Annotated in this window: 50 protein-coding genes, 1 tRNA gene and 1 riboswitch; of the genes, 20 read left to right on the forward strand and 31 right to left on the reverse strand. The window is 66.0% G+C overall.

Going from position 1 to position 50543, the window contains the following annotated elements; all coding sequences use genetic code 11:
• The first annotated feature begins 364 nt into the window (after positions 1-364).
• Both NR187_RS34440 and NR187_RS34445 read left to right on the forward strand, forming a co-directional pair.
• The gene (locus tag NR187_RS34440) at positions 365-1282 is read left to right on the forward strand and encodes a sulfite exporter TauE/SafE family protein (protein ID WP_211381004.1); all 918 of its coding nucleotides are present in this window, start codon (positions 365-367) and stop codon (positions 1280-1282) included.
• Positions 1279-2049 carry a TIGR02186 family protein gene (locus NR187_RS34445; protein ID WP_211381003.1) on the forward strand — a complete coding sequence of 257 codons (771 nt, stop codon included), beginning with the start codon at positions 1279-1281 and terminating at the stop codon, positions 2047-2049. Before NR187_RS34440 ends, NR187_RS34445 begins: the two co-directional genes overlap by 4 nt.
• Positions 2050-2074: 25 nt before the next feature.
• On the opposite strand, the gene NR187_RS34450 is transcribed toward NR187_RS34445, so the two are convergent.
• Both NR187_RS34450 and NR187_RS34455 read right to left on the reverse strand, forming a co-directional pair.
• Positions 2075-2848 (reverse strand): MBL fold metallo-hydrolase, encoded by a 774-nt coding sequence (locus NR187_RS34450; RefSeq protein ID WP_211381002.1) that lies wholly within the window; start codon positions 2846-2848, stop codon positions 2075-2077.
• 12 nt (positions 2849-2860) lie between these two features.
• Positions 2861-3772: a DMT family transporter gene (locus tag NR187_RS34455; protein ID WP_256809461.1), complete on the reverse strand. Its 912-nt coding sequence runs from the start codon at positions 3770-3772 to the stop codon at positions 2861-2863.
• Between the two features lie 98 nt (positions 3773-3870).
• On the opposite strand from NR187_RS34455, the gene NR187_RS34460 reads away from it, so the two are divergent.
• Entirely contained in the window at positions 3871-4734 is an 864-nt protein-coding gene (locus tag NR187_RS34460; RefSeq protein WP_211381000.1) for a LysR family transcriptional regulator, read from the forward strand.
• A 97-nt stretch (positions 4735-4831) separates the two neighbouring features.
• On the opposite strand, the gene pdeM is transcribed toward NR187_RS34460, so the two are convergent.
• From pdeM to NR187_RS34480, 4 genes are all read right to left on the reverse strand, one after another.
• Positions 4832-5503 carry a ligase-associated DNA damage response endonuclease PdeM gene (pdeM, locus tag NR187_RS34465; protein ID WP_256809464.1) on the reverse strand — a complete coding sequence of 224 codons (672 nt, stop codon included), beginning with the start codon at positions 5501-5503 and terminating at the stop codon, positions 4832-4834.
• Positions 5504-5556: 53 nt separating this feature from the next.
• Positions 5557-8232 carry a ligase-associated DNA damage response DEXH box helicase gene (locus tag NR187_RS34470; RefSeq protein WP_256809465.1) on the reverse strand — a complete coding sequence of 892 codons (2676 nt, stop codon included), beginning with the start codon at positions 8230-8232 and terminating at the stop codon, positions 5557-5559.
• A gap of 98 nt (positions 8233-8330) precedes the next feature.
• Complete coding sequence (locus tag NR187_RS34475) at positions 8331-9560, reverse strand: ABC transporter substrate-binding protein (protein ID WP_256809467.1); 1230 nt, start codon at positions 9558-9560, stop codon at positions 8331-8333.
• Between the two features lie 116 nt (positions 9561-9676).
• On the reverse strand, positions 9677-10603 hold the full coding sequence (locus tag NR187_RS34480; RefSeq protein WP_256809499.1) for a class I SAM-dependent methyltransferase: 927 nt from the start codon (positions 10601-10603) through the stop codon (positions 9677-9679).
• Positions 10604-10737: 134 nt separating this feature from the next.
• On the opposite strand from NR187_RS34480, the gene NR187_RS34485 reads away from it, so the two are divergent.
• From NR187_RS34485 to NR187_RS34500, 4 genes are all read left to right on the forward strand, one after another.
• Positions 10738-11775, forward strand: a complete 1038-nt coding sequence (locus NR187_RS34485; protein WP_211382364.1) for a ligase-associated DNA damage response exonuclease — start codon at positions 10738-10740, stop codon at positions 11773-11775.
• Positions 11772-13637 (forward strand): cisplatin damage response ATP-dependent DNA ligase, encoded by a 1866-nt coding sequence (locus NR187_RS34490; protein ID WP_211380996.1) that lies wholly within the window; start codon positions 11772-11774, stop codon positions 13635-13637. The genes NR187_RS34485 and NR187_RS34490 overlap by 4 nt, the downstream gene beginning before the upstream one ends.
• 257 nt (positions 13638-13894) lie before the next feature.
• Positions 13895-14200, forward strand: coding sequence for a DUF6460 domain-containing protein (locus NR187_RS34495; RefSeq protein ID WP_211380995.1), 306 nt, complete (start codon positions 13895-13897; stop codon positions 14198-14200).
• A gap of 82 nt (positions 14201-14282) precedes the next feature.
• Positions 14283-15608 (forward strand): MATE family efflux transporter, encoded by a 1326-nt coding sequence (locus NR187_RS34500; protein WP_211380994.1) that lies wholly within the window; start codon positions 14283-14285, stop codon positions 15606-15608.
• Positions 15609-15623: 15 nt separating this feature from the next.
• Here the strand turns inward: NR187_RS34500 and NR187_RS34505 are convergent, their stop codons facing one another.
• The gene (locus NR187_RS34505; protein WP_211380993.1) at positions 15624-16721 is read right to left on the reverse strand and encodes a quinone-dependent dihydroorotate dehydrogenase; all 1098 of its coding nucleotides are present in this window, start codon (positions 16719-16721) and stop codon (positions 15624-15626) included.
• Positions 16718-17062 (reverse strand): DUF952 domain-containing protein, encoded by a 345-nt coding sequence (locus NR187_RS34510; protein WP_211380992.1) that lies wholly within the window; start codon positions 17060-17062, stop codon positions 16718-16720. The genes NR187_RS34505 and NR187_RS34510 overlap by 4 nt, the downstream gene beginning before the upstream one ends.
• Before the next feature lie 230 nt (positions 17063-17292).
• Here NR187_RS34510 and NR187_RS34515 point away from each other — a divergent pair, with 230 nt between their 5' ends.
• Positions 17293-17946, forward strand: a complete 654-nt coding sequence (locus NR187_RS34515; protein ID WP_256809469.1) for a helix-turn-helix transcriptional regulator — start codon at positions 17293-17295, stop codon at positions 17944-17946.
• A gap of 14 nt (positions 17947-17960) precedes the next feature.
• Here NR187_RS34515 and NR187_RS34520 read toward each other — a convergent pair whose 3' ends face one another.
• The 5 genes from NR187_RS34520 to NR187_RS34540 form a co-directional block, all read right to left on the reverse strand.
• Positions 17961-19601 (reverse strand): lysine--tRNA ligase, encoded by a 1641-nt coding sequence (locus NR187_RS34520; RefSeq protein ID WP_256809470.1) that lies wholly within the window; start codon positions 19599-19601, stop codon positions 17961-17963.
• A 195-nt stretch (positions 19602-19796) separates the two neighbouring features.
• Positions 19797-20732, reverse strand: coding sequence for a transporter substrate-binding domain-containing protein (locus NR187_RS34525; RefSeq protein WP_211380989.1), 936 nt, complete (start codon positions 20730-20732; stop codon positions 19797-19799).
• Positions 20733-20823: 91 nt separating this feature from the next.
• Complete coding sequence (locus tag NR187_RS34530; protein WP_211380988.1) at positions 20824-21414, reverse strand: SCO family protein; 591 nt, start codon at positions 21412-21414, stop codon at positions 20824-20826.
• Between the two features lie 24 nt (positions 21415-21438).
• Entirely contained in the window at positions 21439-21564 is a 126-nt protein-coding gene (locus tag NR187_RS34535) for a hypothetical protein (protein WP_256809471.1), read from the reverse strand.
• 179 nt (positions 21565-21743) lie between these two features.
• On the reverse strand, positions 21744-22265 hold the full coding sequence (locus tag NR187_RS34540; protein WP_211380986.1) for a hypothetical protein: 522 nt from the start codon (positions 22263-22265) through the stop codon (positions 21744-21746).
• Between the two features lie 265 nt (positions 22266-22530).
• Between NR187_RS34540 and NR187_RS34545 the strand changes: the two genes are divergently transcribed.
• The 5 genes from NR187_RS34545 to NR187_RS34935 all read left to right on the forward strand — a co-directional run bounded on the left by NR187_RS34545 (position 22531) and on the right by NR187_RS34935 (position 26701).
• On the forward strand, positions 22531-24189 hold the full coding sequence (locus tag NR187_RS34545; protein ID WP_211380985.1) for an FAD-binding dehydrogenase: 1659 nt from the start codon (positions 22531-22533) through the stop codon (positions 24187-24189).
• Positions 24190-24192: 3 nt separating this feature from the next.
• Complete coding sequence (locus NR187_RS34550; RefSeq protein WP_256809472.1) at positions 24193-25110, forward strand: PHB depolymerase family esterase; 918 nt, start codon at positions 24193-24195, stop codon at positions 25108-25110.
• A 115-nt stretch (positions 25111-25225) separates the two neighbouring features.
• Positions 25226-25576 carry a RidA family protein gene (locus NR187_RS34555; protein WP_211380983.1) on the forward strand — a complete coding sequence of 117 codons (351 nt, stop codon included), beginning with the start codon at positions 25226-25228 and terminating at the stop codon, positions 25574-25576.
• Positions 25577-25730: 154 nt separating this feature from the next.
• On the forward strand, positions 25731-26096 hold the full coding sequence (locus NR187_RS34560) for a nuclear transport factor 2 family protein (RefSeq protein WP_256809473.1): 366 nt from the start codon (positions 25731-25733) through the stop codon (positions 26094-26096).
• A 176-nt stretch (positions 26097-26272) separates the two neighbouring features.
• Positions 26273-26701 (forward strand): DUF3551 domain-containing protein, encoded by a 429-nt coding sequence (locus tag NR187_RS34935; protein ID WP_306235837.1) that lies wholly within the window; start codon positions 26273-26275, stop codon positions 26699-26701.
• On the opposite strand, the gene NR187_RS34570 is transcribed toward NR187_RS34935, so the two are convergent.
• The 11 genes from NR187_RS34570 to NR187_RS34620 all read right to left on the reverse strand — a co-directional run bounded on the left by NR187_RS34570 (position 26698) and on the right by NR187_RS34620 (position 36862).
• A complete protein-coding gene (locus tag NR187_RS34570) occupies positions 26698-27546 on the reverse strand; it encodes an amidohydrolase (RefSeq protein ID WP_256809476.1) in 849 nt (282 codons plus the stop codon). The genes NR187_RS34935 and NR187_RS34570 overlap by 4 nt on opposite strands.
• 3 nt (positions 27547-27549) lie before the next feature.
• Entirely contained in the window at positions 27550-28527 is a 978-nt protein-coding gene (locus NR187_RS34575; protein ID WP_256809480.1) for an aldo/keto reductase, read from the reverse strand.
• Positions 28528-28632: 105 nt separating this feature from the next.
• Positions 28633-29565 carry a sugar-binding protein gene (locus NR187_RS34580; RefSeq protein ID WP_256809481.1) on the reverse strand — a complete coding sequence of 311 codons (933 nt, stop codon included), beginning with the start codon at positions 29563-29565 and terminating at the stop codon, positions 28633-28635.
• An 88-nt stretch (positions 29566-29653) separates the two neighbouring features.
• The gene (locus NR187_RS34585) at positions 29654-30736 is read right to left on the reverse strand and encodes an ABC transporter permease (RefSeq protein ID WP_211380977.1); all 1083 of its coding nucleotides are present in this window, start codon (positions 30734-30736) and stop codon (positions 29654-29656) included.
• The gene (locus NR187_RS34590) at positions 30736-31494 is read right to left on the reverse strand and encodes an ATP-binding cassette domain-containing protein (RefSeq protein WP_211380976.1); all 759 of its coding nucleotides are present in this window, start codon (positions 31492-31494) and stop codon (positions 30736-30738) included. The genes NR187_RS34585 and NR187_RS34590 overlap by 1 nt, the downstream gene beginning before the upstream one ends.
• A 12-nt stretch (positions 31495-31506) precedes the next feature.
• Positions 31507-32829: a xylose isomerase gene (xylA, locus tag NR187_RS34595; RefSeq protein WP_211380975.1), complete on the reverse strand. Its 1323-nt coding sequence runs from the start codon at positions 32827-32829 to the stop codon at positions 31507-31509.
• Entirely contained in the window at positions 32830-34284 is a 1455-nt protein-coding gene (gene xylB / locus NR187_RS34600) for a xylulokinase (RefSeq protein ID WP_256809482.1), read from the reverse strand. It abuts the gene before it with no gap.
• 84 nt (positions 34285-34368) lie between these two features.
• Positions 34369-35424, reverse strand: a complete 1056-nt coding sequence (locus NR187_RS34605; RefSeq protein WP_211380973.1) for a LacI family DNA-binding transcriptional regulator — start codon at positions 35422-35424, stop codon at positions 34369-34371.
• Between the two features lie 89 nt (positions 35425-35513).
• Entirely contained in the window at positions 35514-35978 is a 465-nt protein-coding gene (locus NR187_RS34610; protein WP_211382363.1) for a GNAT family N-acetyltransferase, read from the reverse strand.
• 40 nt (positions 35979-36018) lie between these two features.
• Positions 36019-36600: a helix-turn-helix domain-containing protein gene (locus NR187_RS34615; RefSeq protein ID WP_256809484.1), complete on the reverse strand. Its 582-nt coding sequence runs from the start codon at positions 36598-36600 to the stop codon at positions 36019-36021.
• A 188-nt stretch (positions 36601-36788) separates the two neighbouring features.
• A tRNA-Gly gene (locus NR187_RS34620) sits at positions 36789-36862 on the reverse strand.
• Between the two features lie 172 nt (positions 36863-37034).
• On the opposite strand from NR187_RS34620, the gene NR187_RS34625 reads away from it, so the two are divergent.
• The 5 genes from NR187_RS34625 (at position 37035) to NR187_RS34645 (ending at position 40087) form a co-directional block, all read left to right on the forward strand.
• Positions 37035-37610: a methylated-DNA--[protein]-cysteine S-methyltransferase gene (locus NR187_RS34625; protein WP_211384176.1), complete on the forward strand. Its 576-nt coding sequence runs from the start codon at positions 37035-37037 to the stop codon at positions 37608-37610.
• Positions 37611-37705: 95 nt separating this feature from the next.
• Positions 37706-38545: a helix-turn-helix transcriptional regulator gene (locus NR187_RS34630; RefSeq protein WP_256809486.1), complete on the forward strand. Its 840-nt coding sequence runs from the start codon at positions 37706-37708 to the stop codon at positions 38543-38545.
• A gap of 56 nt (positions 38546-38601) precedes the next feature.
• A complete protein-coding gene (locus NR187_RS34635; protein WP_211384174.1) occupies positions 38602-38961 on the forward strand; it encodes a VOC family protein in 360 nt (119 codons plus the stop codon).
• A 147-nt stretch (positions 38962-39108) separates the two neighbouring features.
• Positions 39109-39504: an SRPBCC family protein gene (locus tag NR187_RS34640; protein WP_211384173.1), complete on the forward strand. Its 396-nt coding sequence runs from the start codon at positions 39109-39111 to the stop codon at positions 39502-39504.
• A 100-nt stretch (positions 39505-39604) separates the two neighbouring features.
• Complete coding sequence (locus NR187_RS34645) at positions 39605-40087, forward strand: hypothetical protein (protein WP_211384172.1); 483 nt, start codon at positions 39605-39607, stop codon at positions 40085-40087.
• A gap of 36 nt (positions 40088-40123) precedes the next feature.
• Here NR187_RS34645 and NR187_RS34650 read toward each other — a convergent pair whose 3' ends face one another.
• From NR187_RS34650 to NR187_RS34665, 4 genes are all read right to left on the reverse strand, one after another.
• Positions 40124-40831 (reverse strand): hypothetical protein, encoded by a 708-nt coding sequence (locus tag NR187_RS34650; RefSeq protein ID WP_211384171.1) that lies wholly within the window; start codon positions 40829-40831, stop codon positions 40124-40126.
• 161 nt (positions 40832-40992) lie between these two features.
• On the reverse strand, positions 40993-42438 hold the full coding sequence (locus NR187_RS34655; RefSeq protein WP_256809488.1) for an MATE family efflux transporter: 1446 nt from the start codon (positions 42436-42438) through the stop codon (positions 40993-40995).
• 166 nt (positions 42439-42604) lie between these two features.
• Positions 42605-43657 (reverse strand): hypothetical protein, encoded by a 1053-nt coding sequence (locus tag NR187_RS34660; protein ID WP_211384169.1) that lies wholly within the window; start codon positions 43655-43657, stop codon positions 42605-42607.
• A gap of 218 nt (positions 43658-43875) precedes the next feature.
• Positions 43876-44997 (reverse strand): 2'-deoxycytidine 5'-triphosphate deaminase, encoded by a 1122-nt coding sequence (locus tag NR187_RS34665; RefSeq protein ID WP_372703295.1) that lies wholly within the window; start codon positions 44995-44997, stop codon positions 43876-43878.
• A gap of 95 nt (positions 44998-45092) precedes the next feature.
• A riboswitch (SAM riboswitch) is annotated at positions 45093-45172 on the forward strand.
• Positions 45173-45239: 67 nt separating this feature from the next.
• Here NR187_RS34665 and NR187_RS34670 point away from each other — a divergent pair.
• On the forward strand, positions 45240-46436 hold the full coding sequence (locus NR187_RS34670; RefSeq protein WP_256809493.1) for an O-succinylhomoserine sulfhydrylase: 1197 nt from the start codon (positions 45240-45242) through the stop codon (positions 46434-46436).
• A gap of 123 nt (positions 46437-46559) precedes the next feature.
• On the opposite strand, the gene NR187_RS34675 is transcribed toward NR187_RS34670, so the two are convergent.
• Genes NR187_RS34675 through NR187_RS34685 form a run of 3 tightly spaced genes read right to left on the reverse strand, consistent with a single transcriptional unit; the run spans position 46560 to position 49597 of the window.
• Positions 46560-47549: an SGNH/GDSL hydrolase family protein gene (locus tag NR187_RS34675; RefSeq protein WP_211384166.1), complete on the reverse strand. Its 990-nt coding sequence runs from the start codon at positions 47547-47549 to the stop codon at positions 46560-46562.
• Positions 47550-47561: 12 nt separating this feature from the next.
• A complete protein-coding gene (locus NR187_RS34680) occupies positions 47562-48341 on the reverse strand; it encodes an SGNH/GDSL hydrolase family protein (RefSeq protein ID WP_256809495.1) in 780 nt (259 codons plus the stop codon).
• Positions 48341-49597 (reverse strand): OpgC domain-containing protein, encoded by a 1257-nt coding sequence (locus NR187_RS34685; protein ID WP_256809497.1) that lies wholly within the window; start codon positions 49595-49597, stop codon positions 48341-48343. Before NR187_RS34685 ends, NR187_RS34680 begins: the two co-directional genes overlap by 1 nt.
• 194 nt (positions 49598-49791) lie before the next feature.
• Here NR187_RS34685 and apaG point away from each other — a divergent pair, with 194 nt between their 5' ends.
• Positions 49792-50184, forward strand: a complete 393-nt coding sequence (apaG, locus tag NR187_RS34690) for a Co2+/Mg2+ efflux protein ApaG (protein WP_211384222.1) — start codon at positions 49792-49794, stop codon at positions 50182-50184.
• Positions 50185-50543 lie beyond the last annotated feature (359 nt).

Here is a 50543-nt window from a genome sequence, read left to right on the forward strand (position 1 = left end):
CATGGTTCGAGACGCCCGCTTTGGCGGGCTCCTCACCATGAGGGTCTGATATCTCACCGCAAAACGCGACCTCATCCTGAGGGCCCGCCGTAGGCGGGCGTCTCGAAGGATGGGCCGCAAGCAAGCTGCCAGCCACGCTTTTCTTCATGTGCGATAGCCCCGCCCCGCAGGCGGGGGAGGAAGCGCACCTTCTCCGTAGCAACCGAGTTTATTCCGCTCGAGCGCTCACCCGCCACATTCACCACGCCCGAAATTCCTGGTCCCTCCCGGCGGCGAATTCCGCTATTGAGGGACGCGGCAATCGTTCTGCCCTCCTGCGAGCATTCCGCGCAATCGATCCGTCTCGCCGGAGCGTGGTCCTTCGATGCAGCTCTATCTCCCCATCGCCGATCTGCCGGTCAACGTCTTCCTGGTGCTGGCGATGGGCGCCGCGGTCGGCTTCGTCTCCGGCATGTTCGGAATCGGCGGCGGCTTCCTGATGACGCCGCTGCTCATCTTCATCGGCATCACGCCGGCGGTCGCGGTCGCCTCCGTCGCGAGCCACATCGCGGCGTCCTCGTTCTCCGGCGCGCTCGCCTATTGGCGGCGACGCGCGATCGATCCCGCGCTGGCGAGCGTGCTATTGTGCGGCGGCGTGACCGGGACGGCGCTCGGGGTGTGGACCTTCACGCAGCTGCGCGCGCTCGGCCAGCTCGACCTGATGATCGCGCTGTCCTATGTCGTGCTGCTCACCACGGTCGGCAGCGTGATGTTTTCGGAAGGCCTGCGCGCCCTGATGCGGACCCGGCGCGGCGCGGTGCCGCCGCGGCGCACGCACAACTGGATCCACGGCCTGCCGCTGAAGATGCGGTTCAAGCGCTCGAAGATCTACCTGTCCGTGATTCCGGTCGTGATCGTCGGCATCGTGATCGGCTTCATCGGCGCCATCATGGGCATCGGCGGCGGCTTCATCCTGGTGCCGATCATGATCTATCTGCTGCGGGTGCCGACCTCGACGGTGATCGGCACCTCGATGGTGCTGACGCTGGTGACGATGCTGTTCGCCACCTTGCTGCACGCGGTGACCAATCACCTCGTCGACGCCGTGCTGGCGCTGATCCTGATGGTCGGCGGCGTCACCGGCGCGCAGTTCGGCGCCCGCGCCGGCCAGAAGATCCGCGGCGAGCAGCTACGGCTGCTGCTCGGCCTCCTGATCCTCTCGGTCGGCGTCCGCTTCGCCATCGAGCTGGTGATCCGGCCCGAGGATCTCTTCACCATCCGCGAGATGGGAGTGAGCGGATGATGCGCGCAGCCCTCGCGGTCCTGCTCGTTCTGCTGCTCGGCTCCGCCGCACGCGCCGAGCGGCTGATCGTGTCGGTCTCCAACCATCGCGTCACAGTCACCCCGAACTATTCCGGCGAGGAACTGGTGCTGTTCGGCTCGGTCGAGAAGGACACCGCCACGCCTGCCGGCCGCAAGACCTACGATCTCGTCGTCACCGTGATGGGCCCGCGCGCCGACATGGTGACGCGGCGCAAGGAGCGCGTCTTCGGGATCTGGATCAACACCGACTACCGGCAATTCCTGCAGGTGCCGAGCTATCTCGCGCTGTTCGCCAACCGCTCCTTCGAGGCGATCACCTCGCCCGAAATCGCACGGCGGCAGCAGGTCGGGCTCAACAACGTACTGCTGACCCAGCGCGTCAGCGGCGATTATGCCGACGTGGTGCCGAACGACGCGTTCCGCTCCGGCTTCATCCGCCTGCGGACCCAGCGCGGTCTCTATCGCGAGGATCCGAGCGCGGTGACGTTCCTGACGCCGACGTTGTTCCGCACCGGCATTCCACTGCCGGCGGAGGTGCCGATCGGCACCTATGAGGTCGAGATCAAGCTGTTTGCCGACGGAGCGTTCATCGGCAAGACCGAGACGGCGTTCGAGATCGTCAAGGTCGGTTTCGAGCAGTTCGTCGCCACCACCGCCCGGCAGAACGGGTTGATCTACGGCCTCGTCACCGCCGCCATGGCGCTGATGACGGGATGGATGGCCTCGATCGTGTTCCGGAAGGATTGAGGCATCCTCCGACGGTGTGGCGCGTTCACGGCGCCTCCAGCACCGTCGGCACGCCGGGCTCCAGCAGCCGCAGCCGCGTCCCGAAGCCCAGCAGGTCGAACGTCTTGCGCAGGTCCTCGCCGTTCTGGCGGAAATGCGCCCAGCCCTCGGTATGCACCGGCACGATCGTCGCATCCGGAAAGGCGCGCGCGGTCTCGATGGTGTCGTTGGTGTCCATGGTGAGATGGAACGGCCCGCGCGTTTGCGCGGCGCCCGCGAAGGGAAGCACCACGCCGCATTTGAAGCGGCGCGCCACCTCGGCGACGCCGTCGAACCAGGTGGTGTCGCCGCTGATATAGACCGGGCTGGTGTCCTTCCGGCTCGACGACACCACGAAGCCGATGACGTCGCCCGACAGCGGTTCGATGCCGGCCGGGCCGTGACGCGCGGGCGTCGCGGTGATCGTCAGCGAATTGCCGTCACGATCCTTCAGATGTGCGGTGCCCCAGGGCACGAGGCCCTCGACATGCCCGCCGAGGCGTTTGGCGCCGGCCTCGGTCGTCAGCACGCGCTTCGCCTTGAGCAGATATTCGCGACCTGAATTGTCGAGATTGTCGGAGTGCTGGTCGTGGCTGAGCAGGACGGCGTCGATCGGCCCGATCGCATCGGCCTTCATTGCGGGGCCGGTGGTCTTCTCCAGCTTCACATGCGGAAGCTGATAAGCGCCGGGCGCATCGAAGGTCGGATCGGTGAGCAGGCGGAAACCGTCGATCTCGATCAGTGCGGTGGGGCCACCGATCAGGGTGATGGAAATGGGCATGATGAACTCCTCTTACGCGGCCGGCTTTGTTGCGGGCCGCGTCACCAGATAGATGCCGAGCGCCACTGGAATGATCCCGAGCAGATCGCGGGCCTCGACATGCTCGCCGAGCACGAGGTAGGCGAACAGCATGCCGAGCGGCGGCATCAGGAAATGATAGGCACTGGCGGCGGTGGCGCCACACACTTTCAGGAGATGAAACCAGAGCCAGTAGGCGAGGATCGAGCCGCCGAGCACCAGGAAGGCGAAAGCGCCGATCAGGCTCGGCGTGACATCGATCGCGTGGACGTCGGCGAAGGTGAGCGCGACCGGCGTCAGCACGATGCCGGCAGCGAGATTTTGCACGCCGTTTCCGATCCACAGACTGCCCTTCGGGGCGAGCAGCTTGAACAGAATCGTGCCGGCGACGATCGAGGCAAGCGAGGCCAGCGTGAAGACGATGCCGTGCAGGCTGTCGGTACCGACCGACAGGCGATGCCAGACGATCAGCGTGACGCCGATGATGCCGAGCAACAGACCGCTCGCCTTGCGCCAGGTCATTCCTTCGCCGAGCAACAGCGCGGCGAGCGCCGCGGTGAACACCGGATTGGCCGACACGATCAGGCCGCCGAGGCCGGCGGAGACCGATTGCAGGCCGGTGTAGCCGAGACCGAGATAGAGCGCGTTGTTGGCGATGCCGAGCACGGCGAAGATGGCGGCGTCGCGCCATGACAAGGACCAGTCGCCACGAACCATCGTGGGCCCGAGGATCAGGATGCCGGCGAGCGAGAAGCGCGCGGCGAGCAGGATCAGCGGCGGGCAATGGGTGACGCCGATCTTGCCGGCGACGAAGGCATAGCTCCAGAGCAGGCAGAACAGGCCGATCGCGAGCGGAAGCGTATTGAAGCGGCCGCGGGGAACGGCAATCGAGGGGGCGAGCGACATGGGGGCATTCTCCTGAGCCCCCGATTTAGGGAGGAGGCTTGCCATTTGGAAATTAAATGATTAACTCGCTATCAGTGATTTTTCCAATGGAGGTAGCCATGCTCGACCTCGAGCTCCTGCGGAGCTTCGTCTCGGTGGTCGATGCCGGCGGCTTCACCCGCGCCGGCGAGCGCGTCCACCGCACGCAATCGACCGTGAGCCAGCAGATCAAGCGGCTGGAGGAGGATGTCGGCCAGGTGCTGCTGCATCGCGACGGCAAGGACGTGCGGCCGACCGAAGCCGGCGAGCGACTGCTGTCCTATGCGCGGCGGCTGCTCTCGCTCGCCGAGGAAGCGCGCGACGTGCTGCGCCAGCCGGGCGGCGAAGGCGCGATCCGGCTCGGCATTCCCGAGGATTTTGCCGCCTATCGTCTCGCCAAGCTGCTGGGCGCGTTTTCGCGCTCGCACCCGGGGCTGCGGCTCGACGTGCGCGCCGACCAGAGCAAGAACCTGTCCCGGGACCTCGAACGCGGCGAGCTGGATCTGGCGCTGTTCAAGCGCGGGGCCGGCGAGAAGGGCGCGATCGCGGTGTGGCCGGAGCAGGTGCACTGGGTCACCAGCAAGAGCCATCCGATCGACGTCAACGCCGCGTCGGTGCCGCTGATCGGATTTCCGCTCGGCTGCCTCTATCGCGCCGGCGCCATCCACGCGCTGGAAAGCGCAGGCCGCGCCTGGCACATGGCCTATTCGTCATCGAGCCTCGCCGGCATCCAGGCTGCCGTCGCCGCCGGCATGGGCCTCAGCATCCTGTCGGAAATGTCGATCCAGTCCGACCACCGCGTGCTGACGGCGAAGGACGGCTTTGCGCCGATCAACCGGACCGAGGTGGCGCTGATGGCGTCGCCCGGCGCCAGCCCCGCGACGCTGCGGCTGGCCGACCGGCTCGCGGAGTTTTGCGACAATGTGCAGGCGAAGGCGGCCTAAAGCGCGATGAGATTGAGATGAATCGTCATCGCGCTTCAGGTTCTTGTTTGAGCATGATCTTTTCGGAAAACCGCTTCGCACTTTTCCGGATCATGCTCTAATAACACCGCGACGCGGCAATCGCGTGCACGCGGCGGTCGCCGAGCAGATGCGCGACAAAACCGTTCTTCGGAAAGATTTTTGCGAACGCGGCGTCGCGGATGCTGAGGCCGCCGGCATAGGCGCCGAAGGCCGGCATCACGGCGCGCATCCCGTCACTGGCAAAACAGCGGCGCTCCATCGAGCGGCCGCGCGCGGAGACGCGGGCCTTGGGATGCAGATGCCCGGCGATCTCGCCATGCGCGCCGGTCGGCTCGTGGCGGAAGGTGATCGGGCCGATCGCGACTTGATCCACAACGGTGCCGCCGAGATCGCGCGGCAACGCCGGATCGTGATTGCCCGAGATCCAGATCCAGTCGCGGCCGGCCTGGAGCGCAGCGACCGCATCGCGATCATCCGCCGAAAGGCGTTCATGCGCGGTGCGGTCGTGAAAGCTGTCGCCGAGGGCGATGACGATTCGCGGATCATGGCGGGAGATGACAGCAGCGAGACGGCCCAGCGTGGCGAGCGTGTCGTAAGGCGGAAGCAGCACGCCGCGGGTGGCAAAGCTGGAGCCTTTTTCCAGATGCAGGTCGGACACGACGAGCAGGCGCTGCGCTTCCCAGAACAGGGCGCCGGAGAGATCGGCGGCGAAGGTCACGTCGCTGACGGTGACTCTGGAAACGCGCATGTCCTCGACATCCCCTGAAACCAGCGCGCCTAGCGTCACGTCAAAACCTGCCCTTATCCCGTCGCCTCTTTGACGAGCTCGTCGGCGGCTTCGGCCAGCAACTCGTCTGCAGCTTCGCCATAGACTGACTCGCGGCCGATTTCCAGCATCACGGGGACGGCGAGCGGGGAGACGCGGTCGAGTTCCCGGTGCGTGATGCGGCCCTGAATGCGGGTGAGCATGTCGCTGAGGCGGCGCAGATCGAGCAGGCCGGTTGCGGCATCGGCGCGGGCGGCGCGCAACAGCACGTGGTCGGCCTGGTGCTTGCGCAGGACGTCGTAGACGAGATCGGTCGAGAACAACACCTGGCGGCGGCTCTTCTCCTCGCCGGTATGCCGGCGCGCGATCAGGCCGGAGATGATCGCGCAATTGCGAAACGTGCGCTTCATCAGGGCGGATTCGGCGAGCCATGCCTCGAGATCGTCACCGAGCATGTCAGGGTCGAACAGCGCATTGAGGTCGATTCTGCCGTCCCTGATCATGAACGACATGTCGCCGAGCGCCCAGATCGCGACCGCATATTCGTTGGCGACGAAGCCGAGCGGCCGCGCGCGGGCCCGCTCCAGCCTGCGCGTCAGCAGCATGCCGAGCGTCTGGTGCGCGAGACGTCCCTCGAAGGGATAGCAGACGATGTAATGCTTGTTGGCGCGGGGAAAGCTCTCGACCAGCAGCTCGCGCACCGCCGGCACGCGGGAGACGTCCCTTTGCAGCGCCAGCCAGTCGCGCACCTGCTCCGGCAAAGCGCCCCAGGCGCGGGCGTCATCGAGCAGGCGGCGAACGTGTTCGGCAAGATAGGTCGAGAGCGGAAACTTGCCGCCCATGTAGGACGGCACTTTCGGGTCCTTGTCGTTGGCACGCGAGACATAGACCTGGTCCTCGACCAGGGTCTCGTAGCGCACCACCTCGCCGCTGAACACGAACGTGTCGCCCGGGCTGAGGCCCTCGATGAAGGCTTCCTCGATCTCGCCGAGCAGCCTGCCGCCGCGCGCGATCACGCCCGTCGAGCCGCCTGCCTTTCCCTGACCGCCGCCGCGCGAGCGCACCAGCCGCACCTTCAGCATGTCGTCCTCGACGATGGTGCCGACATTCATCCGGTAGCTCTGCCGCACCTTTGGATTGGCGACGCGCCAGCGCCCCTCCTTGTCCTGCTTGATGCGGGCGAAGCGCTCATAGGTCTTCAGCGCGTAACCGCCGGAGGCGACGAAATCGACGACGTCGTCGAAATCCTGCCGTGTGAGATCCGCGTAGGGCGCGGCGGTGCGCACCTCGTCGTAGAGCTCGTCGGAGAAAAACGGCTCGCCGCAGGCGCAGCCGAGCACATGCTGAGCCAGCACGTCGAGGGCACCGGTGCGCAGCGGCGGCGTGTCCTGCGCATTCTCCGTGATGGCGTCGATGGCGACGCGGCACTCCAGCACCTCGAAGCGGTTCGCGGGCACTAGCACCGCGCGCGAGGCTTCGTCGAGCCGGTGGTTGGCGCGGCCAATGCGCTGCATCAGGCGCGAGGAGCCCTTGGGCGCGCCGATATTGACGACGAGGTCGACGTCGCCCCAGTCGACGCCGAGGTCGAGCGAGGAGGTGCAGACCACGCCGCGCAACTTGCCCGCCGACATGGCGCCTTCGACCTTGCGGCGCTGGGCGACGTCGAGCGAGCCATGGTGAAGCGCGATCGCGAGATTGTCGTCGTTCATGCTCCAGAGATTCTGGAACAGCATCTCGGCCTGGCTGCGGGTGTTGACGAAGACCAGCGTGGTCCTGTTCGCCTTGATCAGCTGGTAGATCTCGGGAAGCGCATGGCGCGCGCTGTGGCCGGCCCAGGGCAGCCGCTCGCTTGTGTCGAGCATCTCGACCAGCGGCGGCGCCGCGCCGCCGGCCATGACGATGTCGGCCGATTCCGCCTTGTCCTTCGGTTGCGGCACCAGGAAGCGCGCCAGCGATTCCGGCTCGGCCACCGTCGCCGACAGGCCGATGGCGCGCATCTGCGGCGCCAGCCGCCACAGCCGCGCAAGGCCCAGCGACAAGAGATCGCCGCGCTTGGACGTGACCAGCGCATGCAGCTCGTCCAGCACGATTCGCTTGAGCGAGGAGAACAGGAACGGCGCGTCGTCGGAGGAGAGCAGCAGGGCGACCTGCTCGGGCGTCGTCAGCAGAATGTCCGGCGGATAGCGGCGCTGCCGCTGCCGCCGCGACACCGGCGTGTCGCCGGTGCGGGTCTCGACCTTGATCGGCAGGCCCATCTCGGCAATCGGCCGCTCCAGGTTGCGGGCGATGTCGACGGCGAGCGCCTTGAGCGGCGAGATGTAGAGGGTGTGGAGGCCGCCGCTCCGTTGCAGGCTGCGGCCGGTGGAGACGAGCTTGTTGTCACCTCCCCCCTTGTGGGGGAGGTCGGCAGCCGCCGGCTGCCGGGAGGGGGGTAGCTCCACGAGCGGTGCCCGTGGCCACCCCCCTCCCCGCCCCTCCCCCGCAAGGGGGGAGGAAGAAGACAGCTCCACCAGCGTCGGCAAAAATCCCGCCAGCGTCTTGCCGGCGCCGGTCGGCGCGATCAGCAGCGCGGAACGGTCCTCGCGCGCCTTGTCCAGCAGCGCCAATTGATGCGCGCGCGGCGACCAGCCGCGGGCCGCGAACCATTGCTGGAAACGGTCGGGCAGCAGCGCGGCCGGCTTGGCCGAGGATTTCAGGATGCGGGGCGGCACGGCATCACAGGTAAGCCGTGGGGGTGGGTTCGTCGAGGGGGGCGGTCTTCGCCTCTCCCCGCTTGCGGGGAGAGGCGAAAGAAACAGCGGTGCCGCCCCTACTCGGACATCGGCTTGTCGGAGATATCCCAGTCCTTGCCGGTGAAGGTGGAGATGAAGAGGGTCTTCATCGGCGTGTAGTCGTCCGGCGTGTAGCTGTAGGTGACGCCGTCGAGGAAATAGGGCGAGTGGAAGCCGTTGAGGTTCGAGGCCTGCTTCAGCACGTTGGCGCGGGTGAGATCGTCGCCGCAGCGGCGCAGGATCTCGCCCATGGTCACGGCCTGGCCGTAGCCGGCGAACGCGATCGTGTTGTCTTGATCGATCGCCGGCGTGTACTTCTTGCGCAGCTCCTCGAACGCCATCACGTCGGGGTCCTTCTCCCATTTGGGCAGGCCGACCTCCTTGTTGTAGCGGATCGCGACGATGCCGGCGGCGTTCTCGAGACCCGCGGCGTTGAGGATCGAGCGGCCGGTCGAGCCGGCCGACAGCAGCTGCAGCGGCTTCCAGCCGAGCTCGGCGACCTTCCGGATCGACTGCGACGACGCCTTGCCGGTGGAGATGTTGTAGAACACGTCCGCGCCCGACTTCGAGAGGTTGATGAGTTGGGAATCGACCGTCGGATCGGTCAGATCGTAGGTCTGCTCCATGATCACCTGGGCGGTGCCGCCGGCATCGGCCAGCACCTTCTTGAACGGACCGAGGAAGTCGCGGCCGAAATCGTCGTTCTGGTAGAGGATGCCGACCTTCGCGTTCGGCTTCACGCTGACGACGTGGCGCGCCAGGATGCGCGCCTCGGTCGGATAGAGCGGCAGGCCCGCCATCGTCCATTTGAACTCTTTTGGATTATTCCACTTCGACGCGCCGGTGTTGAGCAGCAGCTGCGGCACGCCCTTGGAATTCAGGTATTTGTGCACGGCGGTCTGCGGCGCGGTGCCGAGCGAGCCGTAGAGCGCGAGCACTTCTTCCTGCTCGACCAGGCGCCGCGTCGCCTCGACGCATTTCGGCGCGCTGTAGGCGTCGTCCATGGTCAGAAACTTGACCTTGCGCCCGTTGATTCCGCCCTTCTCGTTCAGCATCTGGAAATAGGCCTCGCCGATGCGCCCGAGCACGCCGTAGAGCGAGCCGGGGCCGGAATGCGGCACGGTTTGCCCGATCTTGATCTCGGTGTCGCTGGCGCCGGCATCGTATTTCTTCTCCGCGGCCCAGACGTAGGGCGCGGGCAAGGTCGATGCAGCGATGGTGGCGAGTGCGCCGGCGCTGAAATCGCGCCGCGATGGATTCTTGGTCATTATTTGTCTCTCCCTGGTGCGCGCATTGTGCTGACATCGCCTCGCGCATCGCAAGTGAGAAGTCGCCGCTTTGCGACGCAATGACGCTTAAATGGCAGGGCCTTTAGCGCCTAGACTCAAGTTTTCTCGGCGACGACGACGAGGCCGCGCACCGGCTCGTTGTTTTCGTTGCGCGGCGAGGCCGGCTCCACCGTCAGAAGCTTGAGGCCCGCCCCGGCGATGGCACCGCGGACATATTCCGCAGAGTGGGCATAGCGCAGCCCTTCGCCGAGCACGATGCCGCTGCCGTCATGCGTCTCCAGCGTGAAGGCGAGCACGCCGCCGGGCGCGAGCACGCGCCTGGCTTCGCTCAGCACCGGCGCGAGATCGGAGAGATAGACGAACGCGTCGGCAGCGACGACGAGGTTCGCGCTCGCGTCGCCCTTGCCGCGCAGGCCCTCGATCATGTCGGCGATTTCGAGCTCGGCATACAGATCCGTGGCGCGCGCCTGCTTGATCATGCCGGGCGACAGATCGATGCCGGTGAAATGATCGACCTGTCTTGCGAAAGCAGCCGCCGCAAGCCCGGTGCCGCAGCCGAGATCGATGGCGCGCTTGAACAGGGCTGGCTTCTTCGCGGCAACGCGCGCGGCCAGCACCGCCTTGAAGATCAGGGACGGCGCGCGATAGCCGAGATCGTTGATCAGCGTGTGCTCGAAGCGCGGGGCATATTGATCGAACAGCGCCTGCACATAGGCCTTGGGCATTTCGGACAATTGCTCGTCGCCGAGGCGTATCAGATGCAGATGGGCGCCGTGCTGGTCCTCGGGATCGGACCGGCGCGCTTCTTGGAACGCGGCAATTGCCTTGTCGCGCTCGCCGAGCTGGCTGCGGATTTCGCCGAGCGTGAACCAGGCGGAGGTGAAGTTCGGCGCGAGCTCGATGGCCTGCTCGATGAGGTCGGCGGCGGCGGGCAGATCGCCCTTGAGCTGGAGGTCGCGCGCGAACTCGAAGCGGCGGTCGGCCATGAGATCGCCGGAGGTTTGGAACAGACGCAGGGGCATCGGGGAACCGATTGTCATTGCCGGGCTTGACCCAGCAATCCATCAAAAAAGGAACTCTTTAAGAGGATGGATGCGCGGGTCAAGCCCGCGCATGACGGGTGAATTTTGTGACCGGCACTCCCTATATGACGCGGATGCGTCCGCAAGACATCCTGCTGCCAGTTGCTGCCGGCCTGTGCTGCAAGCCCGGCGGCTTCCATATCGACCCCGTCCGCCCGGTCGAGCGGGCCGTGATCACCCACGGCCATTCCGACCATGCCCGCGCCGGCCACGGCGCGGTGCTGGCGACGCAGGAAACGCTCGACATGATGCGGCTGCGCTATGGCGAGAATTTTGCCGGATCGACGCAAGCAATCCGCTATGGCGAGGAGATCCGGCTCGGCGACGTCAGCGTGAAGTTTCACCCCGCCGGCCACGTGCTCGGCTCGGCGCAGGTCGCGGTGACCTGTAGAGACACCTGCATCGTCGCTTCCGGCGACTACAAGGACGCGCCCGACCCGACCTGCGCGCCTTTCGAGCTGGTGCGCTGCGACGTCTTCATCACCGAGGCGACGTTCGGCCTGCCGGTGTTCCGGCACGGCGATGCGGCCGAGGAGGTCAAGAAGCTGCTCGCGTCGGTCGCGCTGTTTCCGGAGCGCGCGCATCTCGTCGGCGCCTATTCGCTCGGCAAGGCGCAGCGGGTGATCGCGCTGCTGCGGCAGGCCGGCTACGACGCGCCGATCTATCTGCATGGCGCGATGGAGAAGATCACGCATTACTACCAGAGCCGCGGCATCGAGCTCGGCGACCTCAGGCCGGTGAAGGGCGTGAAGAAAGCGGCGCTGGCCGGCACCATCACGCTGGCGCCGCCCTCGGCCACCTCCGATCTCTGGACGCGGCGCTTTCCCGATCCGGTCACCGCGTTCGCATCGGGGTGGATGCGCGTGCGCGCCCGCGCGCGGCAGCGTGGCATCGAGCTGCCGCTGGTGGTCTCCGATCACGCCGACTGGGACGGCCTCACCGCGACCATCGCGGCAACCGGGGCCGGTGAGATCTGGGTCACCCACGGCCAGGAAGACGCGCTGGTGCATTGGTGCCAAAGCAAGGGTTTGCGGGCGCAGCCGCTCGATCTCGTCGGCTATGGCGACGAGGAGGAGAGCGAGGCGCCGATCGTTGACGAGGCCGAGGCATGAACCGCTTCGCCGAACTGCTGGACCGCCTCGCCTACGAGCCCGGCCGCAACAACAAGCTGCGGCTGATCACCGGCTATTTCCGCGAGGTCGGCGACCCCGATCGCGGCTACGCGCTGGCCGCGCTGACCGGCGCACTCAGCTTCAAGCACGCCAAGCCGGCGCTGATCCGCGACCTGATCGCGTCGCGCACCGATCCGGTGCTGTTCGGGCTGTCTTACGATTATGTCGGCGACCTCTCGGAGACGGTGGCGCTGATGTGGCCGAGGCGGTTGCTTGGTCATGGTGAGTCTTTTCCGGGCCACCCCTCTCTCCCGCCCTCCCCCGCAAGGGGGGAGAGAGCGCAGCGGAGCGCGCGGCCACCGGCGAGCACCACGACTGACAGTGATTCAGCGAGTGGTCGACGCACCTCTCTCACCGTTCCCGCCCCCCTTGCTGGGGAGGGTCAGGGAGGGGGGTGCCGCGGGCGAGATGCCAGCGATGCGCTCCACCCGAGCAAGCACAACAACCCGCCTCCCCCAACCCTCAGCGAAGTCGTCACCACGCTCCGCACGCTCGGCAAGACCGAGCTGCCGAAGCAGCTTGAACGCTGGCTCGACGAGCTGGATGAGACCGGCCGCTGGGCGCTGCTGAAGCTCGTCACCGGTGCTCTGCGCATCGGCATCTCCGCACGCCTGGCGAAGACCGCAGCGGCCGCGCTCGGCGACAAGGATCCGCATGACGTCGAGCTGATCTGGCCGGGTCTCAGCCCCCCCTATCTCGACCTGTTCGCCTGGCTGGAGGGCCGCGGCGACAAGCCGGTCAATCGCGATCCCGCCCCGTTCCGTCCCGTCATGCTCGCGCATGCGATCGAGGACAATGATTTCGCCGCGCTCGATCCGGCCGACTACATCGCCGAATGGAAATGGGATGGCATCCGCGTGCAGGCGGTGGCGGGCCGCGACGAGCGCGGCCACATCACGGCACGGCTCTATTCGCGCACCGGCGAGGACATCACGGGCAGCTTTCCGGACCTCGTGCCGTCGCTGCGCTCACCCGGCGCGATCGACGGCGAGCTTCTGATCCTGCGCGAGGGCCGTGTGCAGAGTTTCAACGTCCTGCAACAGCGGCTCAACCGCAAGGTCGTCTCGCCGAAGCTGATCAAGGAGTTTCCGATTCACCTGCGCGCCTATGATCTGCTCGGCGACGACGAGAATGATCTGCGCGAGCTGCCCTTTGCGGAGCGGCGCGAGCGATTGGAAACGTTCATCGGGAAGATCGACGATTCCCGCATCGATCTGTCGCCGACCGTCCCCTTCGCGAGCTGGGACGCACTCACCGCCGCACGGGCCGATCCCGCCAGCGCGGGCGCCGGCGAAGACGCGGACGCCGTCGAAGGCGTGATGCTGAAGCGGCGCGATGCGCCTTATCTCCCGGGGCGGCCGAAGGGACAGTGGTGGAAGTGGAAGCGCGATCCGCACATCATCGACGCCGTGCTGATGTATGCCCAGCGCGGCCACGGCAAGCGCTCGTCCTACTATTCCGACTATACATTTGGCGTCTGGACGGGCGATGAGCTGGTGCCGGTCGGAAAAGCCTATTTCGGCTTCACCGACGAGGAGCTGCTCCAGATCGACCGCTTCGTCCGTCGCAACACCACGGAAAAATTCGGCCCCGTGCGCCATGTCGTGCACGAGCCGGACAAGGGGCTGGTGCTGGAGGTCGCCTTCGAGGGCCTGCAGCGCTCGCCGCGGCACAAATCCGGCGTCGCGATGCGCTTCCCCCGCATCAGCCGCCTGCGCTGGGACAAGCCGCCGCGCGAGGCCGACCGGCTGGAAACGCTGGAAAAGATGCTGAAGGCGGAGGCGGCGGAGGTTGGAGCGTGACAGGAGCGCACCCTCTCCCGCTTGCGGGAGAGGGTCGGGGAGAGGGTATCTCCGCATTGGGATTCCCCAAGAGGAGAGAACCCTCACACCCGCGCCTTCGGCGCAACCTCTCCCGCAAGCGGGAGAGGTTGCAGCGAGCCCGCCGCATGTGCTGTCCAAATTAAAACGCGGTAAGCTGATTGACGGGTGAATGCGGGTTCCCCATCTGCCCCGCCGTGCCCTATAATCGGGTCGAATCCGCCAAGGAGTTTTTCGCGATGGCCCAAGACGTCAGAGATGTGCCGGCCGGCCGCAGCGATGGGCTGAACCGCTTTCTCGGCGGTTCGCCGCTGGCGGTCGCGTTTCGCCTGGTGCTGCTCTCGATCCTGGTCGGCGTCGTGCTGGCGGCGATCGGCTTCGATCCCTGGAACATCATCTACAGCATTCGCCTGCTGTTCCAGCGTCTCTGGGATCTCGGCTTCGATACCGTGAACTGGGTGTGGCGCTATTTCCTGCTCGGCGCGGTGATCGTGATCCCGATCTGGCTGCTGATGCGCGTCTTCGGCGCGCCGCGCGGGCGATAGAGCCTTTCGCGCGCGGCCTGCGCAGGCACCTCATGTCGTCCGCGATGGTGCAATCAGGCGATTGGTCGGGTAGACGCAACTGATGCACGCGCCCGTTCATCCCAAAGTCGGCTCCCGCCAGGTGTTCGCCATCGCCGGTCCGGCGATGGTGGCGAACCTCACCACGCCGCTGATCGGCGTGGTCTCGACCACGGCGATCGGCCGGCTGGACGATCCCGCGCTGCTCGGCGGCGTCGCGATGGCCTCCGTCATCTTCGACTGCCTGTTCTGGCTGTTCGGCTTCCTGCGCATGAGCACGCTCGCCTTCACGGCGCAGGCGCTCGGCGCCGGCGAGACGCGCGAGCTGACCGCGATCCTCGTGCGCGGCTTCATCGTCGCCGGCTTGATCGGCGCAGCGCTGATCGTGCTGCAATTGCCGCTGGCCGCCGCGCTGTTCGACCTGATGGGCGGCAGCGAAGGCGTCACGGGCGCGGCGAAAACCTACTTCGTGATCCGGATCTGGTCGGCGCCGCTGGCGCTCGCCAACTACGTCATCCTCGGCTGGCTGGTCGGCCAGGCCCGGGCCAATCCGGCGCTCGCGCTCCAGGTCGTCATCAACCTCGTCAACATGGCGGCGACGATCCTGCTTGTTCTGGTCTACGACACCGGCATCGCGGGCGCAGCGATCGCAGCGCTGCTGTCCGAAGCGGCCGGATTCGGGCTCGGCGTGATCGTGTGCCGCCGCTATGCGGATGACGGATTCGCGGTGCCATATGCAGCCCTGTTCGACCGCGACAAGCTGATGCGCCTGCTGGCGGTGAATTCCGACATCCTGATCCGCACCGCGGCGCTTATCGCCGTGTTCCTGTTCTTCACCGCCAAGGGCGCGCGGGCCGGCGACGTCACGCTGGCCGCGAACTCCGTGCTCAACAATTTCCTCCTGGTCAGCGCTTTCTTCCTCGACGGTCTCGCCAACGCCGCGCAGCAGCTCTGCGGCCGCACCTTCGGCGCGCGCGACGCCAAAGGGTTTGCGGACTCGACCCGGCTGGTGCTGCTGTGGGGGCTGGGCTTTGCACTGGTCGTCTCCGTGCTGTTCGCCCTGTTCGGACCGCGCCTGATCGATTTCATGACCGCCAGCGACGCCGTTCGCCGCAGCGCGCGCGAATTCCTGCCGTTCGTCGTGCTCGCGCCCATTCCTGGCGTGTTCGCCTTCGGCTTCGACGGCATCTATATCGGCGCGACCTGGGCGCGCGAGATGCGCAATCTGATGCTGGCCTCGCTCGCGATCTTCCTCGGCACCTGGTGGGCGCTGCAATCGTTCGGCAATGCCGGACTGTGGTGGGCGCTGATCGCCTCCTATGTCTCGCGTGGCGGTTTGCAGGCCGCGCGCTATCCGGCGCAGTACAGGAAGACGTTTCCGAAATCGTAGCCCGGATGCCTTGGCCTACATCCCCGGCCAGTCTTCCGCCGTGAGCGTCGCCGCGTCGGCGCCGACGATCTCGGACAGCGAATCCCTCCCGGTGCGAAGCAGCGTCGAGGTGAGGTCGCGCTTGATCTCGTCGACGAGGCCGAGGCCCTTGTAGACCAGCGACGAATAGAGCTGGATCAGGCTCGCACCGGCACGGATCTTCGTCAGCGCGGCGCCGCCGGAATCCACGCCGCCGACGCCGATCAGCGGGAACGCGCCCTCGACGCGCACATAGGTCTCCGCGACCATCCGCGTCGACAGACGGAACAGCGGCCGGCCGGACAGACCGCCCTGCTCCTTGGCGCGCATCTCCTCGCGCAACGTGCTCGGCCGCGCGATCGTGGTGTTTGACACGATCATGCCGTCGACGCGGCGCGAGCGCGCGACCTGCACGACGTCGTCGAGCTGGGCGAGGCTAAGGTCGGGCGCGATCTTGAGCAGCACCGGCGTGTCGCCGGCCTTCTGACGCACCCGCTCGCGCGCGTCGATCACCCTGGCGAGGAGATCGTCGAGCAGCGCGCCTTCCTGCAGATTGCGCAGGCCCGGCGTGTTCGGCGAGGAGACGTTGACGGTGAAATAGCTCGCCACCGGCGCGAAGGTCTCGATCAGCTTGACGTAATCGCCAACGCGATCCGGCGAATCCTTGTTGGCACCGACATTGACGCCGACGATGCCCCCGTGCTGCGCGCGCGCGGCGAGCCGGCGCAACGCAACGTCCGCGCCGTCATTGTTGAACCCCATGCGGTTGATCACGGCCTCGTCGCGCTCGAGCCGGAACAGCCGCGGCCGCGGATTGCCGCTTTGCGGCTTCGGCGTCACCGAGCCGATCTCGACGAAGCCGAAGCCGAGCCGCAGCAGCGCGTCCGGCACCTCGGCGCTCTTGTCGAAGCCGGCGGCCATGCCGATCGGATTGGGGAAGTTGAGCCCGAAGGCGCGCACCGCGAGCTTAGCATCGTCAGCACGCGGCTTGACCGGCGGCAGGAAGCGCAGGCCCTGGATCGCGAGGCGATGCGCATCTTCCGGATCGAGCCAGCGCAGCACCGGCAGCGAGAGAGCGTCGAAGGCGCGGATCACGGGGCCAGCTCCGGGACATCATGGCCGCCATCGGAGCGCATGTTGAGGTTCATCACCGAGAGCACGGCACCGAAATCGAGCTCGCCATAAAGATGCGGAAACAGCTGCTCGTTGCGCGAGCGCTCCCAGCGCAGCTCACCGCCGAGCGCATCGCCGTCGACCTCGACCAGGAACAGCGCGCGCTGCCCGAAATAATGCTTGCGCAAGGTCTCGGGAACCTGGGCCGCGGTCGAGAAATGGATGAACCCGTCGCGCGCGTCGTCCGCGCTGCCCCGGTACACGCCTTGCCGTTCCGCCTCGCGCCAGGCCGAGGCCGGACAGATTTTGTAGATCTTGACCACCGCTTGCGCAGCCCTGTTTGCCGTTGAGTCGGCTCGTTGAGCCAGCTCATCGAGTCAGCTCATTGAGTCTCTTGGGGTTTTTCGTCTCTTGCAGGTCTGAAAACCCGGGCGCGACCGTAGAGGCGGCCCCTTCCGAACTCAAGCCTTGGCTGTCGCCTCTTGCGCGAAAAACGGAAAACCGATTGATTTGAGGACAGTTTTCCTGAGATGCGACGGGCTGGAGACCTTCCATGGTCAGGCAGGCCAAAGCGCAGAGGATGCTGACCCACGACCAGATCTGGGTCGCACTGGATCGGCTGGCGGCGCGCGCCGGCCTGTCGCCGTCGGGCCTTGCCAAACGCGCCGGGCTCGACCCCACCACCTTCAACAAGTCCAAGCGGGTCACCTCCGACGGCCGCGAGCGCTGGCCCTCCACCGAATCGATCGCGAAAGCGCTGGCGGCGGCAGATTCGTCGATCGACACCTTCGCCAGGCTGGTCGGCGACGATTCGGGCGACGGCCGCTCGGTGCCGCTGCTCGGCCTCGCGCTGGCCGGCGCGAGCGGCGCCTTCGACGAATCCGGCTTTCCCATCGGCAAGGGCTGGAGCGAGTTTGCGTTTCCCGCCGCCGAGAACAGCCACAGCTTCGCGCTTCAGATTTCCGGCGATGCGCTGCAGCCGGCCTATCGCGACGGCGATGTCCTGCTGGTCTCACCCGGCACACCGGTCCGGAAAGGGGACCGCGTGGTGGTGAAGACCAAAGCGGGCGAGGTGACGATCGCCACGCTGAAGCGCCGCACGGCGAAGGCGCTGGACCTGCGGCCGCTCAACGCGGCGCAGGCGGAGCGGACGATGACGGTGGGCGAGCTGGCGTGGATCGCAAGGATCGTGTGGGCGAGCCAGTGAGGGCTGCACGCCCCTCACGCGCTCCGCGCCAGCGCCCCGTCGATCATGTTGACCGCGTTCTGCACACCATACACCGCGACGAAGGAGCCGAAGCGCGGGCCCTTCTCCTGGCCGAGCAGCACCTGGTAGAGCATGTTGAACCAGTCGAGCGTGACGCCGGGGCGGCCGTCCTTGCCCTTCTTGACCTGGTCGAGAAATGGCTCGCGGCGGCCGATCTCGTAGACGACGTTCTGGATGTCCTCGGCCGAGGCGTCCGGCGTGAGTTGCGACAGCGCATCGCGCAGATCCTGCAGCGCCGCGCGCTCGGTCTCGGTCGGTTCGCGGAACTGCTTCGTCGGAGCCACGAAGTCGCGATAATAGTTGATGGCGTAGCCGACCATCGCGTCGAGCTTGGGATGCGTCTGCGGGCTCACGCCGGGACGATAGCGGCCGATGAAGCCCCACAGCGTCTCGGCATTCTCGGCGTTCGACGACGACACCAGCGTCAGGAGGAGCTGGAACGTGACGGGCATGTCGCCCTTCGGCGGATGGCCGCTATGGACATGCCAGACCGGATTGCCGAGCTGCTGCTTGGCGTCCTGCTTGGCGAAGCCGTCGATGAACTGCTGGTAGTCGTCGACGTTACGCGGGATGACATCGAAATACAGCCGCTTGGCCGCCTTCGGCTCGCGATACATGAACAGCGACAGCGATTCCGGCGAGGCGTAGCGCAGCCATTCGTCGATGGTGAGGCCGTTGCCCTTCGACTTCGATATCTTCTGGCCCTTGTCGTCGAGGAAGAGCTCGTAATTGAAACCTTCCGGCGGGGTGGCGCCGAGCGCCCTGGCGATGGCACCGGAGAGCTTCACCGAATCGATCAGGTCCTTGCCGGCCATCTCGTAGTCGACGCCGAGCGCGACCCAGCGCATCGCCCAGTCGGCCTTCCACTGGCATTTTACATTTCCGCCGGTGACCGGCGTCTCGACTTCCACGTTCGTGTCGGGATCGACGTAAGTCACCGTGCCGGCCGCGACGTCGCGGCGGATCATCGGCACTTGCAGCACGACTCCGGTGGTCTTGCTGATCGGCAGGAATGGCGAATAGGTCGCGCGGCGGTCGGGTCCGAGCGTCGGCAGGATGATCGCCATCACCTTGTCGTAGGCAGCGAGCATCTTGAGCAGCGTCGCGTCGAAACGGCCGGACGTATAATAGTCGGTCGAGCTCGCGAATTCGTAGTCGAAGCCGAAATGATCCAGAAACGCGCGCAAGCGCGCATTGTTGTGCGCGCCGAAACTGTCATGCGTGCCGAACGGATCGGGCACGCGCGTCAGCGGCTTGCCGAGATTGGCTTCCAGCGGCGCCTTGTTCGACACGTTGTCCGGCACCTTGCGCAGGCCGTCCATGTCGTCGGAGAAGGCCAGCAGGCGCGTCCTGATCTTGTCCTCGGTCAGAACGCGGAAGGCATGCCGCACCATCGAGGTGCGTGCGACCTCGCCGAAGGTGCCGATATGCGGCAGGCCGGATGGGCCGTAGCCGGTCTCGAACAGCACCTCGTCCTTCGGACTTTTCTTCAGCCGCGCGACAATGGCCTTCGCCTGCTCGAACGGCCAGGCGTTGGATTGTTCGGCGAGCGCACGCAGGTCGCTCGGATTCGCAGCAAGATCAATAACGGACATCAAGGGGCCTCCGGGCCGCGGAAAATAGCGATTTCCGGGCAGAATGCAATTTTGCGGGCGGGTGTCAGACCCTCGCCCTGAGGAGCGCGCATTTCGCGCGCGTCTCGAAGGGCGAGGCCACCAGCGGGGCCTTCATCCTTCGAGACGCTTGCTGCGCAAGCTCCTCAGGATGAGGAACCAAGAGCGGCGATGCAGCTAAAACGGGCTCACCGAAAAATACCGCAGCCACAGATCGGTGTAGCGGCCTTTTTCCCAGACCCGGAACAGGGCCCAGTTCAGGGCCTGGCGCAGCACGTCGTTGCCCTTGCGCACGGCGATGCCGATGCCCTCGCCGAAGAAGCGGCTCTCGACGAAGGGGCCGCCGGAGAAGGCGCAGCAATCGCCGGAATCCGTGCCGTTGATCCAGAACGCGAGCGAGATGGCGTCGGCGAAGATGAAATCCACCTCGCCCTTGCGAAGCGCGGTGCGGAGCGCGTCGTCGCTGGGATAGGAGTGCAGCTCGGCGTCTGTGAACATCGCCTTGAGATAGGCTTCATGCGCGGAGCCGGCGATGACGCCGACCTTCTTGCCCTCGAGATATTCCGGGCGGATCTCCGGCATCACCGCGTCCTTGCGCGAGGCGAAGCGCGCGGGCACGCGGTAGTAGGGATCGGTGAAGTCGACGCGGGCGCGCAGCTGCGGGCTCACCGCCATCGAGGCGATGATGGCGTCGCCCCGGTTGGAGGCGAGCGCGTCCACCAACGTCTCGAAGCGGCGCATCTGCACCGTGCAGGTGACCTTGATCTCCTCGCACAGCGCGCGGGCGAGATCGACGTTGAAACCGGCCGGATTGCCGTCGGCCCCGGTGTAGTTGAAAGGCGGATAGTCGGTCTCGGTCAGGAAGCGGATCACGGTCAGGCGCGACAGGTCCGGCCGCTCCGGCCGCCGTCGCGGGTCCCAGAAGCCGGGCACTGCCTGGGGGGCGGCCTGGGGCGTGACCTGCGGGGTGGCCTGGGGCGCCGCAGGAGGTTTTTTGGCCGGAGCCTGGGCCTCGGCGCCCGGCAGGCCGGCGAACAGGCACACGCCGACGGCCAGCGCCGTCAGCAAGCCACCGGCAGATTTCGACGATTTCGCCTGTTGCGATGGAGCCATCGGCCAGAAATGAACGAATTTCGTTGGGATCGGAGGGCCTTATAGACCATCGGGCCGGGAACGCGAGCGCCGATTGCAGTTGATCGGACGCCTAGAGATACCGCTTCAGCTCGACCGCGGCCTCTTCCGGCGTCCGCTTCAGGTTGAACGGCGAGACGAAGCGGCCGTCGCGGTCCATCAGATAGATCAGCGCGGTGTGGTCCATGGTGTAGTCGCCGTCCTTGGTCGGGACCTTCTTGGCGTAGACCCGGTAGGAGGTGATCACCTTGGCGGTCTCGGCGGGATCGCCGCTGAGACCCTCGAGATGCGGGTCGAAGCTCGACAGATAGTCCTTCATCGTCGCCGGCGTGTCGCGCTCGGGGTCGACCGAGATGAAGATGGCGTTGACCTTGTCGGCGTCCTTGCCCATCGCGCGCAGCACTTCCGAGATCTCGAACAGCGAGGTCGGGCAGACGTCGGGGCAATGGGTGTAGCCGAAGAAGATCAGGGTCGGCTTGCCCTTCAGGCTCTTGTCGGTGACGGCCTTTCCGTTCTGGTCGGTCAGCTGGAACGGGCCGCCGATTGCCGCCGGCTGCGCCACCTTGCCGACCCCGCCCATGGCCCAGAACATGATCAGGAGCCCGACGACGAGGCTTGCGGCGAAGGCGGTCGCGATCACCAGCGGACGGGCGGCGGAGCTCATGAGCGGAAAACTTCCTGTCGGGAGTCAGAAGCAGGCAGCGAAGCCGGTCCTGATCATTTCGAAGAACACCTGGCTGCCGTAGTGGAACCAGAGCGCGAGCGCGCCGAGCACGACCAGCCCGCCGATCCCTGCACCTGCCAATAGCAGCACGGACCGCATCCAGCCGGCAGTGGGCGAATTTTCCTGTAGCGGGTGGGCCGGATGCACTGGTTGAGCCATGACAATGACCGGGACGAAAACCCCGGTTCCCAGGTTTTCAGATAAGCTTTAGCCCGCCTGCGGGCAAGGCGCCGCTGGCGGGCTAAAACGATCCCGTCATGCTGATGATGTCAGTGCAGGAGCTGGCCCCGAGCGGACTCGATCCGCTCGGATTGCGGGAGAGACCGGCGCGTTGGCTTGATCGCCGAGGCCTGTGCGTCCATGTAGCAGGGCTTGTACATGGCCTGGAGCTGCTTGCCCTTCAGGAAGAGCATGTGTGGTGTCAGGCCACCGCGCTGGTTGATCCAGCGCCTCACCTGCGAGGGGTACATCGCATAGAGCATCTGGGTTGCTTCGGAATTGGTGACGGCGCGGCCATTGGCGCCGAAATCCCAGGCGGCGTGGAAGCCGAGCGTCGCGCTCGAGGTCACGCAGATGCGGTCATGCGGGATGGCGCCAAGGACGATGGTGCAGGCGGAAGCGCAAAGGCCGTCGATGATGACGGTTTCGCCCGATTGCCGCAGGTCCTGGTATTTGTCGACGTAGGTTCCGATCCGGCCGCCGCGGTCATCCGCGATCCGAACCACCGCGTGAGAAGCCCCCATGCCCGCGATCAGGAGAACCGCCGCGAGCAACCCCGTCAGAAACTTCATTGTCCCCCGCCCCAGTCGAATTCGAATCTGCGTGTCAGGTGGTGATGCGCTGCTAGCGTCCGTCGTAACCGAGGTTTTGTCTAGGCAGGCCGGCTTACTCAAACCAAATTCAAATCCAGTGTTGCGTCCGCGCTGCACTCGGCCGGTCTCTATCCCAAAGTGGAACAAGTTAACGATGTCTTGCGCGCCGCGCCCTTGATCTCAGTTGCAACCGCTGGCTTCAATCCGGGCAACTACAGGGGGGAACCGATGGAGGGGGAAGCACATGGCTGACGAGACGGACGTCATCGTTGTCGGCGCAGGCCTGTCGGGCCTCGTGGCCGCCACCGAGATCGCGGACGCGGGCAAGCGCGTGATCGTGGTCGACCAGGAAGGCGAGCAGTCGCTCGGCGGCCAGGCATTCTGGTCGTTCGGCGGATTGTTCCTGGTCAATTCGCCGGAGCAGCGCCGGCTTGGCATCAAGGACTCCTTCGAGCTCGCCATGCAGGACTGGATCGGCACGGCCGGCTTCGACCGCGACGAGGATTTCTGGCCGCGCCAATGGGCCGAGGCCTATGTGGCGTTCGCGGCGGGCGAGAAGCGCAACTGGCTGCGCGCGATGGGCCATCGCATCTTCCCCGTCGTCGGCTGGGCCGAGCGCGGCGGTTATGACGCAATGGGCCACGGCAATTCGGTGCCGCGCTTCCACGTCACCTGGGGCACCGGGCCGGGGATCGTCGAGCCGTTCGAGCGCCGCGCGCGCGAGGCCGTCAGAAGCGGTCGGCTCAGCTTCAGGTTCCGCCATCGCGTCGATGCGCTCTCCATCACCAACGGCACGGTCGACGGCATCAGCGGCGCCGTTCTCGCGCCCGACACGATCGAGCGCGGCAAGAGTTCGTCGCGCAATGTCGTCGGCGAGTTCGCGCTGAAGGCGCAGGCCGTGATCGTGGCGTCCGGCGGCATCGGCGGCAATCACGAGCTGGTGCGGCAGAACTGGCCGAAGCGGCTCGGCACGCCGCCGAAATTCATGATCTCCGGCGTGCCCGAGCATGTCGACGGCCGCATGATCGGCATCACAGAAAAGACCGGCGCGCGGCTGATCAACCGCGACCGCATGTGGCATTACGTCGAGGGCATCCAGAACTGGTCACCGATCTGGCCGCGACACGGTATCCGCATCCTGCCCGGCCCTTCCTCGATGTGGTTCGACGCAACAGGCACGCGGTTGCCGGCGCCGCTCTTCCCCGGCTCCGACACGCTTGGCCAGCTCCAGTACATCATGTCCACCGGGTATGATTATTCCTGGTTCATCCTGACCCAGAGCATCATCAAGAAGGAATTCGCGCTGTCGGGCTCGGAGCAGAACCCTGACCTGACCGGCAAGAGCTGGCGCATGACGATCAAGCGCGCCACCAACAAGGGCGCGCCGGCGCCGGTGGAGGCCTTCAAAAGCCATGGTGTCGACTTCATCGTGCGCGACAAGATCGAGGATCTCGTTGCCGCCATGAACAAGCTTGCCGGCAGCGACCTGCTCAAGCCCGAGCACATCAAGATGCAGATCGAGGCGCGCGACCGCGAGATTGCCAATCCCTACGTCAAGGATGCGCAGGTGATGAACATCCACAATGCGCGGCGCTACATCGGCGACAAGCTGATCCGCACCGCCTCCCCGCACCGTATCCTCGACCCGGCGCACGGGCCGCTGATCGCGGTCAAGCTCAACATCCTCACCCGCAAGACGCTGGGCGGCTTCGAGACCGACCTCTCTTCGCGCGTGTTCGGCGCGGAGGGCAGCGTCATTCCCGGGCTCTACGCGGTGGGCGAAGCCGCCGGTTTCGGCGGCGGCGGCGTGCACGGCTATCGCTCGCTGGAAGGCACCTTTCTCGGCGGCTGCCTGTTCTCGGGCCGCAATGCCGGCCGTGCCGCGGCCAGGGCGGTGGGATAGATCATGCGGCGGTGGATGCGCATCGCAGCGTGTCTTGCGGCATCGGCCGCCGTCTCGGCTGCATCCGCCGATACGATCGACATCGACGGCGTAAAGCGGTCCTACACCGCGCAGCTGCCGGCGAAGCGGCTCGTGCCGCTCGTGGTGGTGCTGCATGGCAAGACCCAGCGCGGCGCCGACATGGCCGCGCGGACGGCGTGGCCGCAGGTCGCCAAGCGTGAAGGTTTTGCCGTGGTCTTCCCGGACGGGCTCAACCATGCCTGGGCCGATGCGAGGACCAGGGCGGGGCCCGCGCTGCGCGGTCCGCCGCCGGGCACCGACGATGTCGCCTTCATCGCAAGGCTGGTCGAGAAGCTGGTCGCGAACGGCACGGCCGACCCAAAGCGCGTCTATGTCGCCGGCATCTCCAATGGCGGCGCGATGGCGATGACGCTGGTTTGCGCGCGCGCCGACCTGTTTGCGGCGGGCGCGAGCGTGATCATGAATCTCACCGATGAGGCCGCAATCACCTGCCATCCGTCGCGGCCGCTGCCGATGCTGCTGATGAACAGCACGGCCGACCCGCTGGTGCCCTACGAAGGCGGACGCGGATCGAGCTATTTTGCCGCGGACGGGTTCTGGTCCACCGAGGAGACGCTGGCGTTCTGGCGCAAGCTCAACGGCTGCGAGACCGACGACGGCGAAATGACTGGTTTGCCCGACAGGGCGCCCGCAGACCAGTCCACGGTCACGCGGATCACCTCGCGCTGTCCCACAGGGCACGACGTCGTGCTTTATCGCATCAATAAAGGCGGTCACCGCATGCCCGGGTTTTCTTCGGATGCCCGCTTCCCAAAGGTCGCAACCGGCCTGCTCGGGCCGCAGAACGGCGACATCGACGGCGCCGAGACGATCTGGACGTTCTTCAGTCAGTTTCCGTAAGGCCGCGCATGCACCGGTGGCAACGCATGCGTGCCCGGCAACGCATGCGTACCGGGGGTGGCAGAGCGCGGGACGCTGGGCTAGACAGGGCCGCCATTCCACCAGGAGATCCCCAATGAGCATTCAGCGTTTCGAAACCGGCCCGCGCATGAGCCAGGCCGTCGTGCACGGCAACACCGTCTATCTCGCCGGTGTCGTCGCCAGCAACGCCGCCGGCGAAAGCGTGACGAAGCAGACCCAGGACATCCTGGCGACGATCGACGGCCATCTCGCCAAGGCCGGTACCGACAAGTCGAAGCTGCTCTCGGCCACGATCTACATCACCGACATGAAGACCTTCGGTGAGATGAACGCGGTGTGGGACGCCTGGGTCTCGCCCGGCAACACCCCGGCCCGCGCCACCGTGGAAGCCAAGCTGGCGGCCGCGCAATACACCGTCGAGATCATGGTCACCGCGGCGAAGTAAATTCGCGCGAACTTCGCATGCGACTGAAGCGCGATGAGAGCATCATCGCGCTTCAGTTTTTTCCCGACGCATGATCTCCGAGGTAATCGATCTGCGCGCGCGAACCTTTGATAGTGGCGGTCAGCCGAATACGGCGCCATCGAAGGAGAGCACCATGACCGATCCCATCACCATTGCCCACCGCTACATCGAGCTCTGGAACGAGCGCGCCGCCGGTCGCCGGCGCGAACTGCTCAGCGAGAGCTGGACGGCGGACGCAAGCTATGTCGATCCGCTGATGAAGGGCGACGGCCCTGATGGCATCGAGGCGCTGATCGCCGGCGTGCAGCAGCGCTTTCCCGATTTCAGGTTCAAGCTGATCGGCGAGCCGAACGGCTACGGCGACCATGTGCGCTTCAGCTGGGGCCTCGGCCCTGACGGTGTCGACAGCCCGATCAAAGGGACTGATTTCGCCGTGCTGAAGGACGGCCGCATCAGGAGCATCACCGGCTTTTTGGACCAGGTGCCCGCGGGGGCGTGAGGGTCGCTGGACCGCGGTTTACCCTCCCTTGGGAGGGTAAACCGCGACGGCTTCTCGACGAGACTGGCGCGGCCCATCACTGCACGCGCATGGGCGTGTTCCGCTGACGTTGACCTGGATCAACACTGCCTCCGGTCTGAGTGCACCGGTGTTGTGCCAGCCTGGAGGAAAGTCCAATGCGCACATTGGCTTTGACGATTTTGACCATGGGCACCGCTTTGGCAGCAGGGCACGTCCAGGCTCAGACATATGATCCGGCTTTTCCCGTTTGCTTGCACGTGGTCTCGTTCGGAGCCACTCCCTACTATCGATGCAGCTACACGACGATGGACCAATGCAGGGCGTCGGCCAACGGTCAGGCGTGCGTCGTCAACCCGTATTACGCTGCTGCGAAGGCGCCGGTGAAACGGGACAATCGGCGCTATTCCGGCCAAATCAAATCGAGACCGCCCGCGCACGCCGGGACCCGATCGTACGCGCCACCTCGGCCGACCCACTACCGGGCCGCACCGTACAATCAATTCGAACCGTACTATGGAGCGTCCCAGGGTTACGCGCCCGGCGAAAAAGAAAAATTCATCCAAAGCATGAGACAGAACCTTTAGCTTTCCGCCAATCGATAGGCACGCCCCGCATTCACGCCAAAGGCCTTGTCGCGGAGCTGCTGGCCGAGCTTCGTCAGGCATGCCTCCAGCGCACCCTTGATCGCGCCATAGCTCCCCGCGAGCAGGCACACCGGCCAGTCGGAGCCGAAGATCAGGCGGTCCTCGCCAAAACATGTCGCGGCATGCGCGACGAACGGAAACAGCCGCTCCGCATCCCAATCGTTCCAAACAGCTTCCGTCGCCAGCCCCGAGACCTTGCACCAGACATTGCCGCACGCTGCAAGCGCCGCGATGCGGTCGGACCAGTCGGCGCTGCCCCCGTCGGCGATCGGCGGTTTGGCGGCGTGGTCGAGCACGAAGCGCGCGTGCGGAAAGGCTTGCGCCGTCGCAATCGCGGCGGGCAGCTCGCGGGTGCGGACGAGGAAGTCGTAAGCAAGATCGCGGGCGAATATTGCGGCAAGGCCACGCCGGACGTCCGCGCGCAGCAGCCAGTCGGGATCGGCCTCGTCGTGGACCTGATGGCGGATGCCGACGAGCTTGTCGCCGCCCGGCGCGGCGCGCAGCCGATCGAGCGTGTCGCCAACCGCGCCGTCGGTCAAATCGACCCAGCCAACGACGCCGACGACGGCAGGCGTCGCATGCGCGATCTGCAAAAATTCCACGGTCTCCTCGCGTGCCGAGCGGCACTGCACCACGATGCTCGCGTCGATGCCGTTCGCTTTCAACAGCGGCGCCAGATCGGCGGGGCCGAAGGCACGGCGGATCGGCGCGAGTTCAGGCGCGTCCATCCAGGGATAGTCGGCGCGCGCGGGATCCCAGAAATGCTGGTGAGCGTCGATGATCATGGCTTACGCTCCGCCCGGCAACGGGGCCCGCGCGTCGACGAGGTTCCGCGCGCGCAGCTCCTGCCAGAATGCCGGCGGCACCGCCAGCTCGGACATTGCGATGTTGTCGGAAACCTCCCCGGCGTTGCGCGCGCCCATCACAGCGATCGTGACCGCCGGATGGGCCATGCAGAACTGGAGCGCGGCGGCCTTCAGCTCGGTGCCGTGCTTGCGACAGAGTTCGTCGAGCGCGAGCGCACGGGCGACGAGCGCCGCATCGGCATCCTGGTAGTTGAACTTCGCGGACGTTCGCGGATTGGCCAGGATGCCGCTGTTGTAGATCCCGCCGAGCAGGATGCCGATGTTCCTGCCCTGGCAAACAGGAAACAGCGCATCCAGCGCGCCCTGGTCGAGCAGCGTGTAGCGCCCGGCGAGCAGGAAGCAATCGACCGGTGCGGCTTGCGCAAACCGGACCGGCATCTCCGACTGGTTCATGCCCGCGCCGATCGCCTTGACCGTGCCGTCGTCGCGCAGGCGTTTCAGCGCGCGGAAGGCTCCGGCCACCGCCTCGTCATAGTGATCATCCGGATCATGCACCAGGAGAACATCGACCCAGTCGAGCCCAAGCCGGACAAGGCTTTCCTCGACCGAGCGCATCACCCCGTCATAGCTGAAGTCGAACACCGGCCGCTCGCGCCCGGCGCCCTTGTAGTGCTCGTCCTCGGCGGCAGCGCCATCAGGCGCGCGCAACAGGCGACCGACCTTGGTCGAGATGGCATAGGAGTCACGCGGCTGCTGCCGCAGGAAAGCGCCCAGCCGCCGCTCGGCAAGGCCAAAGCCATAGAGCGGCGCGGTGTCGTAGAAGCGGATTCCGAGCGCCCAGGCGCGCGCGACCGTCGCCTCTGCATCGGCATCGCTGACGGGCGTGAACAATCCGCCGAGCGGGGCGGAACCGAGGCCGAGCGAGGTGACGTCGAGAGAGCCGAGCCGCGACCTTTTCATTCCCATTGCCTTCCAACAGTCCTGTCTCAATAGCCAAGATCATCTCTCCCGCTTGCGAAATCCGCAAGCGGGAGAGATGGCAGGAGCGCGGGGCTGGCAGCGCTCCTACTTCAACATCTGCGCGACGTTGTCCTTGGTCACGAGATCGAGGCCGGTGTAGACGATCTCCGGCACCTTCTCGCCCTTCTTCATGGCGAGCAGCGTGTCCATCGCCTTCTCGCCCATCTCGAACGGACGCTGGCCGACCAGCGCATTGGCATAGCCGTCGCGCAGCAATTCGAGCTGCATCTTCAGCGTATCGGCGACGACGAGCGTGAACTTGCCGGAGTCGATGTCCTTCTTGTACCTGCTGGCGAAAGCCTTGAAGCCCTCCGGCGCGAACATCGGCCAGCCGCCGATGGGAACGATCGCGGCAAGGTCGGGCGTCGCGGTGCGCATATCCGTCATCTGCTGCACCGCCAGCGCCGGATCGTCGTTGCAGAAGGTCGGCGAGCCCGGGACCTCGGTCCATTTCGAGCCTTTCAGCGCCTCGCGGACGCCATCGACGCGCTCGGCGAGGTTCTTGGCGCCGGGACCGCCCGAGACCATCGCGTATTTTCCGCCGTCGGGCCGAAGCTTCAGCAATTGCTTGCCGAGCGCGACACCGAACTCCTTGTTGTTGGTGCCGATATAGGCGGTGCGCTTGGAGCCCGGCGCGTCGGCATCGAAGGTGATGACGGGGATGCCGGCCGCGGCTGCCGCCTCGATCGACTTGGTCATGGCCGCGACGTCGGCGACCGAGATCGCAAGGCCGTCGACTTTCTGGGTGACGAAATCCTGGATGATCTGCGCCTGCGTCGCCGGCTCATGTTCCACCGGTCCCTTGTAGATGCACTCGATATTGCCGAGCTCCTTGGCACGCTTCAGACAGCCGTCGCGCGCAAAGTCGAAGAACGGATTGTTCATCGCCTTGGGCACGATCACGAAACGGTAGTTCGCGGCAAACGCCGGCGTCGCCATCATCGCGACGGCGATGCCGGCAAGTAGAAATTTCCTCATTGTCTCCTCCATACGTCCTATGCCTATCCATTGAAAAATCGTCCGGGAGGCGGATAGACGGTTCTTTTGCCCTCCCGAAGACGTCACTTCAGACCATCCGCGAGCGGATGCGGTCGACCAGCACGGCCAGTATGATGATCACGCCCACCAGCGTCTGCTGCCAGTAGGAGCTGACCTGTGCCAGCACGAGGCCGTTGCGGATCACTTCGAGCAGCACGCAGCCGACGATCGCCCCCAACGGGCCGCCGATGCCGCCGGCGAGATTGGCACCACCGATGACAGCCGCCGCGATCACGTTGAGCTCGTAGGACGTCGCCATGTTGGCCGGCGCCGATCCGAGCCAGCCGGAGATGATGATGCCCTGGAGGCCCGCGGCGAGCGCGCAGATCACATAGACCTCGATCTTCACCCGGACGACCGGGATGCCGGTCAGTTCGGCCGCCTTCTCGTTGCCGCCGAGCGCGAAGACGTGGCGGCCGAACGCGCTGTGGTGCAGGACCACGGCCATCACCAGTGCGAGGACCACCAGGTAGATGAAAGGCACGGGCACGCCGAGCACGTCGCCCGAGGTGAGCGCATAGAAGTAGTCGGCATCCGGCCCACCCGGAAAGCTGCCGCGCCCGTTCGAGACGACATAGCCGAGCCCGCGCACGATCGAGAGCATGCCGAGCGTGGTGACGAAGGGCGACAGGCCCAGCACGGCGATACAGAAGCCGTTGACGAGGCCGGCGATCAGCGCAACGCCGAGCCCCGCAAGAAGCGAGATCAGCAGGATCAGGCCCGGCACGTTGGCGAGCACGGTCTTGCCGTCGGCCGCCATGTGCACGAACAGCGAGCCTGCGGGCGAGCCGGGCGCCGACAGCTCGGTCATCACCATCGAGGTGATCATGGCCGAGAAGCACATCATCGAGCCGACCGACAGATCGATGCCGCCGGTGATGATCACGAAGGTGACGCCGAGGGTGGCGATGGCGATGAAGGAGAAGTTCTTCGCCACGTTCTGCATGTTGCCTTCGGTGAAGAAGTAGGGACTGGCGAAATGCATGACCACCAGCAGGATCGCCAGCGCGAGCAGGACATAGCCGGTCTGGGACGCGAAGATGCCGCGCTGCCACCATCTGATCCGGCCGACATTGGTGAAGCTGATCGGGGATTCCAAGGGCATGACCATCACGCCGCCTCCTTCGCGCCGGTGATCAGGGCAGTGACTTCCTCGGGCGACGTCTGCTGGATCGGCTTGTCGGCCCGCTTCTCGCCCCGGCGCATGACGATGACGCGGTCGCACACCGCGAACACGTCGGGCATGCGGTGCGAGATCAGCATCACGGCGACGCCCTGCTCCTTCAGCCGGTGGATCAGGCCGAGCACCTGCTCGACCTGGCGCACCGAGATCGCGGCCGTCGGCTCGTCCATCATCACCAGCCGCGCGTTGGAGAGCCGCGTTCGCGCGATCGCGACCGCCTGGCGCTGGCCGCCCGACATCTGCTTGACGAGATCGTCGGGCCGCGTTTCCGAGCGCAATTCGCCGAACAGCTCCAGCGCGCGCGCCGCCATGGCCTTGTGGTCGAGCACCGCGAGCGGGCCGAATTTGCGCTTCAGCTCGCGGCCGAGGAAGACGTTGGCCGCCGCCGTCAGATTGTCGGCGAGCGCGAGGTCCTGGTAGACGACCTCGATGCCGACGGCGCGTGCATCGACCGGGCGATTGAAATGGACCGCGCTGCCGGCGAAGCGGATCTCACCATGGCTGGGACGGAAATTGCCGGCGATGATCTTGACCAGCGTCGACTTGCCCGCGCCGTTGTCGCCCATCAGGCCGACGACCTCGCCGGGAAGGACCTTCAAGTCGACTTCGTGCAGCGCGCGGATTGCGCCGAACTCCTTGCCGATGCCGGTCAGCTCGAGCACCGGTGTCGCTTCAGCATGTGTCATCAGCGGCCTTCCTCAGACGTAGCGGTTGACCAGGGATTCCAGATATTCCTGCCGGCCCGAGCGCGGCTGCGGGTCGAAGCCCGGGCCGAGCGCGCGATCGGCAAGATCGGCGAGCGAGCGCTGGCCGCCGAGAATGGCGCGGCCCTCGCTGCCGGCCCATCCGCCATAACGCTCGGTGAGCGGTGCGGTGAGCACGCCGGCATCGAGCATGTCCGCGGCGGCGAGGAAGGCGCGCGCGCAGGCATCCATCGAGCCAACATGGGCATGGATCAGATCGTCGGGGTCGATCGACTGGCGGCGGATTTTGGCGTCGAAATTCAGTCCGCCCGAGGTGAAGCCGCCGCGGTTCAGGATCTCGTGGAACACCAAAGCGAGCTCGGGCACGTTCATCGCGAACTGGTCGGTGTCCCAGCCCAGCAGGTCGTCACCGCGATTGACGTCGAGCGAGCCGAAGACACCGAGCGCCTCGGCGAGCGCGACCTCGTGATGGAAGGAGTGGCCGGCGAGGATGGCGTGGTTCTGCTCGATGTTGAGCTTGACGTCCTTGAGCAGGTCGTAGCGCGCGAGGAAGCCGTAACAGGTGGCGACGTCGAAATCATATTGATGCTTGGTCGGCTCCTTCGGCTTCGGCTCGATCAGGATCGGGCCCTTGAAGCCGATCTTGTGCTTGTGCTCGACGACGAGCGACACGAAGCGGCCGAGCTGGTCGAGCTCGCGCTTGAGATCGGTGTTGAGCAGCGTCTCGTAGCCCTCGCGCCCGCCCCAAAGCACGTAGTTCTGGCCGCCGAGCCGGTGCGTCACCTCCAGCGCGGCGCGGACCTGGCCGGCGGCGTAGGTGAAGATCTCGGGGTCCGGGTTGGTCGCGGCGCCCGCCATGTAGCGGCGGTGCGTGAACAGGTTGGCGGTGCCCCAGAGCAGGCGGACTTTTGCCGAGGCCATCTTCTGTTCGAACAGATCGGCGACCGCATTGAGGTTCGCAACGGATTCGGCGAGCGAATTGCCTTCAGGCGCCGCGTCGACGTCGTGGAAGGTGAAGAAGGGCACATCCAGCAGGCGGAACAGCTCGAAGGCGACATCGGCCTTGGCGCGCGCCTGCGCCATCGCATCGGTGCCGTGATGCCAGGGCCGCAAAAAGGTCTCGCCGCCGAAGGGATCGCCGCCCGGCCAGCACAGCGAATGCCAATAGCAGACTGCGAAACGCAAATGATCCTCGAGCCTGCGGCCATGGACGAGGCGGTCCTTGTCGTACCAGCGGAAGGCGAGCGGGCTCGCGGCATCCTTGCCGGAAAAGGCGACAGGTTGGCTTGCATCGAAGAATTTTGCTGGCGCGTTCACTTAAATCGGCTCCTTCAACGCGGGATAGAGATCGCGCCAGCGGCGATAGGCATCGTCGTAGGCGGAAGTGACGGATGCCCGTGGCGCGAAACTCGCGAGCCGCCGCGGACGAACACAAACCTGTGCCGGGTCTTCGCCAGTCGCAGCGATGCGGCCGAGCCGTGCGGCGCCGAGCGCGGCCCCGACCTCGCCTTCCTCGACGCGGTGGACGGGGATGCCGAGCACGTCGGCGCAGATCTGCGCCCACAGCGGCGAGCGCGAGCCGCCGCCGACCAGATCAACCTCCGCGACCGGCCCGCTCGCCGCACTCAGCGCCGCCAGATTGTCGCGCGCAGCAAAGGCGACGCCTTCGAGCACGGCCTGAACGATCTGTCCGCGCCCGGTCGCACCGCGCAAACCGGCGAAGGCGCCGCTGGCGGCGGCGTCGTTGTGCGGCGTCCGCTCGCCGTCGAGATAGGGCAGGAATCTGACCGGGCTCGGTCCGTCGACGCGCTCGCCGAGCGGCGCCAGCAGCGCGGCCGCCGGCGTCTCCATCACGCCGGCGAGCCATGCCAGCGAGGCTGCGGCCGACAGCATCACGCCCATCTGGTGCCAGAGGCCGGGCAGCGCGTGGCAGAACGCATGCACGGCGGAAGCCGGGGCCGGTGCAAACCGATCGGTGACGCGGAACAGCACACCTGAGGTTCCCAGAGACAGAAACGCATCGCCCGGTGTGATCGCGCCGAGGCCGATCGCGCTCGCGGCGTTATCGCCGGCGCCGCCGGCAATCACGACATCTTTCGCCATGCCCCAGCGCTGCGCGAATTCCGGGGCGAGCATCGCGCTGACCCCGCTGCCTTCGACGAGGCGCGGCATGTGGTGGAGATCGAGCCCGGTGGCATGCAGCAGCAGGGCCGACCAGCGGCGCAGACCGCCATCGAGCCACAGCGTGCCTGCGGCGTCGGACATATCCTCGACCATTTCGCCGGTGAGGCGATAGCGGACATAGGCCTTCGGCAGCAGCACCTTTGCCACGCGCTCGAAGATCTGCGGCTCGTGCCGCGCGACCCAGAGCAGCTTTGGCGCGGTGAAACCCGGCATTGCCAGATTGCCGGCGATCGTGTGCAGCGACGGGCAGCGACGCTCCAGCTCGACGCATTCGGCGTGCGAGCGGCCATCGTTCCAAAGAATCGCAGGGCGCAGCGGCCGTCCATCCTCGTCGAGCAGCGTCGCGCCGTGCATCTGGCCCGATAGCCCGATGCCTCGCACCTGCGCGACCTCGCGCGGATGGCGGCCGGCGAGATCGTCGACGGCGCCGACCGCCGCATCGACCCAGGCATCGGGATCCTGCTCGGACCACAGCGGCGCGGGATGCGACAGCGCAAGCTCGCGCACCGCCGTCGCGAGAACCGCGCCGGCATCACTCACGAGCACCGCTTTCACACCGGACGTGCCGGTGTCGATTCCGAGATACACGCCGTCCTCCCTTTCATCCCTGTCGCAGGGTTGCGAACTTTCGTCGCCTTTTCCCGCAAACTGCCGTTCAAAGTCGCGCTGCCGCTAGGGCAGATTGTCCCGCATCACGATGTCGATCCTGATCTTCTCCTGTTCGCGCAGGATCGGCTCGCCGCGGGCGAGCGCGAGCAGCACGCGCACGGCGGCGCGGGCTTCGTGCCCGGGGTTCTGCGAGATCGCCGCATCCATCACGCCCTGCAACAGCAGCCGCCGCGTCAACGCGGTGACGTCGTGCCCGACGAACACGACCTTGTCGCGGCCGGCATCGCTCGACGCCCGATCGCTCAACGCCTTGGCGACACCTTGCGTGCCGGCGCCGACGTTATAAAGGCCGACAATGTCAACATGCCTGCCCAACAGCCGCGTCAGCAGCTGCCCGGAACGTTCGTCCTCGTCGCGCCCTTCCAGCACCGGCAGCACGCTGAGACCAGGGAATTCCGCCGCCATCACCTGGTTGAAACCGAAAATACGCTCTGCATGGTCGCGCAGACCCTGCGAGCCCGCCACGATCGCGACCTTGCCGGACCGCCCGCCGGCCAGCCGCCCGACCAGCGCGCCGGCGGTGCGTCCCGCCGCAATGTTGTCGATGCCGACATAATGGTGTCGGCGGGACGACGGCACGTCCGAGACCAGCGTCACGACCTTGGTGCCGGCATCGACGAGATCGTCGATAGCGGCGCGGACGCGCGGATGATCCAGCGCCACCACGGCGACGCCGTCGTAATCGTCCGCCAGCGCCGTCAGCGAGGCTGCGAGCACGGACGGATCGAACACGTCGGTGGCGATCGTCTCGACGCCGAGGCGGCGGGCGGCGAGCCAGGCCGACATCTCGCCGAGATAGGCCTCGATCTGCTGCATGAACGGATTGGGCCCCGACGGCATCACGAAGGCGAAGCGGCGAGCGCGGCCGCGGGCGAGCTCCGCGGCGGCGACGTGCGGCTGGAAGGCGTTGCGTTCAATGGCCTCCCTGACGCGCCGGACCGTGTCCGGCCGCACGCCCGGACGGTTGTGCAGGACGCGGTCGACCGTGGCGAGGCTGACGCCCGCCTGGCGGGCGATGTCCTTCAGCGTCAGCGCGCTTGCGGTGAGAGTGTCGGCCATGGATGAAGGCTAGCAGAGGTGTTTTGAGGTACGCAACTCATTTTGAGGGATGGATCGCCGATTTCGAGCCGGGCTTGCGCCCGGCCGCCCTACCCGGCTGCAAGGTCGAGCGTCAGGAACAGACTGTTGCGATCCTCGACATAGCCCTCGAATGGACCGCACGCGACGAAGCCGTGCGCCAGGTAGAGCGCGTGCGCCGGCTTGAAATAATCCCACGAGCCGGTCTCGAGGCTGAGGCGCTTCAAGCCGCGGACACGGGCTTCGGTGATGATGTGGCGGAGCATCCGGCCGCCAAAGCCGCGCCGGCGCGTGGTCTGGAGCGTGTGCATCGACTTCACCTCGCCATGCTCGGACGAGAGCGTCTTCAGCGCGCCGACGGCGACCAGCGTCTCGCCGTCCCAGCCGGTCCAAAACGCGATGTCGGGCGCCCGCAGGCCGGAGAGGTCCAGCGCGTGGGCGCTGCCCGGCGCGGTCTGCGCCCGCGCGGCCGTGACGTGATGATCGAGCAGTGCGATGACGCGCGGATCAAAGGTGTCGCCGGTGCGGATCTGCATCGTCAGGTTCACTCCAGGATTTCATATCGCATCGGCATCCTCACATCTTCCCGTAGGAGGCGCCGCGGCGCGTGATGATGACGTAGCGCGCGTCCTGCTTGGTCTCGTTCTCGAAGATCACCGCGCGCATCACGTCGAAGTCGAGACAATCGCCCTCGCGCAGCCGCACCGCCTTGGCGTCGATATGCACGGCGATCGCGCCCTCCAGCATCAGGAGCTGCTGGGTGAAGGCGTTGCGGCCCCACGGGCTGTATGGCACCCGCGCGCCGGCCGGCAAATCGACGACGATGATCTCGATGCCGCTCGCCGCGTCCGTCGGCGAAACATGCCGGCGGCGATAGCCGCTCTCGGGATCGCGCCAGTGCGGCTGGTCGGCAAGACGCACCAGCCGCTCCGGCGGCTTCTCGGCCAGCGCGACGACATCGCTCAGAGACACGTCGAGTGCCGCACACAGCTTTCCGAGCAGCGCAGCCGTCGCACTGCTCTGCGCCCGCTCCACCCGCCCGATCATCGCCCGGCTGACGCCGGAGCGGCCTGCGAGTTCGTTCAGCGTCATGCCCGCTTGCGTCCGCAGCGTCTTCAGGCGGCGACCGATCGCGCGATCGAGTTTTTGCTGGTCCATTTCTTGTAAGTCGTGGCCGTTGTCCGAACGTGCCGCAGCGACGAGGGCCGCAAGCCGCCGGGCGAGAGGAGCTTAGCGCGCGCAGCGAAGAACGCCGGCATCGCGTGGCTAATATATTGGAATCTCGCGCGCTGCGCGACGTGCGCTTGCACCTGTCAGGTCGATCGGAAGGAAATCTCGGAGGAGCTTGGAGCGGGCGAAGGGAATCGAACCCTCGTATGCAGCTTGGGAAGCTGCCGTTCTACCATTGAACTACGCCCGCGGATGCGCAGCTTGCGCCCCTCTGATTAGCCGAGACGGCGCCGCCAGCCAAGCGCTTTGGCGCTACTGGCCCGACGCTTCTTAACGTCCTGGCAAGATTCCTGGTGCGCCGGATTGTGGCGGTGTTATGATCATGTGTCTGGGGAGAGACGTGCACTGAGTGGGGCGTGTGCATGGTGGGGCGTGGCTACGCGATATTCGACACGGCCATAGGGCGCTGCGGCATCATCTGGAGCAGCACCGGAATCGTCGCCGTGCAATTGCCGGAGGCGCGGGAGATCGACACCCGCCGCCGGATTTTCCAGGTCCATCCCGAGGCGCGCGAGCAGCGGCCTTCCGAGAACGTCGAGCTCGCGATCGAGGGGATCGCAGGCCTGCTGCAAGGCGGCGATCCCGATTTCTCCGAGGTCAGCCTGGATGCCGGCGGCGTGCCCGGCTTCAACCGCCGGGTCTACGAGCACACCTGCACCATCCCGCGCGGGGAGACCCGCACCTATCACGAGATCGCCAGGGCGCTGGGCGCCTCCGGCGCCGCGCATTCGGTGGCGCAGGCGATCTCCAAGAATCCCTACATGCTGATCGTGCCCTGCCACCGGGTGCTGGAGGCCGGCAATTACGCCGACCGGCTCTCGCCTTACGGCGGGGTGATCTCCAAGCGGCGGCTGCTCTCGCTGGAGGGCGCCCATCCGATCGCCAGCAAGACGCTGTTCGACGTGCTGCTGCCCGTTGCCCCGCCGAGGCCCAGCTAAGGCGCGATCGCAATCGCACCTCAGCTTTGTTTTTTGGGCATGATCTTGTCGGACAACCGCTACACACTTGTCCGGATCATGCCTAGATAGGTGGCATGGACGCAACCACGCTGCTGACCATGCGCTCGATGACGGTCTCCGAGTTTCGCTGCGATGCGGGGCCGGACGACAGCCCGTTTGCCGAGTGCCGCACCGGCCACTCCATCGCCTATGTCCGAGCCGGCAGCTTTGGCTGCCATTGCCGCGCCGGGTTCTTCGAGCTGGTGGCGGGCTCGATGCTGGTCGGCGCGCCCGGCGAGGAATACACCTGCACGCATGAGCATGTCAGCGGCGACGTCTGCCTGTCGTTCTTCCTCGGTGAGGATCTGGTCGACGCCCTCGGCGGACGGCGCGAGGTCTGGCAGGTCGGTGCGACGCCGCCGCTGCCCGAGCTGATGGTGCTGGGCGAGCTCGCCCAGACGGCGGCAGATGGCAACAGCGACCTGGGCCTCGACGAGGTCGGGCAGATCCTTGCCGGCCGGTTCGTCGATGTCGTCTCGGGCAGGCCGCGCAAGCCGACCACGCCGACCGCGCGCGACCGCCGCCGCGCCGTGGAAGCTGCGCTGTGGATCGACTCCAACTCGCATGCCGAGGTCGATCTCGAACAGGCGGCGCGGCAGGCGGGCCTCAGCCCGTTTCATTTCCTGCGGCTGTTCTCGAGCGTGCTCGGCGTCACGCCGCATCAATATCTGGTGCGCTCGCGGCTGCGGCATGCGGCGCGTCTGCTCGCCGACGACGATATCGCGGTCACCGACATCGCCTATGACGTCGGCTTCGGCGACCTCTCCAACTTCGTCCGCACCTTCCACCGCGCCGCCGGCGTATCGCCGACCAAGTTCCGGCAGGCCTCGAAGGGGAAGCGCAAGATTCTCCAAGAGCAGCTCGCCCTCAACTGACTAGGTTCGTCTCCGGCGCGCGCCGATTGCGGCGCGCTTTGGAAATGGAGACGACCATGTACGACCACATCGGACTGCGCGTTGCCGACCTCGACGCCGCCACGCGCTTCTACACCGCGGTGCTGGCCCCGCTCGGTCATGTCCTGTGCTCGAGCGGCGACGGCTATGCCGGCTTCGGACCGAAGGGCGAGCCGGCGCTCTGGCTGCATCTGAACAAGGGCCGCAAGGCGGATGGCACGCATATCGCCTTCCGCGCCAAGGACCACGATGCGGTCAAATCGTTCCACAGCGCAGGCCTGAAGAGCGGCGGCCGCGACAATGGCGGCGCCGGCCCGCGCAAGGATTACAGCCCGACTTACTATGCGGCTTTCCTGATCGATCCTGACGGTAACAACGTCGAGGCGGTTTGTGTGTGAGCTTTGGCCACTAGCTCTCGTCATTGCGAGGAACTCTTGTGACGAAGCAATCCTGACTGTCTCTGCGGCAACATCTCTGGATTGCTTCGCGGAACTCGCAATGACGGCGTTTGTAGCGACTACCCAACATGATCAAGGACACCTTTCATGACCTCCGTCTATAACGACGTTCCCCTGAACGCCTCCGCTGACAAAGTCTGGGACGCCGTCCGCGATTTCGGCGCGTTGCATCAGCGGCTGGCGCCGGGCTTCGTCACGGCCTGCACGCTCGACGGCGATGCCCGCATAGTCACTTTCGCCAATGGATCGGTGGCGCGCGAGGTGCTGGTCGACTGTGACGATGCTCGGCAACGGCTTGTCTATGCGATCGACAACGAACGGCTGAAGCACTACAGCGCCTCGGTGCAGGTGATCGCCGAGGGCGACAAGGCCTGCCGTCTGCTCTGGATCATCGACATGCTACCCAATGAGCTTGCGCCCTATGTTCAGGGGCAAACCAGGGACGCCGTCGCTGCGATCCACCGGGCGTTTCCGCCTGCGTGATCTTTCTCACAGAGCTTCCCTCTCCTCGGCCGTAACCATGGCGGCGTGCGTCCGGTTGGCTCCGCTCTCCCGGCGGCGCCGCGCACGCGAGGAGCAGGCCATGAGAGGTGCGGACAAGGTGATCTGCCAGGCGGCCGCCGTGCTGCTGATGTTCTCGATTTCGAGCGCGCCGGCAAAGGCGCAGTTCCTCGGCGGCGGCGGTGCCGGCGGCGAGGACATGATGACCCAGATGGCCCCGATGCTGGAGATGATGAAGGCGAAGATGGGCAAGCGCCGCTTTGCCATTATGATGCAGACCATGGGCCCGATGATGAGCCGCATGATGGAGAATGACGGCGGCGGAATCGGCGGCATGACAGGTGGCGGCTTTGGCGGCGGCTTTGGCGCACCCAATTATGGCGGCTACACCGCGATGGGCGGAGGCGGCTATATGCCGACCGGGCTCGGCGGCATGGGCGGCGGCGATATCATGGGCATGCTCGGCGGCGCCGGCGGCGGCGACATGATGGCGATGATCCCGCAATTGATGCGGCTGGCCAATGTCGGCGGCGGTGGCGGCCATCGCCGCCACAAGCATCGCTGAGGCGCGCCGGCGGACTGGACGCAAGCGACGCCGATATCAAATCCGATCGTCGATGAGGACGCCGGAAATCGACGAGTCGCTTGCGTTCGTCTGGTCGCCTGAACGCACCGCGCTGTAGGTCGAATCCGCGAGCGAGTTCTTCAGGGACTGGAGAAATTGCTCGAGCAGGTCCGTCGCCGAATCGCCGCTCGTCGAACTGTCCGTGGCGTTGGGCGAAGACGAGCCGCCCGCTCTCGTCGTGTCACTCGATTCCGTGCCGCTGGACGAGGTCGAATCCGCGAGCAGGCTTTTGAGCGAATCGAGGAATTGCTGAAGCAGGTCCAACGCCGAATTGCCGCTGGATGAATTATCCGTGCCGCTGGCGCGAGCGGGACCATCGGGCGGCGGGCCACCTGCTCCACCGGGCCCACCTGTCCCGCCCGGCCCATGGGAGAGCGCCGCCTTGAAGATACCTTGCAGCTCGGTGGCCTGCTGGTCGGTCAGCTTGCCGGCCGAAACTTCCTGCTGGATGAGGCCGTCGATCTTCGACTTGAAAGCCTCAGGCGACGATGTGCCGCCGCTGGATTGATCGCTCGCACTGCTCGATTGCAGGGCGGAATCGATGTCGCCGAGCGCGGGCGACAGCGCCGGCTGATCGGCCGAATTGATTGTGCCGGAGCCGGCTTCCGCCTGCAGCTCATCTTGCAGCCGCTGCAATGGTGATGTGTGGTGGTGGTGAGAGGAGAGCGCCGAAATCGAGGTCATGATGGCTTTCCGTGCTTCTGGTGAACGCGCGGTGACGGTGTCCTCAGGAGCTGGCGCGGAGCCTTTGACGAAGAGCCATTCCGGTTACCCGGTATTGCCAAGCCATGATTGGAAATATTCGGAAACAAAAATCCGGCAAGCGCGCCCGAGGCACGTGCGCCCTAGTCAGCCGCGGCCGAAAGCGCAGGCCTGATCGCAGGCTTCGTCTCGCGCGGTCCCCAGCGCGTCAGCACCACGCTGGAGCACGAGAGCAGGCCGAGCACGACCATCGAACTCGCCGCCAGCCAGAAGAAGCTTTGCGCGGTGGCATCATGCGTCGACAGCCACCAGCCGACCGCCGCGATGTAGATCAGCCGCACGGTCTGCGCCAGCACGGGACCGATGACCTTGGCCGCGCCTTGCGACGAGAAATACATGGTCGAGGCCAGCCCGATGAAGGCGTAGAACGGCGCCACCGTCGACAGATATTGATGGCTGGTGGCGCGCACGGTGGCGCTGTCGGTGAAGATGTTGACCCAGAGATCGGGGAACAGCGCGACCAGGCACGCCGGCGCACCGACGGCGACGAAGGCGCTCGCGCCCGCGATCCAGGCGATGCGGCGGGCGCGTGCGGTGCGGCCGGCGCCGATCGCCATGCCGACCATCGGCACCGAGGCGATGCCGAACGAGAACGCGATCGAGGTCAGCAAAAATTCCAGCCGCGCGCCGATGCCGTAGCCGGCGAGGATCGCGGTGCCGAACTTCGCCAGCATGTGAGTGAAGATCGAGATCGTCAGCACCGATTGCAGCGGCGAGAAGCAGGCGATGGCGCCGACCTTCAGGATGTCGAAGAACATCGCCCATTGGATGCGCAGGCCGCGCAGTTTCGGGACGACGCGGGCGCGGCCGGAGAACAGGTACCAGCCCATGATGGCGATGTTCATGCAATAGGCGATCAGCGCGCCGGCCGCGACGCCGCGCATGCCGAATTGCGGCACCGGTCCGAGTCCCAGACCCAGCGTGCCGCCGAGCACGATCTGCCAGGCAGCCGAATTGAGAATCAGGAACGACGGCAGCTTCATGTTGCCGGTGCCGCGCAGCACGCCGGCCATGGTGTTGAGCAGCCAGGGCAGCACGGCGCCACCGAAAAACACCTGGGTATAGGCGATCGCATGCGTCAGCACATCGCCGCGGCCGCCGAGCATCTCGAGCACTTTGGGCCCGTAGATCAGCATGCCCAGCATGAAGACGAGGCCGAAGGTGACGCCGATCAGGAGCGCATGCGCGGCGAGCGTGCCGGCACGCTCGCGATCGCCGGCACCGAGCGCTCGCGCGATCGCGGAAGCCACCGCGCCGCCCATGGCGCCGCCGGACATCGTCATGGTCAGGATCACGGTTGGAAACACCAGCGCCATCGCGGCCAGTGCCTCGACGCCGAGCCGGCCGATATAGGAGGTCTCCGCGATCACGGTACAGGTGCCGGCCGACAATGCGACGACGTTCGGCCAGGCAAGCCCAAGCAGCGTGCGCAGGATCGGCCCGTCCGTCAGCGCGCTCTTCACCGGCGGCGGAGGCGGCGGCAGCGGGCGCTCCTGTTCATCGACCGGGATTTCGGCGATGTCTGACATATCGTCTCCCGGGCGGAAGCGCCATTTGCGGCGCAGCAATCACTTGGTGTGCCAATGATTTGTGCGCGCAGGGCGCGCGGCAAGAGGCTTGTTACCACGGCAATTGCCGATTCCTCCTGCGCCTTGTGCAGGCGTGCCCTGCGGCAGCGCATTTCAAATGGTGGAATTAGCTGATCGTCCAGGCCAGCGGCGGTCGTCCGCCTGCCGTCGGGCGCAGATGCACGCCGATGTGCCGGCCGCATCCCGCGGCGAGCCCTTCGAACAGCCCCTCCAGCACCTTCGCGCAGGCGCGGTGATAGTCGGTGACGTCGTCCATCAGCTTCCAGCTCTGCTGACGGATCTCGAAGCCGCCCTCCGATTGCTTGGTGTCAGCCACGTCGTCCTGCGCGGCGAACAGCGCGTTGAGGAAGGACGCGAACTCGGCTGCGCCACCGCGGCTCATGGCCAACGCTGCGGCGACCTCGTCGAAATATTGCATGCCGATCAGTTTGCCGGTGAGGTGCAGGAGATAGCCGGCATCTTCCGGTCCGAACAATTGCACCATCACGGGCGCGGCGGTGCGGACATATTCCATGGCGTAGTTGCGATAGGCCTTTTCCAGTCGCGGTTTTGGCCAGCTTGCGACCGGCAAGGCCGGCGCCGTGGCCGCGTCGAACAGCGGCGCTTCGAGATGCCGGGCGAACACAAGGCGTTGGTCGAGCTCGAGCGGATGGTCGTAGAGATGATAGTAGCCTTCGAGCCCGTCCTGGCCGTCGACGCTCTGCTTGGTGCAGACGAAGCCGAGCCTGGTATCGCCGAGCGCCACGCCGTTGTTGGCGTGCCAGCCGCGCAGCATCGCGCGGCTGACCTCACCAGGCACTCCGCAGATCGCGGTGCCTTTCCAGATCCAGCGCGGCGGCGGATAGCGGATCCAGGCTTTGCGGTCGCTCTCATGCATGTATTCGACATGCACGCCGCCGATCCAGTTGGAGAGGTAGTGATATTGCGCGGCGGCGACCGCCGGCGGCAGATGGCTCAGCCCGAGCTTTTCCAGCCCCGGCAGGAAGCGCTCCTGCTGCTGGCGGCGGAACACGCGAAACACGAACTCCGCGGCATCCGCCGTGCCGCGCCGCGTGACCACGGTGAGGATCAGCCCGGTGAAATAGGCATGGTAGAGATCGGCGACCGCACGCCAGCGTTTCCACTGGGCTTGCTGCGCTGTGTCTGATGCAGCGGTCATGTGCGCTCCCGGATTGTTGTTATCGTTGGTGCCGCAACACCCTACCCTGTCGTCCCGGGCAAGCGAAGCGCGACCCGGGCCCGATAGCCACAGGGCGTCATTTTCGCACGAGAGATCAACCCTGAGTCCTCGCCAAACTGCTCCCTGTGGTTAAGGGTCCCGGCCCCCGTGCGCAATTGCGCACCAGGCCGGGACGACAGCGGAAAGCTGGGTTGGCGCTACACCCGAAAATGCTTGCTCAGCTTGAGGCCCTGCGCCTGGTAGTTCGAGCCGATGCGCTGGCCGTACATGGCGTCGGGGCGGGCCAGCATCTTCTCGTAGACGAGGCGGCCGACGATCTGGCCGTGCTCGAGAATGAACGGCACTTCGCGCGAGCGCACTTCGAGAACGGCGCGCGAGCCCTGCCCGCCGGCGCCGGCATAGCCGAAGCCGGGGTCGAAGAATCCGGCATAGTGCACGCGGAATTCGCCAACCAGCGGATCGAACGGCACCATCTCCGCGGCGAAATCGGGCGGCACCTGCACTGCCTCTTTAGACGCGAGAATGTAGAATTCGCCGGGATCGAGGATCAGGCTGCCGTCGGGACGCGCCGACATCGGCTCCCAGAAATCCTCCACCGCGTAGCCCGCGCGGCGGTCGACATCGACCACGCCGGTGTGGCGCTTGGCGCGGTAGCCGACGAAGCCGCTTCCCTTCTCGCCGGCGAGATCGACGGAGACGGCGACGCCGCCTGAGAGATCGGCATCGTCGATGTCGACGAGACGCTCGGCGGCATGCAGCGCATCGAGCTCGTCGGCATTGAGGATGGCGTCACCGGTGCGGAAGCGTACCTGCGACAGCCGCGAGCCCTCGCGCACCAGCACCGGGAACGTCTTCGGGCTGATCTCGGCATAGAGCGGGCCGTGATAGCCGGCGCCGATCATGTCGAAGCGGCGGGTGCCGTCGGCGATGACGCGGGTGAAGACATCGAGCCGCCCGGTCGAGCTTTTCGGGTTCGCCGCCGCAACGATCTCCGGTGGCAGCGCGAGGCTCTCGAGCAGCGGCACGATGTAGACGCAGTTGGTCTCCAGCACCGCGCCGTCGGCGAGGCTGAATTCGTGCAGCTTCAACTCGTCGATGCGCTCGGCGACGGTGGCGCCGGGACCGGGCAGGAAGCTCGCGCGCACCCGATAGGCGATGTCGCCAAGCCGCAGGTCGAGGCTCGCCGGCTGGATCTGGCTTTCGACGAAGTCGTAGGCGGGCAGGATGAGCCCTGCCTCCGCCATCGCCGCGATCATGCGGTCGGGCAGGATACCATTGGCGTCGGCGGCGATCGTGAAACTCAACCGGGGGCCCCTCATCCGGGTCAAACACATCCCGACATGCGGGAAATACAAGCGTTTTACGGCTATCCGATGGACGTCTTGACGGAAAGAGCATTGCGGAATATGAGCATGACTTATCCCGTGGTGATTTGAGCCGGCCGGCTTGCAGCCACGTTAAATAAGTCGCTAAACAGGCCGGGGACCTCTGTGATCCCGGCCCGTGGTTTTATCCAGGCCGGTTTTTTTGTGACCATTTCGGTGGTCACGCAGGAGGTCCTATGTCGAAGTCACCGGCGCCCACCGCGCAATATCGTCCCGAAACCCGTCTGGTCCATTCCGGCACCCTGCGCTCGCAATTCGGCGAGACGTCGGAGGCCCTGTTCCTGACCCAGGGCTACGTCTACAACAGCGCCGAGGAGTGCGAGGCGCGGTTCAAGGGCGAAGACCCCGGCTTCATCTATTCGCGCTATTCCAATCCGACCATCGCGATGTTCGAGCGCCGCATGATCGAGCTCGAAGGCGCCGAGGCGGCACGGTCGGCCGCGACCGGCATGGCGGCGGTGACGACCGCGATCCTGGCGCCGCTGAAAGCCGGCGATCACGTCGTGGCCTCGCGCGCACTGTTCGGCTCCTGCCTCTACGTCATTCAGGACCTGTTGCCGCGCTACGGCATCGAGACCACGCTGGTCGATGGTCTCGATCTCGACCAATGGCAGCGCGCGCTGAAGCCGAACACCAAGACATTCTTCCTCGAGAGTCCGACCAATCCGACGCTCGACGTGCTCGACATTCCAGGGATCGCCGAGATCGCGCACAAGGGCGGCGCGCGGCTCGTCGTCGACAACGTGTTCGCAACCCCGATCTGGCAGAGCCCGCTCGCGCTCGGTGCCGACGTCGTGGTCTATTCCGCGACCAAGCACATCGACGGCCAGGGCCGGTGTCTGGGCGGCATCATCCTGTCGTCGGAAGCGTTCATCGCCGAGCACATCCACAATTTCATGCGCCAGACCGGCCCTTCGATCTCGCCATTCAATGCCTGGGTCCTGCTCAAGGGCCTGGAGACGCTGGCCGTGCGCGTGCGCGCGCAAACCGACACGGCAGCGCGCGTGGCCGAGGCGCTGGCGGACCACCCGAAGATTTCGCGGCTGGTCTTTCCCGGCCGCGCCGATCATCCGCAGGCGGCGCTGGTGAAGAAGCAGATGCGCGGCGGCTCGACGCTGGTCGGCTTCGAGGTCAAGGGCGGCAAGGCGGCGGCGTTCCGCGTACTCAACGAGCTGAAGCTTGCCAAGATCTCGAACAATCTCGGCGACGCCAAGAGCCTCGTCACGCACCCGGCGACGACGACGCATCAGCGCTTGAAGCCGGAGGATCGCGCCGCGCTCGGCATCAGCGAGGGGTTCATCCGCTTCTCGGCGGGGCTGGAGCACGCGGATGACCTGATCGAGGATCTGACGGCAGCGCTGGAGAAGGCGTGAGGCGATCGAGCTCTCGTAGTGTGGGCAAAGCGCAGCGTGCCCACACTTCACGATCACATTGCCGATAGATGGTGAGCACGGCGCTTTGCGCCTTTGCCCACCCTGCGCGGCTACGCAGCGGCCTTACATCGGCCGATAGGTCCGCACGTCCGCGGGCACGTTCACCCCGAGCTTGATCTGGCCGACGGAGCGGATGATGTCGTCGCCGAGAAGCTGCGCGAAGCAGGCATAGCCCCAATCGTTCATGTGCAGGCCGTCGGCGATGACGAAGCTCTCGACCGGAATCGATTGCTTCTCGTGCCATTCGCGCATCACCTCGAAGCGCGGGAAGATGCCGACGTGACGGAGCTCGGCGACCTTGCCGAGCAGCTTCACCATCTTGCCGGCGCTCTCCGCGCGCTGGTTGATGGCCGGCGAATATTGCGGATCGACCAGCACGACGTCGGCGTCGCCGGCGGCCTGGATGCGGGAGATGCCGTCCTCGACGAGCCTGGCGGTCTCGCCGGGATCGAGATTGCGCAGCACGGCGTTGGTGCCGACCTGCCAGATCACCAGATCCGGATGCACGTCGATCACCTCCTTCTGGAGGCGTTTCATCATCTCGGGCGCGTCCTCGCCGCCGACACCTGCATTGATGACGGTGATGTCGGCGGTCGGATATTGCCGACGCAGCTGCGCGGCGAGACGGTTCGGATAGTTGAAATCGGGCGAGCTCGCGCCATAGCCGGCGGTCGACGACGAGCCGAACGCGACGATCACGACGGGCTGGCCGGCGACGAGCTTGCCCGCGACATGCGGCAGCGAGCCCATCGTCTTCGAGACGCCCTTCGGCGACAGGCAGGGGACACGGCTGAAGATGTCGCCGGCGGATTTCGCGACCTGTTTCACCTTGTCGATGGCGCGCGCCGTGATGCCGCGCTGCTCGGGTGACGTCGCGGCGACGGTGGTCTGGGAGGGCGAAGCGGGAGCGGGACTAGCCGACTGCTGCGGAGCTGGCGGCGACTGCGTGGCCTGTGCCTGCGCGCGCGACTCCGAGGCCGGCGTCAGCAGCAGCACTGCTGCTGCGAGCACAGCCAGCCATGCCGTCAGGCAAAAAGGGCGGAGAGAACTCATTAACGCTAGACCTCAATTTTGCTGCTGGGCCGGCTCCAGATGGGCTGCGTCGATCACGAACTGTGCCAACGCCCGGCCAAGGCAATCATGGACCTGCTTCGCCAGCTCGGGCCCGCGGGACGGGCTGAACAGGTCGAACTGCCCCTGATCATTCCACTGCCGCATGATCGCGAAACGATCAAACAGCGGGATATCATGCTCCTGTGCAACCACCCGCATATTGTCGAGGTATGGCGGCACCGAGATCATGGTTTCGGTACGCGGGCTGTATTGCAAATTCATCAAGACGACGTCAGCCCCTGCCTTTTGCAACGCAGCAACCCCTTCGGTTACCGCGCCACGAAAATCGTCGGGATCGATGGCTCGGATAGCATCCACCGTCCCGGTCTGCCAGATGACCAAAGTAGGCGTTTTTGCTTCCATCAGCTTAACGAAGGATCCGGTCGCCTCCTCGGCCGTCTTCTTGCTCTGTATTTCTACGGAGACGTGCACGACCTCCGCCGGCGGCAGCTTGTCTTTCAAAACCGCCTGCATCCGCGCCGGATAAGAGCTGTCCTCCGAAGCCGGAATCCTGGTCGAACCGCTGCCGATGACCAGGATCTCGAGCGGTTTGCCGGCCTTGATGGCATCGGCGACCTTGGGAAGCTGGCTTTCGCTGGTGAGCAGATAGGCAGGCAATTCGCAGGCCGCGGGCACGGCGGAGGCGGCAGGCGCAGCATCGCCCGCGCGCGCCGGCGGCGCGGCGAGGTTACCGCATAGCAGGATAAGGCTCAGGAGAACCTTCGCCTTCATCAGCCCCCTCCCGCCATATCGGCGTTGCCGACGGCGATTTTGGTTTTCGCACCGCTCTTGTCAGCTACGCGCTTGTACCACGAAATCACCCAAGCGACGCCCCACATGATCAGGATTCCGGAGAGACTAATCACCGCATGCATGACTGCGCCGCCGGAGACCTCGGCCAGGATGAAATGGCCGGCGAAAGCGAGGAAGACGCCGAGGCAGAATATCTCCAGGGAATGCTGGCCGCACAGGATCAGCGGCCGCAGCCAGGGCGACTTCAGGCCCGGCCACTCCCGCGGCAGGAAGCGCACGGTGAGCGCGGCCAGCGCCAGGAAATGCGTGAAACGCAGCACGTCGAGATCGGTCTTGTCGATCGGATACATCCACTGCTCGAGCCGCTTCGGCATGAAGTGGGAAAGCTGCGGCACGTACCAGGTCAGCGTCACGTAGAATGCCGCGACCAGATAGGCGATCGAGATCCACATCGTCACCCGCGAAGCCAGAATGCGCGACATCCGCCGCGCACCTCCGAGCGCACACCATGCACCGAAGACGAAAAGCAATTGCCAGGCCAGCGGATTGAAGGCCCAGAAGCCGTTCGGATAGGCCGAGAAGTAGAGGTCGTATTCCCAGGTCACTGCGTAGAGCACGACGGAGAGGCCGAGCGTGACGTCAGGCTTCCATTTCATCGACCACAGGATCAGCGGCAGCGCCAGCATCAGCACGATGTAGAGCGGCAGCACGTCCATGTTGACGGGACGGAAGCGCAGCAGTAGCGCCTGCACGATGGTGACGTCGGGCTGCTTGAGGAAATCCATGATGCCCATCTCTTCGGTGTAGAGCGGGTTCTCGAAGCTGGTCGCGACATAGGAGATTTCGGCGAGGAAGATCGTGAACAGGAAGACGTGGGCGACGTAGATCTGCCAGACGCGACGCAGGATGCGCGCGGTGGCGATGACGACGCCGGATTCCAGCATGGCCCGGCCGTAGACGAAGGCGGCGGTATAGCCGGAGATGAAGATGAAGATTTCGGTGGCGTCGCTGAAGCCGTAATTGCGGATCGTGAACCAGGTCAGCAGACTCGTCGGCAGATGGTCGATGAAGATCAGCCACAGCGCGAGGCCGCGGAACAGGTCGAGCCGAAGCTCGCGCTCGCCAATGGCGGGCAGCGAAATCGCCGGCGCCGCGGTGCGCGGCCTGGGGCCTGCGGACTTGGCACCCGTGGTTCCCGCGATCGTCGATCCCGTCACTTGGTCGGCAATGGTCATAGGGGCCTAAAAACCCTTCCGCAGATCGCGGCGTGTCAAGGAGTGTACCGGTCCGTTCGTCATCTCGCAAAGCGATCGGATCACATGTGAGTACACCCCGGGGGGCGTACTTCCCTGCGAATTCTGGCGGGACGATGTCGCCCAGGCCGCCTCCGGCGTTTGGTTCCCGGGCGGATTTCGGTATGATAGCAACCATGTACCGCGCCGTGACCCGCCAGATCGAAGTGACCGTCGAGCCGAACTTTGTTCCGGAGCAGTCGTCGGCCGACCGCTCCCGCTACTTCTGGTCCTACACCATCGTCATCACCAATTCCGGCGACGAGACCGTGCAGCTCAAGACGCGGCACTGGATCATCACCGACGCCACCGGCCGGCAGCAGGAGGTGAAGGGCGAGGGCGTCGTGGGCGAGCAGCCGACCCTGGCCCCCGGCGAACGGTTCGAGTACACCTCCGGCGTGCCGCTCACGACCGCCTCCGGCTTCATGACCGGCCGCTACCAGATGGTCAGCGAAAGCGGCGAGCGCTTCGAGATCGACGTACCGACGTTCTCGCTGGACAGTCCGGACAACAAGCGGGTGCTAAACTAGCGGGATGCCGTTGGGTGGACAAAGGCGCGAAGCGCCGTGTCCACCATTTCGATCACGGCATAAGGTGGCGGGCACGCTTCACTTTGCCCACCGATGTCCGAGTCTATGGCGCGCAGCTTCCCCAACCTCGTCATTGCGAGCGCTTCCAACTGGCAACTCAGCTTGCAGACACGCCTTTGCGGTCTCGCGGCGTGTTCGCCCGAGCTTTGCTCCATCTCTCCACCCTCTTGAGCCAAGAGGGCGCAGGGAAGGCCGGGTGCCGGCTGGCACCCGCGGTCCGCTGCGCGAAGATGTAGCGCAAAAGAACCGCACAGCAGCATACAGGTGTAGCCAATCACTCGGCCTTCCCTGCGCGATGG

This window comes from Bradyrhizobium sp. Bra64 (assembly GCF_024519875.1).
In the GTDB taxonomy this organism is placed as follows: domain Bacteria; phylum Pseudomonadota; class Alphaproteobacteria; order Rhizobiales; family Xanthobacteraceae; genus Bradyrhizobium; species Bradyrhizobium japonicum_G.

What these genes read in the sequence shown, in the direction of transcription:
- NR187_RS34440 (WP_211381004.1), top strand. Translation starts at nt 365, where the DNA reads ATGCAGCTCTATCTCCCCATCGCCGATCTGCCGGTCAACGTCTTCCTG.
- NR187_RS34445 (WP_211381003.1), top strand. Translation starts at nt 1,279, where the DNA reads ATGATGCGCGCAGCCCTCGCGGTCCTGCTCGTTCTGCTGCTCGGCTCC.
- NR187_RS34450 (WP_211381002.1), bottom strand. Translation starts at nt 2,848, where the DNA reads ATGCCCATTTCCATCACCCTGATCGGTGGCCCCACCGCACTGATCGAG.
- NR187_RS34455 (WP_256809461.1), bottom strand. Translation starts at nt 3,772, where the DNA reads ATGTCGCTCGCCCCCTCGATTGCCGTTCCCCGCGGCCGCTTCAATACG.
- NR187_RS34460 (WP_211381000.1), top strand. Translation starts at nt 3,871, where the DNA reads ATGCTCGACCTCGAGCTCCTGCGGAGCTTCGTCTCGGTGGTCGATGCC.
- pdeM (WP_256809464.1), bottom strand. Translation starts at nt 5,503, where the DNA reads ATGCGCGTTTCCAGAGTCACCGTCAGCGACGTGACCTTCGCCGCCGAT.
- NR187_RS34475 (WP_256809467.1), bottom strand. Translation starts at nt 9,560, where the DNA reads ATGACCAAGAATCCATCGCGGCGCGATTTCAGCGCCGGCGCACTCGCC.
- NR187_RS34480 (WP_256809499.1), bottom strand. Translation starts at nt 10,603, where the DNA reads ATGCCCCTGCGTCTGTTCCAAACCTCCGGCGATCTCATGGCCGACCGC.
- NR187_RS34485 (WP_211382364.1), top strand. Translation starts at nt 10,738, where the DNA reads ATGCGTCCGCAAGACATCCTGCTGCCAGTTGCTGCCGGCCTGTGCTGC.
- NR187_RS34490 (WP_211380996.1), top strand. Translation starts at nt 11,772, where the DNA reads ATGAACCGCTTCGCCGAACTGCTGGACCGCCTCGCCTACGAGCCCGGC.
- NR187_RS34495 (WP_211380995.1), top strand. Translation starts at nt 13,895, where the DNA reads ATGGCCCAAGACGTCAGAGATGTGCCGGCCGGCCGCAGCGATGGGCTG.
- NR187_RS34500 (WP_211380994.1), top strand. Translation starts at nt 14,283, where the DNA reads ATGCACGCGCCCGTTCATCCCAAAGTCGGCTCCCGCCAGGTGTTCGCC.
- NR187_RS34515 (WP_256809469.1), top strand. Translation starts at nt 17,293, where the DNA reads ATGGTCAGGCAGGCCAAAGCGCAGAGGATGCTGACCCACGACCAGATC.
- NR187_RS34520 (WP_256809470.1), bottom strand. Translation starts at nt 19,601, where the DNA reads ATGTCCGTTATTGATCTTGCTGCGAATCCGAGCGACCTGCGTGCGCTC.
- NR187_RS34525 (WP_211380989.1), bottom strand. Translation starts at nt 20,732, where the DNA reads ATGGCTCCATCGCAACAGGCGAAATCGTCGAAATCTGCCGGTGGCTTG.
- NR187_RS34530 (WP_211380988.1), bottom strand. Translation starts at nt 21,414, where the DNA reads ATGAGCTCCGCCGCCCGTCCGCTGGTGATCGCGACCGCCTTCGCCGCA.
- NR187_RS34540 (WP_211380986.1), bottom strand. Translation starts at nt 22,265, where the DNA reads ATGAAGTTTCTGACGGGGTTGCTCGCGGCGGTTCTCCTGATCGCGGGC.
- NR187_RS34545 (WP_211380985.1), top strand. Translation starts at nt 22,531, where the DNA reads ATGGCTGACGAGACGGACGTCATCGTTGTCGGCGCAGGCCTGTCGGGC.
- NR187_RS34550 (WP_256809472.1), top strand. Translation starts at nt 24,193, where the DNA reads ATGCGGCGGTGGATGCGCATCGCAGCGTGTCTTGCGGCATCGGCCGCC.
- NR187_RS34555 (WP_211380983.1), top strand. Translation starts at nt 25,226, where the DNA reads ATGAGCATTCAGCGTTTCGAAACCGGCCCGCGCATGAGCCAGGCCGTC.
- NR187_RS34560 (WP_256809473.1), top strand. Translation starts at nt 25,731, where the DNA reads ATGACCGATCCCATCACCATTGCCCACCGCTACATCGAGCTCTGGAAC.
- NR187_RS34935 (WP_306235837.1), top strand. Translation starts at nt 26,273, where the DNA reads ATGCGCACATTGGCTTTGACGATTTTGACCATGGGCACCGCTTTGGCA.
- NR187_RS34570 (WP_256809476.1), bottom strand. Translation starts at nt 27,546, where the DNA reads ATGATCATCGACGCTCACCAGCATTTCTGGGATCCCGCGCGCGCCGAC.
- NR187_RS34575 (WP_256809480.1), bottom strand. Translation starts at nt 28,527, where the DNA reads ATGAAAAGGTCGCGGCTCGGCTCTCTCGACGTCACCTCGCTCGGCCTC.
- NR187_RS34580 (WP_256809481.1), bottom strand. Translation starts at nt 29,565, where the DNA reads ATGAGGAAATTTCTACTTGCCGGCATCGCCGTCGCGATGATGGCGACG.
- NR187_RS34585 (WP_211380977.1), bottom strand. Translation starts at nt 30,736, where the DNA reads ATGGTCATGCCCTTGGAATCCCCGATCAGCTTCACCAATGTCGGCCGG.
- NR187_RS34590 (WP_211380976.1), bottom strand. Translation starts at nt 31,494, where the DNA reads ATGACACATGCTGAAGCGACACCGGTGCTCGAGCTGACCGGCATCGGC.
- NR187_RS34605 (WP_211380973.1), bottom strand. Translation starts at nt 35,424, where the DNA reads ATGGCCGACACTCTCACCGCAAGCGCGCTGACGCTGAAGGACATCGCC.
- NR187_RS34610 (WP_211382363.1), bottom strand. Translation starts at nt 35,978, where the DNA reads ATGCAGATCCGCACCGGCGACACCTTTGATCCGCGCGTCATCGCACTG.
- NR187_RS34615 (WP_256809484.1), bottom strand. Translation starts at nt 36,600, where the DNA reads ATGGACCAGCAAAAACTCGATCGCGCGATCGGTCGCCGCCTGAAGACG.
- NR187_RS34625 (WP_211384176.1), top strand. Translation starts at nt 37,035, where the DNA reads ATGGTGGGGCGTGGCTACGCGATATTCGACACGGCCATAGGGCGCTGC.
- NR187_RS34630 (WP_256809486.1), top strand. Translation starts at nt 37,706, where the DNA reads ATGGACGCAACCACGCTGCTGACCATGCGCTCGATGACGGTCTCCGAG.
- NR187_RS34635 (WP_211384174.1), top strand. Translation starts at nt 38,602, where the DNA reads ATGTACGACCACATCGGACTGCGCGTTGCCGACCTCGACGCCGCCACG.
- NR187_RS34640 (WP_211384173.1), top strand. Translation starts at nt 39,109, where the DNA reads ATGACCTCCGTCTATAACGACGTTCCCCTGAACGCCTCCGCTGACAAA.
- NR187_RS34645 (WP_211384172.1), top strand. Translation starts at nt 39,605, where the DNA reads ATGAGAGGTGCGGACAAGGTGATCTGCCAGGCGGCCGCCGTGCTGCTG.
- NR187_RS34650 (WP_211384171.1), bottom strand. Translation starts at nt 40,831, where the DNA reads ATGACCTCGATTTCGGCGCTCTCCTCTCACCACCACCACACATCACCA.
- NR187_RS34655 (WP_256809488.1), bottom strand. Translation starts at nt 42,438, where the DNA reads ATGTCAGACATCGCCGAAATCCCGGTCGATGAACAGGAGCGCCCGCTG.
- NR187_RS34660 (WP_211384169.1), bottom strand. Translation starts at nt 43,657, where the DNA reads ATGACCGCTGCATCAGACACAGCGCAGCAAGCCCAGTGGAAACGCTGG.
- NR187_RS34665 (WP_372703295.1), bottom strand. Translation starts at nt 44,997, where the DNA reads ATGAGGGGCCCCCGGTTGAGTTTCACGATCGCCGCCGACGCCAATGGT.
- NR187_RS34670 (WP_256809493.1), top strand. Translation starts at nt 45,240, where the DNA reads ATGTCGAAGTCACCGGCGCCCACCGCGCAATATCGTCCCGAAACCCGT.
- NR187_RS34675 (WP_211384166.1), bottom strand. Translation starts at nt 47,549, where the DNA reads ATGAGTTCTCTCCGCCCTTTTTGCCTGACGGCATGGCTGGCTGTGCTC.
- NR187_RS34680 (WP_256809495.1), bottom strand. Translation starts at nt 48,341, where the DNA reads ATGAAGGCGAAGGTTCTCCTGAGCCTTATCCTGCTATGCGGTAACCTC.
- NR187_RS34685 (WP_256809497.1), bottom strand. Translation starts at nt 49,597, where the DNA reads ATGACCATTGCCGACCAAGTGACGGGATCGACGATCGCGGGAACCACG.
- apaG (WP_211384222.1), top strand. Translation starts at nt 49,792, where the DNA reads ATGTACCGCGCCGTGACCCGCCAGATCGAAGTGACCGTCGAGCCGAAC.